Origin of the sequence: Massilia agrisoli (assembly GCF_020831365.1) — a bacterium.
GTDB lineage: Bacteria > Pseudomonadota > Gammaproteobacteria > Burkholderiales > Burkholderiaceae_D > Telluria_A > Telluria_A agrisoli.
This window is the reverse complement of the sequence record NZ_JAJHPV010000013.1, coordinates 678,345-732,325: the sequence shown is the minus strand read 5'-3', so window position 1 is coordinate 732,325 and position 53,981 is coordinate 678,345. Positions and strand designations below refer to the sequence as shown.

Here is a 53,981-nt window from a genome sequence, read left to right as displayed (position 1 = left end):
GGCGCGCGCATGATCGCTCCCACCGAGCTGTCCGGAAAGGTCTCTGCGTAAAATTGCGCCGCTTCTACTGCATCGCTGTTGAACCACAGGCAAATCGTATTTTTGCTGACCATGTTCGTTCTCCGATGGGTGAAGGATGAATGGCTTCAGGTGTTGTCGCCCGTCCTCGATCGCGTTGGCAACGGCGTGCCAGGGCGCCATGACCGTGACATTGCCTGCGCTTCCTCGATCTGTTCAGGCGTCATGCGCCGGGCAATCGCCGCGCGCTGCTCGACCGCGTTGGCGTTGCCGTTGGCTGCCGCCAGGTTCCACAGCATGTAGGCAAGCACCACGTCCTGCGGCAAGCCGGCCGCATGGTAGCGGTACATCAGCCCGAGCGCGTGCTGCGCTTCGGCATGGCCCTGCTCGGCCGCCTTGCGGAACCACGAGATCGCTGTCTTGTGGTCCTGTGGGACAGCATTGCCGGTGTAATACATGGCGCCGACGACATACTGCGCGTCGGACTTGCCCTGCATTGCGGCCTTGCGGTGCCAGCTCAGCGCCTGCTTGTAATCGCGCGCGACGCCACGGCCCATGTAATACATCAGGCCGAGCAAGTGCTGCGCGTCCGCGTGGCCTTTTTTGGCCAGCGGCGTAACTTCTTTCAGTGCCAGCGCGTAGTTTTTTGCATTGTAGGCGTTGGCGCCTTCAGTAAAGCCCGCCACCGCGCTGGCATGCAGGCCTAGTGCGAATGTGATCGCAACGAATAATTTTTTCATGTCTCAAACTGGGTTCTGTTAGTACACCCTGCCGGTCCTCTTCTGAGGACTGCTCTTTTTTATTTCCAGCTGACCTTGCCGAGGCCGTCGACGCTGACGCTGCGGTTGAGCGGCTTGCCGTACACCGTTACCGAGCCCAGCCCCGACAGGTTCAGGTTCGCGTTTTCGCGCGCGGTGACCGAGGCGTTGCCCAGGCCGCTCAGCTCAAGGTTGACCGTATCGACCTGGAAGTGCTGCGCGTCAAGGCCGCCGAGGCCTCCTAAGGTTGCCTTCAGCCACTTGCTACGCCCGTGCAGTGTGACAAAGCCGGCGCCGCGCAAGTTCAGGTCGATGCCTTCGCTGTCGACGCCCTCAATGTTCATGCTGCCTACGCCGCCCAGGCTGGCCGTGACGATGCGGTAGCTACAGCTGACCTTCATGGAGCCTGCGCCTTCCAGCGACAGGTCGAGTTCGTCGCCGGAAAAGCCGCGGATCTCGGTCCAGCCCACGCTTTCGGACGACACCTCGCGCAGGTTCGGCAGGGTCAGCTCGGCGCGCACGCTGCTGTGGCGGTGCAACTTAAAGCCGCGCATTTCGGTGCCGATGTTGATCGTGTCGCCGTGCTGGACGACGGTGGTCTTGTCGAGCCAGCGCTTGTCGCCGGTAATCACCAGATGGGGAACGGGACCTTGCCTGAGCTTGAGGTCGATGACGCCGTCAAGCTTGACGCGCACGGCGCGCGCGTCGACGGGACGGGTTTCAGTCACGACATCGTCGGCGCCCGCCGCGAACGCGTTTCCGATAAAGGCGAAGAACGCCGCAATGACGACACCCACGTTCAGGTACTTACTCATCCCATCTCCAGACAGTTCGCTGCCAGCTTGTTGCTGGCGAGCTTGGTTTTATGCCGTGCATGCACGCTTGTCAATACACTACCAGTAAGCGGAGCCGCCTTCCAGTGGATTGTTTCAATGCCCGCACTCTTGCTTTTTACTGAAGCGATAACTATAGCCAGCGATCGCGGGGCGGACCACGAAAATGCGACGAACTGCATTTTTGACTATACAGATGACAAATACGCGGGATGGGGTCCCGCCACCTTGGATTTTCCGCTTGGAAATCATTTCCCTTCACAGACCTGCCGCGTGCGCGTAGGACCAAACTGACGAATATTGAAAAGACGCATGCCCTTTAGGACGAAAATTTATCTTCTGCCAATATGCCGCACTATGAGACAACTTGAACCGACAGTAACCGACGTAAACTTGTCGTGCCGACAACCAATTTGCAACTAGCTGTAACCGTTAAGGGAAACCCAACAAATCGGACTTTTCGCCATGCTACTTTGCCACCTCGTTCAACCGGGCCCAGCTATATCGGACCCATCAATTGAAGAGGTAAACCATGAAAATGAAAAGCTTAGTTTCCGCTATCGTGCTGGCCAGTGCCGGCCTCGTGTCGCACTCGGCGCTTGCAGAAGACATCAGTAACCCACTGCAAACGATCACCTTGGAAGACAACTCCGGATTCTTCGGCGCGTTGTTCACGGGAAGTAACGCAGGCGCCACGTTCGCCGACCGGTGGAGCTTCACCACCACGGCGGCAGGCGACCTGACGGCAGACCTCGTTTCCTTGTCCGGTAACGCCAATAACGGCCTGGACATCACCGGCTTCTCGCTGTTCGACGCCAGCGGCATGGTCCTCGGCGGCACCCAGCTGTCGACCGGGCTGGCCGACCAGTGGAGCCTCAACTACGACAACCTGGCGGCCGGCACCTATTACGTGCAGGTCAGCGGCGGCGTGATGTCCAACGCGGCCGGCAAGTACTACGCCGACATCGCGCTGGCGCCGGTACCGGAGCCAGAAACCTACGGCATGATGCTGGCCGGTCTTGGCCTGGTAGGCTTCATGGCCCGCCGCCGCAAGAAGGCGCAGGCCTAAGCAACCCTCGCAGACCATTCACAGATGCATGCGTCGTCGGGGGGCATGCCGCACTGAATGAGTTGCTAGAAAATCGGGGTCAGACCACTGTTGTTTTGGAATATTCCAAAACAACAGTGGTCTGACCCCGATTTTCGCAATTTTTGCAAAACAACAGTGGTCTGACCCCGATTTTCGCAATTTTTGTCTGAACCAGGAGAAAACGACTAGGCGCATGATGCCGAAGGACTATTCAATTCATTAAAAAACAGGAGCGTCGTCCCAGCGGGAAAAGGACATCCCTCCGATTCGCGGTTGAGCCCGCCTAAATATACTCAAGCCATCGATCACCACCTCATTGCGAGAGAGATCATGGCTGAACTTGACTCCTTCTTCGACTTGCTCGTCATGCTGGTCACCGATCCGCGTACCGGCGTGCTGCTGGCCCTGCTGGTGGCCGCGGCAGTCAGCGATTACCGTACTTTCCGCATCCCCAACCGCATCACCGGCGGCGGCATCCTGTTCGCCCTGCTCTACAACACCATCGTTCCCGCCGAATGGCACGCCGACTGGACCTGGGCGCCCGCCGGCATGCTGCTGGGATTTTTCGCGATGCTGCCGATGTACCTGATCCGCGCCATGGGCGCCGGCGACGTCAAGCTGATGGCGATGGTTGGCGCCTTCCTCGGCGTCTCGGACACCGCCTACGCGCTGCTGTTCTGCATCGTCACCGCCGGCATCTCCGCCCTTATCTATGCCCTGCACAAGGGCGTGATGGGACGCATGCTGGCCAATACCGGTTCTATCTTGCGCGGCATGTTCTGGTCCTCGGTTGCCACCGGCAACCCGCAGCTCCAGCCCGGCGCCGTCGCATCGGTGGGCAAGCTTGCCTATGGCATCAGCATTGCGTTCGGCACCATCAGCTTCCTGATCGCCCGGCAGTTCAACCTCGTCTAACCCTCGCCCGGAGGCATCACCATGAAGAACCTCAAAGCGCTCGGGCTGATCCTGCTGGCCCTGCTCATCGGCCTGGCGGCAGCCGCCTACGCTACCGGCTGGGTGTCGCGCCAGGCCGGCATCGCCTCCGACAAGGTGGTGGTGGCCGCGGTCGATATCGAACTGGGCAGCAAGATCAACGCCGAGATGCTGTCGACCCTTGACTGGCCCGCCGGCGCCATGCCGCCGGGTGCGTTCAAGGACGTCAAGGAGCTGCAGGACCGTATCGTCAAAGTCAGCATCCTGCGCGGCGAGCCGCTGCTCGAAGGCAAACTGGCGCCGCTGGGCACCCTGGGCGGACTGTCGGCGGTAATTGCCGACGGCAAGCGCGCCATGACGGTGCGCGTCAACGACGTGGTCGGCGTCGCCGGGTTTGCCCTGCCGGGCAATTACGTCGATGTGATGGTCAACGCACAGCAGGACAAGGCCGACGGCGAAGCCGGCAAGCAGATCAGCATCACGGTGCTCGAACGGGTGCTGGTGCTTGCAGTGGCCCAGGAGGCGGGCCGCGACGACACCAAGCCCAAGGTGGTCAGCGCCGTCACCCTCGAGCTGTCGCCCGAAGATTCCGAAAAGCTCGACCTGGCGCGCAGCGTCGGCACCCTGTCGCTGGTGCTGCGCAACCAGGTCGACCAGAAGACCGTGGGCACCGCCGGCATCACCAAGACCGAGCTGTTCGGCGGCCCGAAAGCGCCGGCGCCCAAGCCTGCCGTGGCGGTGAAACGGCGCGCCGCCGTCGCCGCCGCGCCACTTGCCATCAAGCGACCTTGTGTGGAAGTGATCCAGCACGGCGCCTCAACGCTGAGCTGCTTTTGAACCGCCACGGAGAACCCAACCATGAACACGCACATCCTCATTGCGGCCTGGACCGCAGCGGCGGCCACCATTGCCGCGCCGGCCTACGGCGCCGCGGAAGCCGGCGCCAAGAACTGCAAGTCGGTCGTGGTGGCGCCGACTGCGCAGGTGATGCTCGGTAAGTCATCGGTAGTGCCGCTGGCCTCGCCTGTCACCCGGATCGTGGCCAGCGGCCAGCCCAGCGCCAGGCCGGCGTCGGCCCAGCCCGCGGCCGCGCCAGCAGCGGGGCCGGATTCCGCGGACAGCGTCAGCATCGCCGACATGGACGTCCTGTTGCTGAGCCCGACCGACCTGTTCCTGCGCGGTAAAAAAGCCGGCGCCACGAATGTCATCATGCAGGACGCCGCCGGCGCCTGCTACCTGCTCGACATCGTCGTGACGGTCGACCCCGCCACCTTGCAGGCCAAGCTGGCGGAGCTGATGCCTGAGGAAGGCGACATCCGTGTCAGGAGCGCAGAGAACGCCACCGTGTTGACCGGCAAGGTCAGCGACGCGACCAAGGTGGACGAAGTGATGCGCATCGCAAACGCATACGGCGGCGGCAAGCGCGTCGTCAACCTCTTGCGCGTCACCTCACCCCAGCAAGTGATGCTGGAAGTGAAGATCGCCGAGGTCAGCAAAACCTTGCTCGACAAGTTCGGTATCGACGTTGCGCGCATGTTCACCACCGCCGACGGGCTGACGTCAAAAATTATCTCCGGCATCTTTGGCGGCGCGCCAGCGCTGATGGGCAGGTTCGGCAACAACGTGGCCGGCGGCGTGCTCGACAGCGCAGCGGAAGCAGTCGTCAGCGGCGGCAACTCGGCCGCACGGACCAGGCTGGCAGCTGCCGGCAAAAGTTCCACCCTGATCGGCATCGACGCGGAGAAGAAGGACGGCCTGGTGCGCGTGCTGGCCGAGCCGAACATCATGGCCATCAGCGGCCAGTCGGCCAGCTTCCTCTCAGGCGGCAAGATATTTATCCCGGTCGCCCAGTCGCGCGACAGCGGCGGCACCACGATCACCCTTGAGGAAAAGGAATTCGGCGTCGGGCTCAAGTTCTCGCCCACGGTGCTCGAAGGCAGCCGGGTCAATCTCAAGCTGGTGTCGGAGGTATCCGAGCTGGCCCAGACCGGCTCGCCGTTCACCACCGTCGGCGGGGTCACCTCGGTACTGCCGTCGATCACCACGCGCAAGATCGACACCACCGTGCAGCTGAACGATGGCCAGAGCTTCGCCGTTGCGGGACTGATCCGTAACAACGTCACCGAAACCCTGTCCCGTTTCCCCGGGCTGGGCGAGCTGCCGGTGCTGGGCGCGCTGTTCCGCTCCACCGAGTTCCAGAAGGACCAGACCGAACTGATATTCATCATCACGCCGCGCCTGGTCAAGCCGGCGGCCGCCCTTGCCGTGCCGACCGACACGCATGTGGAACCTGGCCGCGCCGACGTGATCTTGCTGGGCAAGGCCGAGGCAACGATACCGGCTGCGCCGGCCGAACCCGCCACCGGCAAATAGGAGAACACCATGAACAAACTGATGTGCTGCGCGGCGCTGGCCGTGCTGGCTGGCTGCGCCTCGACCACGCCCAACTACGACGCGCGCTTTGGCGACGCGGTACGCCACGCGCGCACCGCGATGACGGCCAACCCGGAGGCGCCGGCCAGCCAGGACCCCGCCGCCGGCATCGACGGCCAGGCCGCGAAAGAGGCGCTCGGCCGCTACCACGACAGCTTCAAGGCGCCGCCGCCGGTCGTCAACGTGATCAACATCGGCGGCGTGGCCGCCAAATAAGCGCCGCCACGGGCGGACAGCGAAATCCAGCACCGGCCCCGCGGCCGGTGCGCGGAGCAGCAAGCCACCCGGGAAGGGTGGGCAGGACTGGTATTTACCAGGTAAATCGTCGTCAACCTCAACTTGAAAGGTCATCAAAATGAACAGCTTTCTGAAATCGGTGAAGCAGTCGATCCAGTCCTTCGCCCAGGACGATGAAGGCGCGCAGGTCGTCGAATACGCGCTGATCATCGCGGTCGTATCGATCATCCTCGTGGTCGCACTGCGCAACCTCACCGGCACCAGCTTCGACGGCTTCATCGGCCGTGTCGCCACCTGCCTGACCACCTCCGCAGCCTGCGCCTGACCGGCCACGGCACGTCATCCCTCAACCACCTGAAAGAGGACAACATGAAAACCATGCTCAAGGCGGCAGGCCGCGCCATCCGCAGCTTCGCCAATGACGACGAAGGTGCACAGGTCGTCGAATACGCGCTGATCATCGCCGTGGTCTCGATCATCCTGGTCGTTGCGCTGCGCAACCTCACCGGTACCAGCTTCGACGGCTTCATCGACCGCGTGGCCGAATGCCTCACCAGCTCGGCAACCTGTGCCTGATTGGCCAGCCGGCGGGCCGCGTTTAACAAGCGCGGTCCGCCATTCACAGATCAAGACCATGTCCAAGCCCATGCCAACCACAATCGACCGGCCCGGCCACGCCACGCGCCAGGGCGGCGCCGTGATCCTGTTGGTCTGCTTCCTGTTGTTCTTCCTGCTGGGATTCGTCGCCATCGCCTTCGATTTCGGCCGCCTGTTCATCGTTAAAACCGAACTCCAGACCGCCATGGACAGTTGCGCCCTCGCCGCCGCGCAGGAGCTCGACGGCCAGGCCAGCGCGCTGACCCGCGCGCGCAGCGCCGGCATGACGGCCGCCAATCTCAACCGGGTCAACCTGCAGTCTCCCGACTGGGATGGCAAGGGCCAGCTGATGGATGCCGGCATCACCTTCCGCGACCCCGCGTATTCACCGACCACCCTTGCCGCCAACGCCCGCTACGCGCAGTGCGAGCACCGCCAGGAAGGTGTGCGCATGTGGCTGTTGCACGCGATGGGCGCCTTTACGGGCGACAGCACAGCCAACCCGTCGGCGCGCGACGTGCTGGCCAGTGCGGTCGCCACGCGCGCCAGCTCGCAGAGCACCTGCCCGATTCCCGTGGCGATCATGGCCAGGCCAGGCGGCACGGCTGCCAACAATTTTGGCTTCCTGGTCGGTGAATGGATCACCGTGCTCGATAAAGCCGGCGTCGGGACCGCGCCGGGTGAAATGGGCTGGTTCAACCTGGACGGCAGCAACAGCGCCAGCGAAACCGCGGCGGAGCTGTCCGAGGGCGGCAGGTGCGGCACCCGCATCGGCGACACGCTCGGCACCCCAGGCGCGCAAACCAGTGTCGACCGGCCGTGGAACTACCGCTTCGGCGTCTACAAGAACACCGACTCCCCCAGCGAACACCACCCCGACCAGACCGGATACGCCTACACCGCCGCCAACTGGAAAAACGCCGTGCCGCAGAACGCCTTCGCGGGCCCCCCGGCGGCGGGCTCGCATCCGAGCGCGCAAAACTACATCACCAAGCGCGCCGCCTTTGCTTCGCTGGCAGACACCGGCACCAACCTGAAAGCAGGCTCGCAGATCGCCTTTGGCGACATTAACAAGCTAAACAGTTTTCATAAGCTGGCCACGCCTGGCGCGGGCGGCCAGCACCAGCAGTACGGCTACAGCCGGCGCCTGGTCGTGGTCCCGGTGATAAACAACGCCGCCCAGGTGATCAACTACGTGTGCATGTTCATGCTGCATCCGCTGAGCGGCCCGAACGACCCGGCGCAACTCGAGTTCCGCGGCCTGGCCGGCATCCCCGAATCCCCATGCGCACCGAGCGGCATGCCGGGCGGTTCGGCCGGCCCGCTGGTGCCGGTACTGGTGAGGTGACCTTATGAAAACCCGTCAAGGTGGCGTCGCGCTGGTCGAATTCGCGTTCGTGCTGCCGCTGCTGCTGGTGCTGTCCCTGATCAGCGCCGAACTTGGCCGCGCCGTCTACCGCTACAACACCACCGCCAAGGTGGTGCGCGATGCGGTGCGCTACCTGTCGACGCAAACACCGGGCACCCATATCGCCGAGGCGCGCAACCTGATCTTGTACGGGAACGTGGCAGGCACAGGCCCCCTGCTCGATTCCGGCCTCACGGCGGCCAATGTGCCTGCGCCTACCTGGCAGACCGCCGGCAGCAATCCCTTGATCAACACCGTCACGATCAGGGTGTCCGGCTACCAGTTCCGTCCGATGATCACCAACATGTTCGGCGCGCGGTTCGCGACGATTCCGTTCAACGACATCAGCGCCACTATGCGGAGCCCGATATGAAAGCCGACCAGGCTGGTGCTACCACCGTCGAACTGGCGCTCGTCCTAGTGGTCTTCTTCATGTTCCTGCTCGGCGTGACGGACTTCAGCCGCATGCTATTTACATGGAACGCGGCCACCGAAGCGACCCGCCTCGGCGCGCGCCTCGCGGTGGTGTGCGCCGACCCGGCCAACGAGGCACAGGTGCTGCAGAAGATGCGCATGATGGTGCCTGAAATCGCCGCGGTCGATCTCGAATGGGCCCCAGGCGGATGCGACGCCGCCAGCTGCGAAGGCGTGACGGTGACGATCACCGCGCTGGACTACCGCTGGATCTCGCCGATCGCGGGCGCCGTGATGCCGGTGCGCTCGCTGCCCACCTTCAGCACATACCTGCCGCGCGAAATGATGCGCCAGGACCCCAACAACGCGCTCATTTGCCAATAACCCGAAGCGAAGGAACCGCCATGAAAATCGCCGTCGTCTCACCCAACAAGATCCTGCTCAACGAGATCGGCAAGCTGCTGCAGGCGGCATCGCACGTGGCGGTGCTGACCGAAGGCGGCAAGGACAAGCTGCGCCAGGTGGCCGAGCAGGACCAGCCGGAGCTCATGCTCATCGACGGCGGCTACTGCGACGGCGCCAGCCTCGCCCCGATCGAAGACCTCACTACGCGCCATCCCCGCATCGCGGTGGTGCTGCTGTGCGGTGGCTGCTCCCCCGATTTTTTGATCAACGCCATGCGCGCGGGCGTGCGCGAGGTACTGCCCTCCCCCGTGGCGTCGGCCGAACTGGCCGCCACGGTCAACCGCATCGGCGGCAAGCTGCGTGGGGCACAGGCGCGCCACGCCGGCAAGGTGCTGGCTTTCATACCGTGCAAAGGGGGCAGTGGCGCCACTTTCCTCGCCACCAGCCTGGGCTACCAGCTGTCCGAGACCAGGTCGGTGCTGCTGATCGACCTGAACCTGCAGTTTGGCGACGCGCTGTCGTTCGTGCACGACGGGCGCCCGCCTTCAACCCTGGCCGACGTGGCGCGCAGCGTCGAGCGGCTCGACGCTTCATTCCTGGCCGCCAGCACGGTCAGGGTCGCACCCAACTTCAGCATCATGGCCGCGCCGGACGACCACGCGCAGGCGGTGGAGGTTACACCGGCGCAGGTGGACGCGATACTCGCGGTCGCGGTGATGCACTACGATTTTGTCTTGCTCGACCTCGGGCGGACGATCGATAACCTGAGCATCAAAGCGCTCGACCGCGCCGACCTGATCTACATGGTGATGCAAGCGGGCCTGCCCTCCATCCGCAATGCCAAAAAAATGCTGGCCATCTTCAAGTCCCTCGATTACAGCCCCGACAAGATAGAGCTGATCGTCAACCGCTTCGACCGCAAAGGCCCGATCGGCGTCGCGGAAATTGAACGCACCCTTGGCAAGTTCGCGATCCACACAGTGCCCAATTCGTACAAGCATGTCACCGCCGCCATCGACCGCGGCGAACCTTTGATTACCAGCGCGCGCTCCGATCCGGTGCTGCGCAACGTGGCCGGCCTGGCCGACGCCATCAGCCCGCGCCCGCACGCCGCACGTGGCCTGTTCGAACGCCTGCTCAGCCGTGACAGCGCGGGTGCGGCTTCGCCACATTCATCAGGAGAGCCCCATGTCCTTCCGTGAAAAGCTCAATGCCGTTGACGGCCAGGCGGCCGAGGTGCGCGCGCCCAGCGCCGCCGCCAGCGACGACTACTTCGCCATCAAGAGCCGCATCCACCTCAAGCTGCTCGACAAGTTCGACCTCGCCGCGCTGGAGGCGCTGCCAGGCCCGATGCTGCGCGCCGAGATTGCGGCTATGGCCGAGCGCCTGCTCGACGAAGAGCAGGCCGCGCTCAATGAGCTGGAGCGCCGTTCGCTGATCCGCGACATCCAGCACGAGATGCTCGGCTTCGGGCCGCTTGAACTGCTGATGGCCGATCCGACCGTGTCGGACATCCTGGTCAACAGCTACAACCGCATCTTCGTTGAACGCAAGGGCAAGCTGGAACTGTCGCCGGTGCGCTTCACCGACGAAAAACACCTGCTGCGCATCATCGACAAGATCGTCTCGCTGGTCGGGCGCCGCATCGACGAGTCGAGCCCGATGGTCGATGCGCGCCTGCCCGACGGCTCGCGGGTCAACGCCGTGATCGCGCCGGTCGCCCTTGACGGCCCGATGATGTCGATCCGCCGCTTTGCCCACATCCCGCTCAGGATGAACAACCTGGTCAATGACCTGCGCAGCCTGACGCCGGACATGGCCACCGTGCTCGAAGGCCTGTGCAAGGCCAAGGTCAACATGATCATCTCCGGCGGCACTGGCGCGGGCAAGACCACGCTGCTGAACATCCTGTCCGGCTTCATCCCGCCGGACGAACGCATCGTCACGCTGGAAGACGCGGCCGAACTGCAGCTGCAGCAGCCGCACGTGGTGCGCATGGAGACGCGTCCGCCCAACATCGAAGGCAAAGGCGAGATTACGCAGCGGGCGCTGGTGCGCAACGCGCTGCGCATGCGGCCGGACCGCATCATCATCGGCGAAGTGCGCGGCGCCGAGGCGGTCGACATGCTGCAGGCCATGAACACCGGGCACGACGGCTCGCTGACGACCATCCACGCCAACAACCCGCGCGACGCGCTGTCGCGGCTGGAAAACATGGTCGGCATGGCCAACCTGAGCCTGCCGCACAAGGCGGCGCGCCAGCAGATCGCCTCGGCCGTCACGGTGGTGATCCAGGCGCTGCGCCTGATCGACGGCCGCCGCAAGATCACCAGCATCCAGGAGATCACCGGCATGGAGGGCGACGTCATCACCATGCAGGAGATCTTCGCGTTCCGCCAGACCGGGGTTGGCGCGGACGGCACGGTGGAAGGCTACTTCCAGGCGACCGGCGTGCGCCCGAAATTCAGCGAGCGCCTGCGCTCATTCGGCATCGCCATGCCGGATGCGATGTTCGACAGCTCGCGGCGCTACCAGTAGGAGCCGATCATGTCCAATAACGTATCCGGCCACATTTCGCTGACCTTGTCGATGCTGGTCTTCATCGCGGTGATCCTGCTGCTCGAAGGCCTCTACCTGATGTGGAAGACCTACAAGGGCCCGCAGGCGAAGAAAGTCCAGCTGCGCCTGAAGGCGCTGTCGGCCTCAGGCGACGCGTCGGCCCAGTCGCACCTGCTGCGCGAGCGCATGATGAGCGAGCTGCCGCCGTTCCAGCGCTTCTTGCTGCGCCTTCCGCGCGCCCACCAGCTCGACCGGGTGCTGCTGCAGGCGAACCTGCACTGGACGGTCTCGAACCTGCTGCTCGGCTGCGCGGCGCTGGGCGCGGCCAGCTATCTCGCCGTGACCGGACTGCTGCACCAGCCCTTCGTGGCGGGCGTGCTCGCCGCCGGCGGCACTGCCTGGCTGCCGCTGGCCTATGTGCAGCGGCGCCGCTCGCGCCGCATGGCCAGGCTGGAACAACAGCTTCCCGATGCACTCGACCTGCTGGCGCGCGCGCTGCGGGCTGGCCACGCGTTCGGCGCCGGCCTGCAGATGATCGGCGACGAGATGGGCGAACCGATCGCCAGCGAATTCCGTTTCGTGCACGACGAAGTCAATTTCGGCGTGTCGCTTGAGCAGGCCCTGTCGAACCTGTCGGTGCGCGCGCCGATCACCGACCTGCGCTACTTCGTCGTCGCGGTGCTGATCCAGCGTGAGTCGGGCGGCAACCTCACCGAGGTGCTCACCAACCTCTCGCGCCTGATCCGCCAGCGCCTGAAGCTGTTCTGGCACGTGCGGGTGCTGTCGGCCGAGGGCCGCATGTCGGCCTGGCTGCTGTCGCTGCTGCCCTTTGCGATCGGCGGCCTGATGACCGTATTCAATCCGACTTTCATGGAGCCGATGTGGAACGACCCGATCGGGGAGACGCTGGTGCGCAGCCTGCTGGTGTCGATGGCGTTCGGGATCCTGATGCTTCGCAAAATTATCCGTATCCGTATCTGAGGGGATGATCATGTTCGTGCTCGCCGCCCTGGTCTGCCTGGCCGTCACCGCCGCCGTCGCTGGCCTGTTCATGCTGGTGGTACCAAGCCGCGTCGACCAGCGCCTTCAAACCATCGAGAACCCTGCATCCGCGACCGACTGGGGCGCTACAGTGGCGCACGCGGTGGGCCCGTTTGCGCGGGTGCTGGCGCCGCCCGGCGCATGGGAAGACTCGCCGCTTCGGCTGCGCTTCATCAACGCCGGCATCCGCCGCGAGGACGCGCGCCTGATCTACTTCGGCCTCAAGACGGTGCTGCCGCTGGTGCTGTCATTCTGCACCTGGCTGCTGCTGCGCGCCTTTACCAGCATGGAGGAGATCACGGTGCTGATGTACCTGATGATCGCTGCGCTGGCAGGCTGCTACCTGCCGAACCTGGCCCTGTGGCTGCGCCTGCGCGAGCGCAAGCGTGAAATCTTCGAGAACTTCCCCGACGCCGCCGACCTGATGCTGGTGTGTGTCGAAGCCGGACTGGGACTCGATGCCGCGCTCACCCGGATCGCCGACGAGATGAGCATCAAGAGCCGCGCGCTGGCCGAGGAACTGCACCTGACCAACCTGGAGATGCGCGCCGGCGCCAGCCGCGCCCAGTCGCTGCGCAACCTCGCGCTACGCAGCGGCATCGAGGAGATCGGCACCTTTGCCACCATGCTGACCCAGTCGGAGAAGTTCGGCACCAGCATCGGCGAGTCGTTGCGCGTGTTTTCCGAAGACTTGCGCCACAAGCGCCAGGTGCGGGCCGAGGAACACGCCGCCAAGGTGCCAACCAAGATGCTGATCCCGCTGGCCCTGTTCATTTTCCCGGCGATTATCATGGTCGTGCTGGGACCCGCGCTGATCGTCATCATCCGCACGATCGGGCCGATCCTCAGCGCCCGCTAAGCGGCTCCTGGCGCTGCCGGACCGCGTCCGGCTGGACCAGTCCGTGCCGGATGGCGTAGACATACATCTCCAGCCGGTTGGTGACATTGAGCTTGCGGTAGATGGAAGTCAGGTGATTGCGCAGCGTGTGCTCGGAGATGAACAGGCGTTCTGCCACCACGTGGTTGGCGCTGCCGCTGTGTTCAACGGTGGCGCTCACTATCGCGCGTTCGCGCGCGGTGAGGCTGGCGTGTTTTTCCTGCGCGGGGTCGGGCCGCGCGGGAGTCCGGGCGCCAAGCAGCTGGCCGAACACCCGGTCCATGGTCTCGGCGTCGAACCACAGTTCGCCGCGGTGGATCTTGCCGATCGCCTTGAGCACTTGCTCGGCCGAGACCTCCTTGTGCAGGATGCCGCGCGCGCCGCGCCGAACCGCCAGGTCGAGCGTGTCGGTGTGGTGCGCGGCGGTCAGCACCAGCGCGCGCGACAGGCCATTGGCCAGCAGCTCCGGCAGGAACTCGATCATCGACACGCCGCCAAGGTCGAGGTCAAGCAGGATCACGTCGGGCGCCAGTTGCGCGGCGGCCGCCAGCGCTTCCGGGCAGGTGCGCGCGGTACCGACGACAAGCATGCGCGGGCGCTCCGAGTCAATCAGCTTCTGCAGTCCCCACAGCATGGTCTGGTGGTCTTCGACCAGCAGCACGCTGATGGTGCTGCTTCTTTGCTCGCCGTTCATAATGGAATCTCCACGCAAACAATGGTGTCGTTGAACCTGCCCTGGCACACGAATGCGGCGCCGCCCAGGGCGGCGGCGCGTTCGCTGATCGAATGCGGACGGAATGGCGGCGGCTGGATGCCGCCATGCTCGTTGTTGATCTCGATGCGCAGCAGGTTTGCGCTACAGCGAAGCATCACCGCCGCCCTTTTCGCCGCTGTGTGGCGGCATACGTTGCTGATCCCCTCGCGCACAATCTGCAGCACCTCTGCGGTGAGGCGGTCGCCGAATTCGAGCGGCCCTTCGATGTCGATCCGGATGTCGACGCCGTACGACGTCATCGCCTGCGCAGCCTGGCGGCGCAGCGCCGTGATGAAGATCGGTTCACCGGCGGGCGCTTTGCCGCATGCGCCCCGCGCATAATCGCGCAGTTGCACGACGACGTCGGCGGCCATCGCCACCAGTTTCCCCAGCTCGTCGTTCAGCGGATTCGATGGCGCGGCGCGCCGGCACAGCGCAACCAGGCCAAGCTGCAGGCCGATGTAAGACTGGATGGCCGTGTCGTGCAGGTCGAGCGCCAGCTTCTTGCGCTCCGATGCGGCCGCGTCGGACGCGATGCGGTCCAGCAGGTCTATGCTGTCGATCGCATGCAGTTCCTGCGCAGCGATCCGTGCCAGGAACAAGGCGTCGCCGCGGCCCAGGTGGCGGGTGCTGGCGACGACGAAGACGCGGCCCTTGCCGCGCCCGAATACCAACGGCGCGCTGATATACGACGCGGCTTCCAGCAGGCCGGCAAGATCGCGCAGCCGCCGTTCGTCGTGGTACATCCAGCGCCCGCCGCTGACGGCATGGCTAAGCGAAGTGCCGGACGGGCCAAACCGGCGGCTCCAGGGACTGACGTAAAGCAGCAAGTGCGTACGCGGCTCGGGCAGCATGGCGCGGGCCAGTTCGGCATCAACCTCGCTCGGCGGCGCCACCAGCGGACCGCCCTTCCTCACTGCGCGGATCGCGAAGCGCCCGGTGTCGCTGTCCTGCATGACGGTGAAGCAGCTGCTGGCCTTGAAGAAGTCGCGCGTACGTTCGAGCGCGGCGGTCATGGTCCGGTCGATGCCGAAGCGCGGGTTGGACACCTGGTTCAGGTCGCGCAGCAAGGCCTCGCGGCGCGCGGCCTGGATATGCCGCTCGCCCAGTTGCGCGATGGCGCGGCCGAACGCGAGCAGCACGGCGGCGCGCAGGAACAGGCGCGCCTCGGCAAGGGCGAACGTTGTGGCGATAGCGGCCACACAGTACAGCATCACCGCAACGATGGTGACGCGCGCGCCTTCGTCAAGCCCGTAGCGCAAGGAAGCGACCACGATGGCGAAGAACAGGAACACCAGCGGGAAGACATCCGCCTGGCCGCCGGCGGCGACCATCGCCGCGCACATGGCGGCATCGAGGCGGTGCATCAGCTTGCCCCGGGTCCACTTGAGCTGGGAGTGCGTGCAGACGTAAGCGACCGTGCAGGCCGCCGCGTAGGACGACAGCACAAGCAGGGCCGCCCTGTTCGCCCTGCCCGGCCCGATGTAGTCAACGATTGCAACGAGCAAGGCCGATAGCACCAGCACCAGCCTGATGCGCGCGAGCAGCAGGTTGTCGGCTTCGTCGGAATGCGCCGGGGCTGCCGGCACATCCTTGTCTAACGGAGAGCTCGAAGTAGCCATGACTCAGGTGTCGTAGGTTCGCCGCCGAGCAATATCGCCGCCGGCCGCTGGATTTCGCCATCGGCCCGATGTTGCTATCGTTACTCCGTTGTTGAGTGTACGTTAATATTTTTATAACAACATGACGTGCGTCAGGGCATCGGATGGACGGAGATTGGCGTAAAAAAAAACCGCCAGGCTTGCGCGCTGGCGGTTTTCTTGCTGGCCGAAGCCAGTGGATGATTACTGGGCAGCCGGCGCTTCAGCACCTTCAGCAGCCTTCATCGACAGCTTCAGGCGACCGCGGTCGTCGGTCTCGAGGACCTTGACGCGCACTTGCTGGCCTTCTTTCAGGTAGTCGGCAACCGCGTTGACACGCTCGTTGGCGATCTGCGAGATGTGCAGCAGGCCGTCCTTGCCTGGCATGACCTGGACGATCGCGCCGAAGTCCAGCAGCTTCAGTACCACGCCGTCGTAGGTCTTGCCTACTTCGACCGATGCGGTCAGCTCTTCGATGCGGCGCTTGGCTTCCTGGCCGGCAGCAGCGTCAACCGACGCGATGGTGACCACGCCTTCGTCGCTGATGTCGATCTGGGTGCCGGTCTCTTCGGTCAGCGCGCGGATGACTGCGCCGCCCTTGCCGATGACGTCACGGATCTTCTCTGGGTTGATCTTGATGGTGATCAGGCGTGGTGCGAAGTCCGACAGTTCGGTCTTCACGTGTGGCATTGCCTTCTGCATTTCACCCAGGATGTGCTGGCGGCCTTCTTTGGCTTGCGCCAGTGCCACTTGCATGATTTCCTTGGTGATGCCCATGATCTTGATGTCCATCTGCAGCGCGGTAATGCCCTGGGCAGTACCAGCAACCTTGAAGTCCATGTCGCCGAGGTGGTCTTCGTCGCCCAGGATGTCGGACAGGACTGCGAACTTGCCGCCTTCCTTGATCAGGCCCATCGCGATACCGGCAACGTGCGCCTTCATCGGAACGCCAGCGTCCATCAGTGCCAGGCAGCCGCCGCAGACCGAAGCCATCGACGACGAACCGTTCGATTCGGTGATTTCCGATACCAGGCGCACCGAGTAGCTGAACTCTTCAGGCGAAGGCAGCGCTGCGATCAGCGCGCGCTTGGCAAGGCGGCCGTGGCCGATTTCACGGCGCTTCGGGGTGCCTACACGGCCGGTTTCGCCGGTGGCGAACGGAGGCATGTTGTAGTGCATCATGAAGTCGTCGGTGTATTCGCCCATCAGCGCGTCGATCTTCTGGCTGTCGCGTGCGGTGCCGAGGGTGGCAACGACCAGGGCCTGGGTTTCGCCACGGGTGAACAGCGCCGAGCCGTGGGTACGCGGCAGGATGCTGGTGCGAATCGCGATAGGACGCACGGTGCGGGTGTCGCGGCCGTCGATGCGTGGCTCGCCGTTCAGGATCTGCGAACGCACGACTTTGGCTTCGATGTCGAACAGGACGTTGCCCACGTCGACGTTGTCGGCTGCAGGTACGCCGCTCGCTTCAGCGTCGGCCTTCAGTGCCGCGTAGACGTCAGCGAAAGTGGACTTGAGCATCGCGGTACGCGCGACTTTGTCCTTGATCTGGTAGGTCTCGTTGATCTTGGCGCCGGCCAGTTCTTGCACGCGGGCGATCAGCGCTTCGTTCTTGGCAGGCGGCGCCCACTCGACTTCCGGCTTGCCGCCGTCGCGCACCAGGTCGTGGATCGCGTCGATGACAGCTTTCATCTGGTCATGGCCGAACACAACAGCGCCCAGCATGATTTCTTCCGACAGCTGCTTGGCTTCGGATTCGACCATCAGCACAGCGGTTTCGGTACCGGCAACAACCAGGTCCATTTCCGACGTCTTGAGCTGGGTGGTGGTCGGGTTCAGGATGTACTGGCCGTTGGCGTAGCCGACGCGCGCTGCGCCGACCGGGCCGTTGAACGGCACGCCCGACACGCACAGGGCGGCCGATGCGCCGATCATGGCGGCGATGTCCGGGTCGATCTCAGGGTTCACCGACATCACGTGGATGATGACCTGGACTTCGTTCAGGTAGCCTTCTGGGAACAGCGGGCGGATCGGACGGTCGATCAGGCGCGAGGTCAGGGTTTCTTTTTCGGATGGACGGCCTTCACGCTTGAAGAAGCCGCCTGGGATTTTACCGGCTGCGTAAGTTTTCTCGACGTAGTCAACCGTCAGCGGGAAGAAGTCCTGGCCTGGCTTGGCGTCCTTGCGCGCAACGACGGTTGCCAGTACGACCGTATCTTCGATCGACACCATGACGGCGCCGGAAGCTTGACGAGCGATCTCGCCGGTCTCCAGGGTCACGGTGTGTTGGCCGTACTGGAAGGTTTTGGTAACTTTATTAAACTGTAACATGGGTAATCCCTTTCTATTTGCCGACAGATTTTCAGGAGCTGTCGTTCACCTCACCACAGACAACCGATTTGGTTGCCTTTACGACTTATTTACTGCTCTTCAAATGAAAAATGCCCGCGACAGCGAACTGGCGCAGGCATTTCTCTAATTCGTATGCGGCAAAAATTATTTGCGCAGGCCGAGTTTAGCGATCAGGTCGCGGTAGCGGCCCAGATCTTTGCTCTTCAGGTAGGACAGCAGGCTCTTACGACGGTTGACCATCATGATCAGGCCGCGGCGCGAGTGGTGATCCTTCTGGTGTGCCTTGAAGTGGCCGTTCAGTTCGTTGATGCGTGCGGTCAGCAGTGCGACCTGAACTTCTGGGGAGCCGGTGTCGTTCTGACCACGAGCGTTGTCCGCGATGATCGCGGCTTTGTTGATGTTTTCTACGGACATGATGTTACCTTTCACATGCGGTGCAAGAGTCGGAACCCAGCGCACCGTGAACTTCGATGGATAAAGCTGACCAAACGGCCAGACCCGCAAGTATATGTCAAAACGCATCGTGCAGCCAGTGCTGATTACAATCGGCTGGTGCATGATAGGATTTTTCCGGCCCAGGAGTAGTTTTTATGCAAAAACTTGTCAAGATACTCATGATTGGAACGGCGGCCGCGCTGGCCGGCTGCGTGGCGCTGACCCGCACTGCCCCGGTGCCCGGCGATACGGTGGCCGACGCGCAGGCGAAGTTCGGGCCGCCGACGGCGGTCTACCCTACACCTTCGGGCCAGGTGCTTGAATACGCGGCAGGCCCGATGGGACAATACACATGGATGGCCAATGTCGGCCCCGACGGACGGCTGGTGTCGTTCGAGCAGGTTCTAACGGGTGAGAAGTTCGCCACGCTCAAGATCGGCAAGGCGCGCAAGGAAGACGTGCTGCGCACGATCGGCAGGCCGGCGGAGACCTCGTTCCTGTCGCTGCCGCAGCTGGAAGTCTGGTCGTACCGCTACAAGGAATCAGGCGTGTGGAACTCGATGATGCATGTCCACTTCGACCGCAGCGGCGTGCTGTCGATGATGCAGAACGGGCCAGACCCGATGTATGAGGAAAGGCGCTTCTTCCGCGATTGATGCAGGCGACTGACGTTGGGCGGATAAGCGTAAGCGCATCCGCCGGTTTGCAGGTCACGGAACCGCTATCGCGCCACGGTACAGCGCATCGGTAATGCGCTCCTGGAACCTGGCTTCGGACGAAAACTGGCCAGGCTGCAGGTCGGGATTAGCGCCGACACCGCTGGCCACATAAATCATGCCGTTCTTCGCCTGCGGGTCGAACACGAACAAGGCGTTCAATCCCCACGACCACCCAAGATGGCCGACGCCCTTGAAGCCGCCGCCTTCGACCAGCCGGTCACCGCTGGCGCGGCCGTTTTTCACCGTACTGGCATCGATGAAGTGCTGGCTGCCCAAGCCCCAGGCGCGATACAGGCCGTAATAACTGTCGCTGTCGCCATTGCCGTTCTTGCCGTCGCCTGTCAGGGTCCACTGCCGCGCCATCATGGCTGCGATGGTCGCGGGCTTGAGGATCTGCTTAGTCCCGTAACGCCCCTCGTTCATCAGCATCAGCATGACCTTTGCCAGCTCGTTGGCCGAGATGCGCAGGCTGCCCTGCGGGCCGTAGATCGTACCGTTGGTGCCAACCGCATAGTTATCAAGGCCCACTGGCGATACTGGAAGCGCCACGCCGAAATCATCGGACTGGGCGATCCACGGCCCATTCGGGTTCCAGGTTTCGTCGCCGTCTTTTTCACGTTTGCGATACAGGGTCGCGATATCGTTGATATCGGCCGGCGCGAAATCGGCCAGGTAGAAGCCGGCCTTCATATCCATCGGATCGAAAACCAGGCGACGCATCAAACGGTCGAACCGCTCGCCGCTGGCGCGTTCCATGATCGTGGCGATGATTCCCGAATTGAAATTGACGTACTCGAAGTATTGTCCCGGCGGCGCAGCCTTCGACCAGAAGCCGCCCTTGCCGTAGAACCGGCCGCCTGGAACCAGGACTTCCCTGAGGTTGACTGCCGGATCCCACTTGAACCCGCCCTCATCGCGCAGCGAGGAAGTATGCGTCAGCAGCATGCGCAAGGTGATTGGATGATCGGGAAAATGTGGATTGCGCAAGCGGTAGCCGAGCACGTCGCTGATATCGGCGTCCAGCGACAGCAGGCCTTGCTCGACCATCTTCATTGTCCCGAGCGTGGTAACGAACTTGGAGATCGAGGCGATGCGGAACATGGTGTTGGCGTCGGCCGGCTGCGCGGGCGAAGTGCCGGTGGCGAGCCGTTTGCTGCCCAGTTGCTGGCTGTAGACGATGTCGCCGTTGCGGATGGCGACGACGGACAGGCTGGGCAGCGGCATGGCCGGATCGCTTACGATGGCTTGCAATTGCGCGGTCAGCAGCTTCGCCTGCTTCTCGGGTAAGGCGGATGAGGCTGAACTCGACAACATGGAGAGGGCTAGCACCGCGAACAAGGGTTTCATGACGTTTTTCGGATGAGTTTTGGCGCGCATCCATCTTAGCCGCATGCATATACGCTCGCTAATGAAAGTTTTTTGCCTGTTCATAAACAACTGGCATAAGGGTACACTTGACTGCATCCAACATACATCCAACTGATGACGCTGACATCGCCCTTCCCTGCCGAAAGCCGCCGCCTGCCCGCGATCACGCTGACACTGATCCTGCACTTGGTTTTGCTGTACGGGTGGCACATGAGCAGCCGGATCAGCGTCGACAAGGACAACGGGGCGGGAAGCCGAATCCAGTGGCTGCTGGCGCCCACGCCAGAGCCGGTTGCGGCGCCAGTGCCGCGGCTGCGAATCTCCCCGCCCGTGGTTGCCGCCCCGCTACGGCGCCCGGCTGCTGCGACGCCGCAGCGTGACGCAATCGCGGCGGCGCCGTCCGACCTGCCTCTCGAAGATGAGCACGTTTCGCCGCCGGCCACCAGCATGCTGGAGCGGGCCAGAAGCGCGGTGGGCGCGATAGATCGAGAGTTGTATGCAGAGAACAAGACCAAGCTGATTCGCGCCAAACCTGTCTCAACGCAGATGCGGCTGGAACGCGCGATGCAGAAGGCGCACGATATGGCGCCGAACAAGTGGTACCAGGCGCCGAAGGTGACCGAGATTATCGATCCGGGCGGGTATGGCCGGCGGCGTTATCGCGTGGTTGGCGCGAACGGGACGTATTGCATCACCATCGAATCGAACCACGCGCCGGACGGCATCGACACCATGCAGCATGGCATCAAGCCGAAGCTGACGAATTGCGACGACGACGAACAGGCTGCGACCAAGCAGGATTGGTAGCTGCACCAATGTAAGTCGGCGGATGCGGGCGTTGCCCTTATCCGCCCTACCAAAGCCTAGAGTTGCGGATTGACCCGCTCGATCTTCGAATGCAGCTTGTTCAGGCCGGACAGGTAGGCCTTGGCCGACGCGACGATAATATCGGGGTCGGACCCCACGCCATTCACAATCCTTCCCGAGCGCGAAAGCCGCATCGTCACTTCGCCTTGCGACTCGGTGCCGTTGCTGATCGCATTGATAGAGAACAGCACGAGTTCGGCGCCGCTGGCGGCCTGCTTTTCAATCGCATTAACCGTCGCGTCAACCGGGCCGTCGCCCTCGCCTTCGCAGGTGTACTCCTTGCCGTCCATGTTGAACACCACTTTCGCTTTCGGCGTCTTGCCGGTCTCGGACTGCTGCGCCAGCGCGACAAAGCGGTAATGCTCGCTCTCGCTCGCATGTTCTTCGTCCGATACCAAGGCCATGATGTCTTCGTCGAAAATCTCGGACTTGCGGTCGGCAAGCTCCTTGAAGCGCGCGAACGCGGCGTTCACTTCCTCCTCGGTCTTGAGGTCGATACCCAGTTCCTGCAGGCGCTGCTTGAACGCGTTGCGGCCCGAGAGTTTGCCGAGCACGATCTTGGTCGCGGCCCAGCCCACATCTTCGGCGCGCATGATCTCGTAGGTCTCGCGCGACTTCAGCATGCCGTCCTGGTGAATGCCCGATGCGTGCGCGAAGGCGTTGGCGCCGACGACCGCCTTATTCGGCTGAACCGCAAAGCCGGTGATCTGCGAGACCATCTTGGATGCGGCGACGATCTGCGTGGTGTCGATGCCCAGTTCCAGCTTGAAGAAGTCGGGGCGCGTACGCACCGCCATCACCACTTCTTCCAGCGCCGTGTTCCCTGCCCGCTCGCCCAGCCCGTTGATCGTGCATTCGATCTGGCGCGCGCCGCCGATGGTGACGCCAGCCAGCGAGTTGGCGACCGCGAGGCCAAGGTCGTTGTGGCAGTGGACCGACCAGATGGCCTTGTCCGAATTGGGAATGCGCTCGCGCAGGCGGCGGATGGTCTCACCAAATACCTCTGGCACCGCGTAGCCGACGGTGTCGGGGAAGTTGATGGTGGTCGCGCCTTCGGCAATCACGCCTTCCAGCACGCGGCACAGGAAGTCCTCTTCCGAGCGGCTGCCGTCTTCCGGGCTGAATTCGATATCGTCGGTGTACTGGCGCGCAAACCGGATGGCCTGCTTGGCCTGTTCCAGCACCTGCTCCGGCTCCATGCGCAGCTTCATCTGCATGTGCAGCGGCGAGGTGGCGATAAAGGTATGGATGCGCTTGCGCGGCGCCGGCAGCAGCGCTTCGGCGGCGCGGGCGATGTCGCGTTCATTGGCGCGCGACAGCGAGCAGATGGTGGAGTCCTTGATGACGCTGGCGATCGCGCGGATGGCTTCGAAGTCGCCCGGCGAGGCGGCGGCAAAGCCAGCCTCAATGACGTCAACGCGCAGGCGCTCCAGCTGGCGCGCGATGCGGACCTTTTCCTCGCGGGTCATCGATGCGCCGGGCGATTGCTCGCCGTCGCGCAGGGTGGTGTCGAAAATGATGAGGCGGTTCGAATTGGTCATGGAGGGGCTCCGTATAGGCTAAATTAATAGCAGGCGCCCCCGCCATCGACCAGGGTCGACGGTCAGCGGCGCTCGCTCGCGTCTACCGGTTTGTCATCGGTCTGCACAATGCTTACTGGCTTGCCCTTCGCAAGGCGCCACAGGTACACGGCATAACCGGATAAACCATATAAAACAAAAATCGGCATCAGGACTTTTGGCGGGTCGATCGAGACCAGCGCCAGCGCCAGCGCAATCAGGAACACCACAATGAACGGCACCGACTTGCGGAAGTTCACGTCCTTGAAGCTGTAGTACGGTACGTTGGTAACCATCGTCAGGCCGGCGAACAGCGCGATGGCGAACGAGACCCACGGCATGCGGAAGCCGCTGATCTCAAGGTCGTTCATCAACAGCACGAAGCCCGCCACCATCGCAGCGGCCGCAGGGCTTGGCATGCCCTGGAAGAAGCGCTTGTCGACGACTTCGATATTGGTGTTGAAACGGGCCAGGCGCAGCGCGGCGCCGGCGCAGTAGACGAAGGCGGCGATCCAGCCTAGCTTGCCGAGGCCGCGCAGCGACCATTCGTAGATCACCAGCGCAGGTGCGGCGCCAAAGGAGACCATGTCGGACAGGCTGTCGTACTGGGCGCCGAATTCGGACTGGGTGTTGGTCAGACGGGCGATGCGGCCGTCCAGGCTGTCGAGGATCATCGCGATGAAAATGGCCCAGGCGGCGTACTCGAAGCGCTGGTTCATCGACATGACGATCGCGTAGAAGCCGCAGAACAGGGCCGCCGTGGTGAATGCGTTGGGCAGCAGGTAGATCCCGCGCGAACGCACCGGCATGCCGTCGGCGTCGAATTTCTGGCGGCGGCGGAAACGGGGAATTTTCGCGGCTTTCGCGGACAGGGTTCCTGGCTTTCGGCGGCGTGGGAAGGTGGGCATAAGTTTCCGTTTCAAGTGATTTTGTCGCTCTTTGCGGCCGCGCCCTGTTGAGGCGCGCCTGTGCCCGGGTATGCCGGGCCACCTTATTATAGTAGGCGGCCCGTCAACTTAGCGAACAGATACTGTTACTTGAACTTCACCTTTCCTACAAGACGCATTTGGAGCGTGGTTTCACCGGGCTCGAAACTCGGTTCCGGCACCGCCGATTCCTGTTGCTTGGCCATGGACCGCATCGCGTACGGGGCGGCTGCGGCCATATCGGCCTGCTGTCCGCCGTAGTTGCCGGAACCTTCGAAGTCGACCGTATCGATCACGGCCTCGGCCGGCTGGCGGCCCATTGCCTTGGCGATCGACGCGATGCGTTCGTTCAGGTTGCGGTAGGTTAAGGCGATGCGCTGCTCGTCGAGCTTTTTGGTTGTTTCCGGGGACAGGCCATAGTTCAGGCCGTTCAAACCCAAGAGTTTCTGCGCGGCAGCTGTGGTTTTCGGCAGGCCGGCCAGGTTTTGTGTCTTTACTTCAAGATACTGACCTACGCGCCAGCCGACAATGTTCGGCTTTGGCATCGTGCCGTTGGGCAACGGACGCACTTCCGAATAGACCGGATAGGTGTAGTAGCCGTAGGTTTTCAGCTTGGCCTGGGGATCTTCCTTGCGGATGATCTCGGTGCCCTGCTTCATCTTCTGGTTGACCTTCGACGCTGCGACGGTCTTGTCCTTGTCCTGCTCCTCGATCATAAAATGGGCAAGCGCCTCGTCGTTCGGGTGGGTCACTTCACCGAAGGCGGGGACGACGACCATGGTGCCGGTGGTCGACTGGGCGTAGGCTTGCGAAGCGGCCGTCATGGCGGCGAGGACGAGGACGGATTTGAGCGACATTGTTTTTCTCCAAGGGTTGATGCGCGGATGACCGCGTTGTGTCAACAATACAATCAAATCAATACTTGCTGTGCAGCGGAAATAAAGTGTTGCACATTGGTTGATTTGTAACCTTGGTCATTTGAGGGGGGTTATGGGTTCCCGTTTTCACGGGAACGACGGCGGAATGTCGTTCCCGCGCAAGCGGGAACCCATGTTGAGCCTGCTTAGTTCTTCGACTGATCCACCAGCTTGTTCTTGGCGATCCACGGCATCATCGCGCGCAGCTTTTCACCGACCTGCTCGATCGGATGCTCAGCCGTCAGGCGGCGGCGCGAGATCAGGGTCGGGGCGCCGGCCTTGTTCTCAAGAATGAAGCTCTTCGCGTATTCGCCAGTCTGGATGTCCTTCAGGCACTGGCGCATCGCCTTCTTGGTCTGCTCCGTCACGATGCGCGGGCCGGTGACGTACTCGCCGTATTCCGCGTTGTTCGAGATCGAGTAGTTCATGTTGGCGATGCCGCCTTCGTAGATCAGGTCGACGATCAGCTTCAGCTCGTGCAGGCATTCGAAGTACGCCATTTCCGGCGCGTAGCCCGCTTCGGTCAGGGTCTCGAAGCCAGCCTTGATCAGCTCGACCGCACCGCCGCACAGCACTGCCTGCTCACCGAACAGGTCGGTTTCGGTTTCTTCACGGAAGTTGGTTTCGATGATGCCGGCGCGGCCGCCACCGTTTGCCATCGCATACGACAGCGCGATGTCGCGTGCCGAGCCGGACTTGTCCTGGTACACGGCGATCAGGTGCGGTACGCCGCCGCCATTGGCGTAGGTGCCGCGCACGGTGTGGCCCGGAGCCTTTGGCGCGATCATGATGACGTCGAGGTCGGCGCGTGGCACAACCTGGCCGTAGTGGACGTTGAAGCCGTGCGCAAAGGCCAGCACCGCGCCCTGCTTGGCGTTTGGCGCGACGTTTTCGTTGTAGACCTGGGCGATGTTCTCGTCCGGCAGCAGGATCATGATGATGTCGGCCGCTTTGATCGCGTCGTTGACTTCGGCAACCTTCAGGCCAGCCTGCTCAACCTTGTTCCAGGAGGCGCCACCCTTGCGCAGGCCGACGGTAACATTCACGCCGGAGTCGTTGAGGTTTTGCGCGTGCGCGTGGCCTTGCGAGCCGTAGCCGATGATGGCGACGTTCTTGCCTTTAACGAGGGAGAGGTCGCAGTCTTTATCGTAGAAAACGTTCATGATGGGTTCCTATATTTTTTAGTGTGGGGTACTGGAATAATTAAACTTTGAGGATACGTTCGCCGCGGCCGATGCCCGATCCGCCGGTTCGCACCGTTTCAAGGATCGAGGCGCGGTCGATGGAGTCGATGAACGCGTCGAGCTTGCCCTTGTTGCCGGTCAGTTCGATCGTGTAGGTCTTTTCGGTCACGTCGATGATGCGGCCACGGAAGATGTCCGCCGTGCGCTTCATCTCTTCGCGTTCCTTGCCGACCGCCCTGACCTTGATCAGCATGAGCTCACGCTCGATGTGCTGGCCTTCGGTCAGGTCGACCACCTTGACCACTTCAATCAGGCGGTTCAGGTGCTTGGTGATCTGCTCGATGATGTCGTCCGAGCCGCTGGTGACGATGGTCATGCGCGACAAGGTGGCGTCTTCGGTTGGCGCAACGGTCAGGGTTTCGATGTTGTAGCCGCGCGCGGAGAACAGGCCCACTACGCGCGACAGCGCACCGGCTTCGTTCTCAAGAAGTACAGAAATAATATGGCGCATTTACAGGTCCTCCGATCCGAGCAGCATTTCGGACAGGCCCTTGCCCGCCTTGACCATCGGCCAGACGTTTTCGGACTGGTCGGTGATGAAGTTCATGAAGACCAGGCGGTCTTTCATGCCGAACGCTTCCTTCAAAGCGCCGTCGACGTCGCCCGGCTTTTCGATGCGCATGCCGACGTGGCCATAGGCTTCGGCCAGCTTCTCGAAGTCCGGCAGCGAATCCATGTACGACTCGGAATAGCGCGAGCCGTAGTCGATCTGCTGCCACTGGCGCACCATGCCGAGGAAACGGTTGTTCAGCAGGATGATCTTCGGCGTCAGGTGGTACTGCTTGCAGGTGGCAAGCTCCTGGATGCACATCTGGATCGAGCCTTCGCCGGTGATGCAGGCAACGGTCGCGTCAGGGTTGGCCATCTGCACGCCCATCGCGTAAGGCAGGCCCACGCCCATCGTGCCCAGGCCGCCGGAGTTGATCCAGCGGCGCGGCTTGTCGAACGGGTAGTACTGCGCGGCCCACATCTGGTGCTGGCCCACGTCGGAGGTGATGAAGGCATCGCCCTTGGTCACTTCCCACACTTTTTCAACGACCGATTGCGGCTTGATGAGGATGTCGGAATCCTGGTACTTCAGGCATTCGCGGCCGCGCCATTCGTCGATCTGCTTCCACCAGTCCTTGATGCTGGCCGGGTTCGGCTTGATCTCGGCGGCGTCGAGCTGGGCCAGGAACTCGACCAGCACTTCCTTGACGTTGCCGACAATCGGAATATCGACCTTCACGCGCTTGGAGATCGACGATGGATCGATGTCGATATGGACGATCTTGCGCGGGTTCGATGCGAAGTGCTTGGGGTTGCCGATCACGCGGTCGTCGAAGCGGGCGCCGATGGCGACCAGCACGTCGCAGTGCTGCATTGCCATGTTCGCTTCGTAGGTACCGTGCATGCCCGGCATGCCGACGAAGTTCTTGCTCGACGCGCGGTAGGCGCCCAGGCCCATCAGGGTGTTAGTGACCGGGAAGCCGAGCTTGTCGACCAGGCGGTTCAGTTCCGGCGCGGCATTCGCGAGGATGACGCCGCCGCCGGTGTAGATCATCGGGCGTTCGGCCTGCAGCAGCATCTGCACTGCCTTGCGGATCTGCCCGGTGTGGCCCTTGTCGATCGGCTTGTACGAGCGCATCTCGATATCCTTCGGATAGTCGTAGACGCATTTGTGCATGCTGATGTCTTTGGGAATATCGACCAGCACCGGTCCCGGACGGCCGGTCCTGGCGATGAAGAATGCTTTCTTGATGGTCGACGCCAGTTCGCGGACATCCTTGACCAGGAAGTTGTGCTTGACCACGGGGCGGGTGATGCCCACGGTGTCGCATTCCTGGAAAGCGTCCTGGCCAATGGCGTGGCTCGGCACCTGGCCGGAGATGACGACCATCGGAATCGAGTCCATGTACGCGGTCGACAGGCCGGTGACGGCATTGGTGACGCCCGGTCCCGAAGTGACCAGCGCTACCCCAACCGTATTCGAGCTGCGCGAGTAGGCGTCGGCAGCGTGGACGGCCGCCTGTTCGTGGCGAACCAATACGTGCTGGAATTTGTCTTGCTGGAAGATGGCGTCGTAGATATAGAGGACTGCCCCGCCCGGATAACCAAAGACGTGCTTGACGCCCTCTTCGGCCAGGCAACGCACGACTATCTCAGCGCCCGTGATGGGAGCTGCTGTTTCGTTACTCATGATACATTCCTTTCAAAACCCATTGGGAGGTGATCGGATGCTCTTTCCTAACGAAGACCGCGTGCCGCGACAGTGCTCAGGCTTCCCTTCTTTCTGCGGTCGCCACAATCCTTCACGTACCCATAGATACGTTACGAACTGGAGCTAAACGCAACTCGTTTGGCATGAGTTTCTGTAGCGGTTATGCGAACCTCTCACGCTTGTGGCGCGGGTTAGAGCAAACTGCCTACATATGAAAGCGCGTCAAACCGCGGGGGGCCTTGTGTGCCGGCTGCGACTGACCTGAGCTTCGGGATTGCAAAGCGTTCTGTAACCTTACTGCGTTGCACCATTTTGGTCAAGATAAAAAAACGGCATTTTTTGCTGCATAAAGGGCCAAAAACCGTAAATATCGAGCAAGGCGGCGTGTAATTTGCTAGCATGCCTCAGTTTTTCCATCCGGCCACCCTCGCCGGTCGCCCTCCCCTTATCCCTTGCATGGCAACAGATAAAGAACTCTCCGATTTTCTCGCGCATGTAGAAAAGCGCGCATTCAAGCAGGCCGTGTACGCGGTCCGCAGGGATGAGTCTGCTCTTGATATCGTGCAGGACGCGATGATCAAGCTTGCCGAAAAATACGGGGATAAACCGGCGGCCGAATTGCCGATGCTGTTCCAGCGCATTTTGCAAAACACCATTCTCGATTACTTCCGCCGCGAAAAGGTCCGCAATACCTGGATCAGCCTGTTTTCCGGGCTGGGAAAGCGCGATGGCGAGCATGACGACTTTGATATACTCGACGCCTATGAGGCGGAAGACGGATCGCAGGCGGCCGAGTCGACCGCGGACCAGTTCGAGCGCATGCAGACGCTCGGTTTGATCGAGGCTGAAGTACAAAAACTGCCGGCCCGTCAACGCGAAGCCTTCCTCATGCGTTACTGGCAAGACATGGACGTGGCTGAAACGGCCGAGGCGATGGGATGTTCGGAGGGTAGCGTCAAGACGCACTGCTCGCGGGCCACGCACACGCTGGCGGCGTCGCTGAAAGCCAAGGGAATTAAACTATGAACACCGACGACCTCAATTTCGCGTACAAGGTAAGACATGCCTTGAACGAAAACCTCGACCATTTGCCGCCCGCCACCACGGACCGACTCGCCAGCGCGCGCAAGCTCGCCGTGTCGCGCAAGAAAGCCAACGCCAGCCCGCTGCGCGCCGCGCAACGCGCCCTCGCCGGCAACGCATCGTCCCTGTTTTCGTTTGAATGGCTCGGCCGCATGGGCGTCGCCGTCCCGCTGATGGTCATGGTCGCCGGCCTGGCCGGCATCTACCAGTACCAGGAAGAGCAGCGTATTGCCGAGGTGGCCGAGCTCGACGCCGCCGTGCTGTCCGATGAACTCCCGCTGACCGCTTACCTCGACCAGGGCTTCAACGCCTACGTCGACGAGCGCGCCCAATGATCCGGACGCTCGTCCGGGTGGCCGCGCTGGCTGCCGCCGTCTCCTTGTTTGCCCAGGCCGGCGCCAGTGCGGCCCCGCCGAAGGCCGGCGCGACGCCTTCTTCTGCGGCGGCGACGAAGCCGGCATGGAAGGACCTGAACCCGGCGCAGCAGGCTGCCCTGGCGCCGCTGCAGGGCGAGTGGGACAAGATGGAAGCCGTGCGCAAGCAGAAATGGCTCGAAATCGCCAACCGCTTCGCCTCGATGCAGCCAGCCGAGCAGCAGCGCATGCATGAGCGCATGCGCGACTGGGTCAAGCTGACGCCTGAACAGCGCAAGGTGGCGCGCGAAAACTATGCGCGCGTCAAAAAGATCGACAAGGACCAGCGCAGCGCCAAGTGGGAGCAGTACCAGCAGCTTCCCGAAGAACAAAAGCAAAAACTCGCCGCCGACGCGGCGCGCAAGCGCAAGGCGGGCGCCGCCCCGTCGAAGCCGGGCGCCGCCACGCCTCCCCTGCCGTTGCCAACGCCCGTGCCACCGCAAGGCCCGGCGCCTGGCAACGTGCCGCCTCCATTCACTCCACCGGCGCAGCCGGTTCCGCCCGCACCAAATGCAAAATAGTAAGCCGATCGTCGCAACGCCTACCCTGAAACGCCGTTTTATCTGCCTGGTTTATGAAGCGTTCCTGCTGACCGCCGTGGTCATGTTCGCGCTGTTCGTGTTCCTGTTCGTGACCCAGAAACTGCAGGGCCCGGTCAAGGATTACGGCAGCCAGGTCGTGCTGTTCCTCGCCTCGGGCTGGTACTTCATCCATTCGTGGACCGGCAGCGGGCATACGCTGGCGATGAAGACCTGGCGCATCAAGCTGGTCAAGGTTGGTCACGCGACCGTGCCGTTCAAGACCGCCTTGCTGCGCTACGTGCTGGCGTGGGGCTGGGTATTCCCCGCCCTGGTTATCTGCTACGCGTTCGGGCTGACCAGCAAGGGCCAGGTCAGCGCAGCGATCGCCGTCAACGTCGCCCTGTGGGGCATGACCGCACTGCTGGACAAGAATGGGCAGTTCCTGCATGACCGCCTCGCGGGCACGCGCCTGATCCAGTTGCCGAAGCCGGTCAAGGTTCAGAAGGTCAAAGCGGCCGCATAGGCCAATTCGGCGGAGGCGGACTGCGTCCTTGTCCGCCCTACGTTTCGGCCGACGGCATCGTAGGGCGGACAAGCGCGCAGCGCGCCTCCGCCGCGTTGCCGGCAGACCACTCAGCGGACTCTTGAAGTATCATTAACTACTTCCTTTCCGTACGAGCCCCGACATGTCTACGCCACTGCCGATTGCAAAAACCGCCTCCTCCACGCTCGGCCCCCTGCCCAACCTCGTCAACCGCCACGGCTGCATCACCGGCGCCACCGGCACCGGAAAAACCGTCACCCTGCAAGTCCTGGCGCAGGCCTTGTCCGACATCGGCGTGCCGGTGTTTATGGCCGACGTCAAGGGCGACCTGTCCGGCATGGCGAAGCCGGGTGCGCTGTCCGACAAAATGAGCACGCGCCTGCAGGCGCTTGGCGTCGAGGCGCCACAATGGGCGGGCTGCCCGGTCACCTTCTGGGACGTGTTCGGCGAACAGGGCCATCCTGTCCGGGCGACGATTTCCGACCTCGGCCCGCTTCTGCTGGCGCGCATGCTGAACCTGAACGACACCCAGGAAGGCGTGCTGCAGCTGGTCTTCAAGATCGCCGACGATAACGGCATGCTGCTGCTCGATACGCGCGACCTGCGCACGATGCTGCAGCACGTGGGCGACAACGCCGCCGAGTTCCGTACCGAATACGGCAACATCTCGGCAGCCAGCGTCGGCGCCATCCAGCGCGGCCTGATCGGCATCGAGGAACAAGGCGGCGACAAGTTCTTCGGTGAGCCGATGCTCAATATCGACGACCTGCTGCAGACCGATGGGCGCGGCAAGGGCGTGGTCAACATCCTCACCGCCGACAAGCTGATGAACGCACCGCGCCTGTATTCCGTGTTCTTGCTGTGGATGCTGTCGGAGCTGTTCGAGAACCTGCCCGAAGTCGGCGACCTCGATAAACCGAAGCTGGTGTTCTTCTTCGACGAGGCGCACCTGCTGTTCGACGAAGCGCCCAAAGCCCTGCTGCAGAAAATCGAACAGGTGGTCCGGCTGATCCGCTCGAAAGGCGTCGGCGTGTTCTTCGTCACGCAAAACCCGCTTGATATTCCGGAGACGGTGCTCGGCCAGCTGGGCAACCGCGTACAGCATGCGCTGCGCGCCTACACGCCGCGCGACCAGAAGGCGGTCAAGGCCGCCGCCGAGACTTTCAGGCCCAACCCCGCCCTCGATACCGCGCAGGTGATCACCGAGCTAGGCGTGGGCGAGGCGCTGGTGTCCTTCCTGGACGAGAAGGGCCGGCCCAATATGGTCGAGCGCGCGTTCATCCTGCCGCCTGCTTCGCAGATCGGGCCGATCGACGATGCGGAGCGCAAGGACGTGACGGCGAAGTCGGTGGTGGCTGGCGTGTACGAAAAGACCGTTGACCGCGAATCGGCGCACGAGATGATCACCGCACGGGTCGCAGCCGCCGCCAAAGAACAGGAAGCGCAAGCACCCGCCCCACAAGGCAAAGCGGCGCAGGCCGGGGATTCGTCGGCTGGCGGAATGCTGGGGGGCCTGTTCGGCGGTTCGGGCAAGCGCGAATCGGCAGTCCAGGCGCTGGTGAAGTCCGCGGCGCGCAGCATCGGCTCGCAGGTGGGGCGCGAAATCATTCGCGGCGTGCTGGGCTCGATATTGAAGAAGCGCTGATGGTCAGCACGGCGCCACGACGCGCACCACCGACTCCTTATAGTCCGTGAAGCCCATGCGCAGATAAAGCTCGTGCGCATTGGCGTTGGTGCTCATGACGTGCAGGAACGGCGTCTCACCGCGCAGCAGCTGGCGCAGCACCAGCTTTGCCATCAGCTTGCGCGCGTAGCCCCTGCGCTGAGGCAGGCCCAAAAGATATTCTCAAGCGGATGCATGATCACTCATCGTTGGTTTCGCACAACCGGCAGGATAAAGAGTACCGGTATTGCAGGCTAATAAACTTACTCTCAATTAACACCTATTAATATAATTGAACAGTCGATTCTATCTGTTGCACAGTAACGTCGTTTTAATAAAGTATTGATATCGTCTTTTCCGTCCGACGGCCTTAATCGTATTTATTTACTTGCCGCTCGGCTACCCTGTTTACATCCAGGGCGCCCCATCCCCCGCCGCCTGCAGGGTGTTCACTTGATACGCTATTGCCGAACCCACGCATAGCGTACTGCCGCCCTTTAGTCAAAAAATAAGCCAGTACCAATCGGCATACGGCTCGATGCCGCGCGTCGCCGTCGGTCGATTGAGGCCTGGTCGACCACGCGCCTGATTCATAACATGGAGTACAAGATGAAGATATCAGACATAAAAATCGGTGTTCGGCTCGGCGCCGCGTTTGGCGCGGTACTGCTGCTAATGGCTGCAATGATCGCGGTTGGCATCCGGGAGTTATCTCTTATTGCCGACGCAAAAGCCGAAATGAAGTCCACGGCGTACAAGCAGCGACTTGCGGCCGATTGGCTCAAAGGAATCGCAACCAATGCCGTCCGCACCTATGCGAAGGTGAAAAGCGCTACCGCGGAGGACGAGTTGTACTTTGGCGGCGAGATGAAGAAAGCCAGCGCAGGCATTACCGAAATCCAGAAAGAACTTGAATCCCTGACGACGGCAGAAAAGGGCAAGCAACTCTTTAGCGACGTCGCCGAAAAGCGCAAGGCCTACGTGGGCATACGCGATGCCGCGTTTGCGCTCAAAGCCGATCCGGCAGGCAGCATGGACGACCTGGCCTCCATGGTCCAAACCAAACTGATGCCTGCAATGACCGCCTACACCCAGTCGGTCGAACAGGTTGCCTTGTACCAGAAATCACTGTTCGACGAAGCCGACGCCAGTATCGACGAGGTGTACGCGCGCGCAATCAGCCGCATCATCGCACTGGGCGCTGCTGCCCTGATTCTCGGCGCCATCATGGCGTGGCTGCTTTCGCGCAGCATCACGCGCCCACTCGCCCGCGCGGTGACGCTTGCCGAAACGGTCGCCACGGGCGACCTGCGCACCGAAATCGAAGTCGACTCGCGTGACGAAGTGGGCCAGCTGCTCGCAGCGCTCAAGCGCATGAATGAAAGCCTGCTGCAGACGGTGGTCGAGGTTCACACCGGCACCGACATGATTTCGACCGCTTCACAGGAAATCGCGGCCGGCAATATGGACCTGTCGTCGCGCACCGAGCAGCAGGCCAGCTCGCTGGAAGAGACGGCGTCGTCGATGGAAGAGCTGACCAGCACCGTCAAGCAGAATGCGGATAACGCGCGCCAGGCCAATGCGCTGGCCGTGTCGGCGTCGGCGGTGGCGGTCAAGGGCGGCACGGTGGTGTCGGAAGTGGTCGACACGATGGCGTCGATTAACGCGTCGTCACGCAAAATCGTCGACATCATCGGCGTCATCGATGGCATCGCATTCCAGACCAATATCCTGGCACTCAATGCGGCGGTTGAAGCTGCGCGTGCGGGTGAACAGGGCCGCGGCTTTGCCGTCGTCGCTTCCGAAGTACGCAACCTGGCGCAGCGCTCGGCCGCTGCGGCAAAAGAGATCAAGACCTTGATTAACGACTCGGTCGAAAAGGTCGACGCAGGCGGCAGGCTGGTTGACGAAGCCGGAACGACCATGGCGGAGATCGTGCAGTCGATCACGCGCGTCACCGACATCATGTCCGAGATCGCATCGGCCAGCATCGAACAAACCATGGGCATTGAGCAGATCAACATGGCGATCGCCCAGATGGACCAGGTCACCCAGCAAAATGCCGCGCTGGTGGAGGAAGCCGCTGCGGCCGCCGGTTCGCTGCAGGACCAGGCCGCAACGCTGGCGCGGGTGGTCAGTGTGTTTAACGTCGGTGAGGTTCAGGGACGGCGCGCAGCTAAGGCACCGGTTGCGGCTGTCAGGCCAACTGTAAAGCAGGCCGCGAGCAAGCCCCGTCGGCTAGCTGTGGCAAACGGCGCTGATAACTGGGAAGATTTTTAAGAATTCGGCGGATGACGCGCTTCGCGCTCTTCCGCCCTACGGTTAGCGTCATGGTGAACGTAGGGCGGAAGAGCGAAGCGTCATCCGCCGAACATCTGCAACAAGTCAGAACCGCTCGTAGTCGTGCAGGTAGCGCCACTGTCCTGCCGGCAGTCCGGCCATCGGCAGGCGTCCGATGCGGATACGCTTCATGCCAACCACCTTCAGGCCGACCATCCGGCACATATGCTCCAGCTGCCCCGGCTTGACGCCCTTGGCCGCGAAACGCAGGCGCGTTTCGTTCTGCCAGCTGACCTTCATCGGCGCGATCGGCTTGCCGTTGAACGGCAGCCCGTGATTGAGCAGCGCCAGCCCGCCTTCGCTGATCGCCCCCGAGACTTCCACGATATATTCGTTCTCGACGCGCATGCCCTCTTCCACCAGCTTGCGCGCGATGCGGAAGTCCTGCGTGTACACCACCAACCCGCTCGCCATCGTTTCAAGCGGCGACGCGATCGTCAGGTTCTGCGTGTGGCGCTTCAGGAAGCGCACCTGCTTGCCGTGGTCCGCCGGCAGCAGCGTTTCCGCGGTCACCAGGCTTAGCGCCGGCTTGCCGTCGCTGCCGATGCCCGCGTTGTAGCCTGCTGGCTTATGCAGCAGGGTGGTGACCGGCGGGATCTCTTCCGCCTTCGCATCCGGGTGCAGCACTACGTCCTGTTCATCGAGCACGCGGGTGCCCGGGTCTTCGGCCACCACGCCATCGACGCTGACCCAGCCGCCCGCGATGTATCGCTCAGCCTCCGCGCGTGAGCAGGGAATCATTTCGGCCACGCGCTTGGCCAGGCGAATCGAAGAATCGGTCATGAATTGTTGCGCCAGTCTTTGAAGAATGCGGTGAATACGGCGATGGTGCGCTCGACGTCCTGCGCGCTGATGTCCAGGTGCGTCACCAGGCGCATGCGCGGGCCGACGGTGGCGCGAATCTGCTCGCGCTCAAGCGCGGCGCGCAGCGGCTCGCACGCGGCTGCGGGCACGTCCATCCAGAAGATGTTGGTCTGCGGAGCGCTGATCTTGAGCGCTTCGATGGCGGACAAGCCGCTTGCCAGCGCGGCGGCGTTGACGTGGTCGTCGGCCAGCCGGTCAATGTTGTGCTCCAGCGCGTACAGTCCCGCAGCGGCGAGAATGCCCGCCTGGCGCATGCCGCCGCCAAGCATCTTGCGCCAGCGTTTGCCCTGCTCAATGAACTTCTTCGGGCCGCACAGCACCGAACCGACCGGCGCGCCCAGGCCTTTGGACAGGCAGACCGAGACGGTATCGAAACCTGCCGTCGCCGCGCGCAGGCTGATGCCCTGCTTGACGGCGGCGTTGCAGATGCGGGCGCCATCGAGGTGGGTGGCCAGGCCGCGCGCATGCGCAAGGCTGGTGGCCGCCGCGATGTAGTCCGTGCCGAGCACGCGGCCGCCAATCGTATTCTCCAGCGCCAGCACGCGGGTGCGCGCGAAGTGGATGTCGTCGGGCTTGATGTAGGCCTCGATGTCGGCCAGCGCAATGCTGCCGTCAGGCTGGTTGGCGATTGGCTGCGGCTGGATGCTGCCAAGGACCGCGGCGCCGCCGCCTTCATACTTGAAGGTATGCGCTTCCTGCCCGACCAGGTATTCGTCGCCGCGGCCGCAGTGAACCATCAGCGCGATCAGGTTGGTTTGGGTGCCCGAAGGAGCAAACAGTGCCGCCTCGTAGCCGAACATCTCGGCTGCCGTTTGCTGGAGGCGATTGACAGTCGGGTCGTCGCCGTAGACATCGTCGCCGACTTCGGCGCATTGCATGGCGGCGCGCATCGCCTCGCCCGGCTGGGTAACGGTATCGCTGCGCAGGTCAATCCAGTGTTCGCTCATCTTGTTCGTCTCTTGATATTATTCGGCCGCCGACATGGTTTCGGCTTCGGCCAGTTTCTCGCTGTAGAAACGCTGGCCCATCTCTTCGAGGCCCAGCGTCGCCAGCACTTCCTGCAGGCGTTCGGTCGGACGCTTGCGCGGCAAGTTCTTGTAGCTGGCGATGATCAGTTCGTTTTTCATCGAGTGCTCCCAGCCGACCAGCTCAGTCACGTTGACCTGGTAGCCATGCGCCTCGAGCTGCAGGCAGCGCAGCACGTTGGTCACCTGGCTGCCGAACTCGCGGGTGTGCAGCGGGTGGCGCCAGATTTCGGTCAGCGCGCTCTTGCCCAGGTCCTTGCCCTTGTTCTTGCGCAGGACGCTGGCAACCTCGGCCTGGCAGCACGGCACCAGCACCATGAACTTGGCGTGCTTCTTGAGCGCGAAGTCGATGGCGTCATCGGTGGCGGTATTGCAGGCGTGGAGCGCGGTGACGATGTCGATCCGCTCAGGCAGCTGGGTCGACTTCGTCGATTCGGCCACCGACAGGTTGAGGAACGACATGCCGGGGAAACCAAGGCGCTGCGCCAGTTCGGTCGACTTCTGCACCAGCTCCTCGCGCGTCTCGATGCCATAGATGCGCGAGCCGTCGTCGAGTCCCTTGAAGAACAGGTCGTACAGGATGAAGCCCAGGTAGGACTTGCCGGCGCCATGGTCGACCAGCGAAATGCCCGGATGGTCCTGCTGGATTTCCTTGAGCAGCGGTTCGATAAACTGGTACAGGTGGTAGACCTGCTTGAGCTTGCGGCGGCTGTCCTGGTTCAGCTTGCCGTCGCGGGTGAGGATATGCAGTTCCTGCAGCAGTTCGATGGACTGGCCGGGGCGCACTTCCGGCGGCAGGTTGACGCCCTGCTGTTTTGGGTCAGCGCGCTTCATCGATCCACGCCTGTTGAATCGCTTCGAGCACCTTCTCGCCGCCGCGCGTGCGGTCGTCGTCGAAGCCTTCCAGTTCCACTACCCAGTTATGCAGGTCGACGAAGCGCACGGTGGCGGGATCGACCTCGGGATGCTTGTCGTACAGTGCCTCGGCAATCGCCGGGATATCGCTCCACTTCATCGCGCGCTCCGGTCAGTGGCTTTTTTCAGCCGCGTGATTGATCGTGTACTTCGGCAGTTCGACCACGAGGTCTTCTTTACCGACGATGGCCTGGCACGACAGGCGCGACACTGGCTCAAGGCCCCATGCGCGGTCGAGCAGGTCTTCTTCGTCTTCATCCAGTTCGTTCAGCGAGTTGAAGCCTTCGCGAATCAATACGTGGCAGGTGGTGCAGGCGCACACGCGGTCGCATGCGTGTTCGATTTCGATGTCGTTCGCAAGCAACGTGTCGCACACCGACTGGCCGGTCGGCGCTTCGAGCACGGCGCCTTCAGGGCAGTATTCGGGATGTGGAAGGATGACGATTTGTGGCACGGGGTTACCTCTTGAATGTGTGTATGTTCGTTCAGACTTCGTCGAGCTTCTTGCCAGCCAGCGCGCTGCGCACGCTCTGGTCCATGCGGCGCGACGCGAAGTCTTCGGTGCCGTGCGCAAGGTCGGCCACGGCCGAATGCAGGGCCGACTGCTTGCCTGCGACGTTCGCATGATCGACCGGCATCGCGATCGCGTCGCGCACCTTGTTCATCAGCGCGAAGATCGCAATGCGTTCGTCTTCGGACAGCAGCGCGCTGTCCGATTCGAGCGCGGAGGCGGTCGCCAGCAGGATCCGTTCGGCTTCGACTTCTTCTTCGCGCAAGGCGCGCAGCATCATGTCTTCCTTGGCGGAGGTGTACGAGTCCTGCAGCATGCGCGCCACCTCGTCGTCGGCCAGGCCGTAGGACGGCTTGACGGTGATCGACGCCTCGACGCCGGAGCGCGTCTCGCGCGCCGACACCGACAGCAGGCCGTCGGCATCAACCTGGTAGGTGATGCGGATACGTGCGGCGCCAGCAGCCATCGGCGGAATGCCGCGCAGCTCGAAGCGCGCCAGCGAACGGCAGTCGGTCACCAGTTCGCGCTCGCCTTGCAGCACGTGTACCGCCAGCGCGGTCTGCCCGTCCTTGAAGGTAGTGAACTCCTGCGCGCGGGCGCATGGGATCGTCGAATTGCGCGGGATGATTTTCTCGACCAGGCCGCCCATTGTCTCGATGCCGAGCGACAGCGGCGTGACGTCCAGCAGCAGCCAGTCGTCGCCGGGGGCGCGGTTACCGGCCAGCAGGTTGGCCTGGATGGCGGCGCCAAGCGCGACGACCTTGTCCGGGTCGATGTTCGCGTGTGGGATGGTCTTGAAGAATTCGGACACCGCGCGGCGCACGTGCGGCATGCGCGTTGCGCCGCCGACCATCACGACGCCGTCCATGTCCTCTACCGACACGCTGGCGTCGCGCATTGCCTTTTTAATGGCGGTCATGGTTTTGCCGACCAGGTGCCTGGTGATCTCGGCGAAGATTTCGGCCGTCACGTTGACGTGCACGATCTCGCCCGAGTTCAGGATGGCGTCCACGGTGGTGTCGTGGTTCGTCGACAGCAGTTCCTTGGCCTGGCGCGCCTTGACCATCAGGGTCGCGGTGTCTTCGTCCGACAGCGGGGCAAGCTTGGCCTGTTCGACGATCCAGCAGAACAGGCGGTGGTCGAAGTCGTCGCCGCCGAGCGCGGAGTCGCCGCCCGTGGACAGCACTTCAAACACGCCCTTGGACAGCTTGAGGATGGAAATGTCGAAGGTGCCGCCGCCGAGGTCATACACGGCGTAGATGCCTTCGGAGCCCTGATCGAGCCCGTAGGCGATGGCTGCCGCAGTCGGCTCGCTGAGCAGGCGCAGCACGTTCAGGCCGGCCAGCTGGGCCGCGTCCTTGGTGGCCTGGCGCTGCGCGTCGTCGAAGTAGGCAGGCACCGTGATGACCGCGCCAACCAGTTCGTCGCCGAGCGAGTCTTCCGCGATCTGGCGCAAGGTGGCGAGGATTTGCGCCGAGATCTCGACCGGGCTCTTGACGCCGGCAACGGTCTTCAGCTGCACCATGCCAGGCGAATCCTGGAAATCGTAGGGCAGGTTTTCCGCGTAGGCGATGTCTTTCAGGCCGCGGCCCATGAAGCGCTTGACCGACACGACCGTGTTGCGCGGGTCGGTGGTCTGGTGCGGACGCGCCTTGTGGCCGATGTGCGCGTTCCCGTTAGGGAGGTAGCGGACGATCGACGGCAGCAGCTGGCGGCCCTCCTCGTCGCTCAATACCTCGGGAATGCCGCTGCGGACCGATGCGACCAGCGAGTTGGTGGTGCCGAGGTCGATACCCACTGCCAGGCGGTGCTGGTGCGGGGCGGTCGACATGCCGGGTTCGGAGATTTGCAGAAGTGCCATGTGATTACCGATTTCTTATTTTATGTAGCCGGTTCGTCGTTCCCTCGAAGGAGGGAACCTATAGCATGTTTGCTCAACATGGGTCCCCTCCTTCAAGGGGACGACGGACTAGCTTTCCAGCGCCTCAAAGGCGTAGTGAACCTCTTCGCTGAACTTATCGAGGAACATCAGCGCGCGAACGCCCTGCGCCGCGTTCTCAAAGTCGCCGGCGTCGAGCTGCGTTCCAACCTGCGCCAGCCGCGCCTTGCGTTCCTGCCTGACCTGTTCGTCGAGCGAATCGAGTGCATCGCTGTCCTTCGCCGCCCTCGCCTCGCCCAATGCTTCGCGCCATTCCATCTGCTGCATCAGGAAGTCCATCGGCATCGCGGTGTTCGATTCCGTGTTCAGGTCGACGCCATTGAGCTCGCACAGGTACTGCGCGCGCTTTTGCGGGTTGCGCAGCGTCTGGTATGCCTCGTTGGCGCGCGTGGCCCACTGCATCGCGACGCGCTTTTCGGCGTCGGTCGCATTGATGAAGCGGTCCGGATGAACACGGCCCTGCACGTCGCGGTAGGCGGCGTCGAGCGCTTTCTCGTCGAGCGCGAACGTGGCCGGAAGCTGGAACAGGTCGAAGTGGTTCTGCATAGGTACGGCTTTCCGGCTGGCGCCGCTCAAATGCGGAAGCTTTCGCCGCAGCCGCAGGCGTCCTTGACGTTCGGATTATTGAAGCGGAAGCCTTCGTTCAGGCCTTCGCGCGCAAAATCGAGCTCGGTGCCGTCGATGAACGGCAGGCTTTTCGGGTCGACGAATACCTTGACGCCATTCGACTCGAACACCGCGTCGTCGGCGCCGCCTTCATCGACGTATTCGAGCTTGTAGGCCATGCCCGAGCAGCCGGTGGTGCGCACGCCAAAACGCAGACCGACACCCTTGCCGCGGCGTTCGATATAGCGGTTGATGTGCTTCGCAGCTTTTTCGGTCACTGTAATTGCCATGGTATTTCCCTCGCTTTAAGCGGCAGCCGGATGCTTGGTCTTGTAGTCGGCAACTGCTGCCTTGATGGCGTCTTCGGCCAGGATCGAGCAGTGGATTTTCACTGGCGGCAGCGCCAGTTCTTCCGCGATCTGCGTGTTCTTGATCGACAGCGCCTGGTCGAGCGTCTTGCCCTTGACCCATTCGGTCACGAGCGACGACGATGCGATCGCCGAGCCGCAGCCGTAGGTCTTGAACTTCGCGTCTTCGATCACGCCGTCCGCGCCGACCTTGATCTGCAGCTTCATCACGTCGCCGCAGGCCGGTGCGCCGACCATGCCGGTGCCGACGTCGCCGTCGTCCTTGCCGAACGCGCCGACGTTACGTGGATTTTCGTAGTGATCCAACACTTTGTCCGAGTATGCCATTTTGATGCTCCTAAAAATTCAGTACGGTTAGTGGGCTGCCCATTGGATCGTCGAAATGTCGATCCCTTCTTTGTGCATGTCCCACAGCGGCGACAGTTCGCGCAGCTTTTCAACCTTCGATTTCAGGAGGTTGACCGCGAAGTCGATGTCTTGTTCGGTCGAGAAGCGGCCGATGGTAAACCGGATCGAGCTGTGCGCCAGTTCGTCGCTGCGGCCGAGGGCGCGCAGGACATACGATGGCTCCAGGCTGGCCGAAGTACAAGCCGAACCCGACGACACTGCGATGTCCTTGATCGCCATGATCAGCGACTCGCCTTCGACGTAGTTGAAGCTGACGTTCAGGTTGTGCGGCACGCGGTGCTCCATGTCGCCGTTGATGTAGACCTCTTCGATCTCCAGCAAGCCCTTGGCCAGGCGGTCGCGCAGCGCGGTGATGCGCGCGATCTCGGTGTCCATCTCTTCCTTGGCGATCCGGAAGGCTTCGCCCATGCCGACGATCTGGTGGGTCGGCAGGGTACCCGAGCGCAGGCCGCGCTCATGGCCGCCGCCGTGCATCTGCGCTTCGAGGCGCACGCGCGGCTTGCGGCGCACGTACAGCGCGCCGATGCCCTTCGGGCCGTAGGTCTTGTGCGCGGTGAAGGTCATCAGGTCGCACTTGGTCTTTTGCAGGTCGATGTGGACCTTGCCGGTGGCCTGGGCCGCGTCGCAGTGGAAGATGATGCCCTTGCTGCGGCACAGTTCGCCGATTTCGTCGATCGGCTGGATCACGCCGATCTCGTTATTGACCAGCATGACCGACACCAGGATGGTATCCGGGCGGATCGCCGCTTCCAGTTGCGCGATCGTGATCAGGCCGTTGTCCTGCGGCTCAAGGTAGGTCGCCTCGAAGCCAACGCGCTCGAGTTCGCGCACGGTGTCGAGCACTGCCTTGTGTTCGGTCTTGACGGTGATGATGTGCTTGCCCTTGGACTTGTAGAACTGGGCAGCGCCCTTCAGCGCCAGGTTGTTGCTTTCGGTGGCGCCAGAAGTCCAGATGATCTCGCGCGGATCGGCATTGACCAGCGCCGCGACGTGGCCGCGTGCTTCCTCGACCGCCGCTTCGGCCGACCAGCCGTACATGTGGCTGCGCGACGCCGGATTGCCGAACTGCTCGCGCAGGAAGGGAATCATCTTGTCGGCCACACGCGGATCGATCGGCGTGGTGGCCGAGTAATCCATGTAGATCGGAAAGTGCGGTGCTGGCACGAATTTCTGCTCGATGTTTTTTTCTGGCGCGTTCATCAAATTACTCCAATATGCTTCAGTTTTGGCCGACAGCCACGTTGTTGCGGTGCATCACCACGACGTTTTGTTCGGCGCTCTTTTGCTTCTGCTGGTCGACCAGGTCTTGCAGCGACACGGAGTCGAGGTAGTCGACCATCTTCTCATTCAAGGTGGCCCACAGCTCGTGGGTCATGCAGCGGGCGCCGGTTGCGGCATCGGCGCCGTGGCAGTTTTCCTTGCCGCCGCACTGGGTGGCGTCGAGCGGCTCATCGACGGCGATGATGATGTCGGCGACCGTTACCTTGCCGGCCTCGCGGGCCAGACTGTAGCCGCCGCCCGGGCCACGGATGGACTCGACGATGGCATGGCGGCGCAGCTTGCCGAACAATTGTTCCAGATAGGACAGCGAAATCGCCTGGCGCTGGCTGATGCCCGACAGCGTGACGGGACCTTTGCCTTGACGCATGGCAAGATCGATCATCGCAGTAACAGCAAAACGGCCTTTTGTGGTCAGACGCATCACAACCCCGGTCATGTTAAAATATTGCCTCGCTTCAGCAAATATCCTTTTGTGTACTATGAAAAGGCGTATTAGTTGAACGATTTAGTCAAGTATATCAAATTCCGGACCCTTTGTCTCGGCGCCCCCTCTTTCCGCATCCTGCAAGCCCAACAACGTCGGGGTCCGTCCCCGGGGACAGACCCCGGGGACGGACCCCAGTTTGCAGCGCAGCATTTTTGCTGCAAAGCCGCGCAGAATTGTTGACTGGCCAAGCTACAAACCGCGCTGCGCCAGCTGACCAAACATCCCCATCATCGTCGACAGCACCGTGCAGCAACGCTTGATCGTAGCGAAACGGCTTTCCTCGGCCGGCGCCGGCGCCCGATAGGCCAGCGCGAACAGCTTGCGTTCGATAATGATCTCCAGGTTTTGCGCATGCCAATGCTGTTCGAACGGGGTGGCCTTTTGATTGCTGGCCAGGCATTCCCCGATGCCGATCGCGCGGATCTTGCCAGCCGCGTCGGCGTCCGGCGAGGTGGCGCGCGCCTGGCTCACCCGCGCGCCCAGCATGGCCAGGTAGTGGCGCGCGTTGGATAGCGCGGTCCGGTCCTGCAATCCCATGTGCCCTGGAATGATGCGGCTACGGCCGCGCCGTTGCAGGCGCGCGATCGCTTCGTCGATGAGCTGTGGCACCGAGGCCCCGATATACGCGATGTTCCCGACGATATTGTCGGCCACAAACAGCAGGTCGGCGCTGGCAACGTCGATGCCCAGCGAGCACATGGTCTTGCCCGGGCTGTGAAACAGCTCCAGCGTGTGGCGGCCCCAAGGCAGGGTCATCTGCTGGTCGACGGCGATGGCCGGCGCGACGAATGCCGCGTCGTCTGCAGCGGGACGGTCACGCTTTTCCATGAAGGTGTATAGGAACAGGCGTTGGGCGATCACCTCGGCGCCGGGGAATAGCCTGACGCCCGCCAGATGGTCGCTGTGGCCGTGCGTCAGCACGATCGCGTGCACCTTTTTGCCCAGCTTGCCTTCGAGGTGGTCGCGCATGGCCAGGGCGTCCGCGTCGCTGGCCAATGCGTCGACCAGCAAGACGCGCTCGCTGTCAATGAAAGCGGTCGCCAGCGATTCGCAGGCGTCGCCGGTAAATAGCAGGATGTCGGTGTCGATTTGTTCGATGCGCATGGTGGTTCCCCCTTTGAGATGTCGTCATCTTAGGCAGGCGGAACTGTTGCGACAAACGAAAGCTTTTGCTTGTCAGGTGAATAAAAGTAATCTGATTTATCATAACGGCCGTCCCTCTCCTAGTTTGGAATCCCGATGACCGCCAGGCCCAATCCGCCCCTGATCGCCGCCCGTAGTTTCGAGGCAGCCGCGCGCCACAAGAGTTTCCTCAAGGCGGCTAACGAATTGAATGTGACGCCGACGGCCATCAGTCACCAGGTCAAGCGGCTGGAGGAGTACCTGGGGCTGGCACTGTTCGTGCGTTTGAACCGCGCGGTCGAACTGACCGATGCGGGTACCACGCTCGCGCTGAAGCTAAGGGATATCTTTGCGCGCCTCGACCAGGCGCTCGACCCTGAAGTCCATCGCGCGCGCGCCGTCATCAACATTAGCGCCATGCCTTCGCTGGCAGGCAAGTGGCTGGCGGCACGCTTGCCCGCCTTCGAAGCGCGCCATCCGCAATGGGCGGTCAGGCTGGACGTGGAGGACGGCCTGGTTGATTTCTAGTCCGGCAATACCGACCTGGCCTTGCGTTACGGCCGCGGCAAATATCCGGGACTTCACGCGCGCTTCTGGATGCAGGCCAATGTGTTCCCGGTTTGCAGTCCTGCCCTGCTCGCGAAGATCCCGCTCGACAAGCCTGCCGACCTGCGCAAGCACACCCTGATTCACGACGGAACGTCCGAACTGGCTGGCAAGCCGCCGCACTGGCGCGACTGGCTCCGGGCCGCCAGCGTGGGCGACGTCGATGCCGACCGCGGACCGCGGTTTAGCAGCGTGTATATGGCGCTGGAGGCAGCCCAGGCCGGCCATGGCGTCGCGCTCGCGCCGGCGCCGCTGGTGGAAACCGACCTGGCCAGCGGGCGGCTGGTCAAGCCGCTCGCCCTCGAGCTGGACAATCCCTACGCCTTCTGGATCGTCTGCCCCCGCCAGCACCTGCAAGATGCCAAGATCAAAGCCCTCAGCGGCTGGTTGCTGGAGCAGGCCCAGCAACACTAAGCGCAAGGCGGCTTGTTCCTATCACCAGTCCGGCTTGACCTTCGTCAGGCGCGCGCCAGATCACGCCCCCCGGCGTCGGGCGCCACCGCTAATATCGACCTGTAGCCGAGCTCTACAGTTAGCCTCGATCGAGGCTCATGGTCAAATCTCTTCGACACCCCACTGGTCTAATCCAGTAATCCGCCCCACGTTTGCGAGGATGACATGAAACATCCAACTCCCGTCTTATGCGCGACCGTCCAGGCCATTGCCCTGCTTGCAGCGGCGCCGGCCATGGCACAAACCGACCAACCCGTGAGCAAGGAAAACCCCGACGCCAGGCGCGCCGCGGAGTACTGGACAGCCGACCGGTTCAAGGCCGCCAAGCCCCTGCCGCTGCCGACGCCCAAAGCTGGCGAAGTGAAGCAGGAATCCGCGCCGCCGCAACCAGCGTCCAAGCCGGAAAGCAGCGATGCGCAAGCGCCCTCGATCAAGTCGGCGCCCCGCGAGCAGCGGCTGTACGACGCACAGCGAAAGGGCCTGCTCGACGGCGAGGTGGAGCCCCAGGCGAACGGCACCTTCAACGCGCCCTACACAAGCACCCGGGTGTTTCCGATTTTCACTGGGTCAAGCGCGGGATTCTCGGCCGACCGCGCCTATCCCTACCGCACCATCGGCAAGCTGTTCTTCTCGATCAATGGCTCGCCCTACGTCTGTTCGGCCTCGGTGATCCAGCGGCGGGTGGTGTCCACCGCCGGCCACTGCGTGCACAGCGGAGACGCCAGCGGCTTCCACGACAACTTCGTGTTCGTGCCGTCCTTCCGCGACGGGGTCGCGCCATTTAAATCGTGGAACTGGCGCTATGTGATCACGACCGGCACCTGGGCCAGCGGTGGCGGCGGCGTGCCCAACGCAGCGGATTACGCGATGATCGAATTTGCCGACCAGGCAATGACGACCGGCGGGCCATTGACCAAACTGGGCAATGTCACCGGCTGGCTGGGCTGGGAGACGGGACGCCTGAATGCCAACCACACCTCCAAGCTCGGCTATCCGTGCAACCTGGACAGCTGCCAGAAAATGCAGAATGTGACGAGCCACAGCTACCGGCCGACCTCGCCGAACAACGTCGAGTACGGCTCGGATGCGCGCGGCGGATCGAGCGGCGGACCGTGGGTGCAGAACTTCGCCGTACTGGCCAGCGGCGGCGGCAGCGGGTCGAATACCGCGCAGAACCGCGTGGTGGGGGTGACTTCCTACGGCTACATCAGCGCCGATCCGAAGGTCCAGGGCGCGTCGGTCCCGGACAGCCGCTGGGTGCAGATCTGGAACCAGATCTGCGCACGCCCGGGCAACTGCAACTAAGCGTTCATCGCGGCCTTACTGCGCAGGCGGCTTGCCCGCCTGCAGCAGCCGCATCGGTCCGAACAGTTCTTGCATTCCTGCATGGTTGATGAAGGACAGGTTGTAAGGATGCTCGGAACATACTTGCGGGAAGCGCGCCGTTTCCGGGAGCTGCTTGAGCTGTTCGGCGATTTTTCCCCACAGGACGAGCGTCGGCGCCGGCTGCACATTGTCAGCCAGCGCGGCAAGCACTGTTTGCAGGAAAGGCAGCCACGCGCGTGCATCGACCACAGGCTTGACGTGCGGGCGGAATACCAGCGCCGCGTTGAGCAGCAGGAAGCCATGGCGGGTCAGGTTGTCCTGCAACTGCGCCAGCGTAACAATTCCTCCGCTGGACAGCGCGCGTTCTGCGACCGGCTGCATTGCCGCCCCGCCGGTGCTGGCGCCATCGAGCTGGCCGTCAGCCACCAGCAGCATTTTCATGAAGTTGCGCAGCGACGTGGCCCGGTTCACCGTCTTGGATAATCCGGTGGCGCACCACAGGCTGCCAACGGCCCCATCCATGAAGCACACGCCGGTCGCGCTCTCGGCGCGCGGGTACGGCCCCTCCCCCACCAGTACGTAGCGCACCTCGGCCAGCGGCTGGGCGAAGGCGGCAAAGATCCGTTGCTGCGTCGGCAGGTAGTCGTGCGCGGCCAGCGCAGGCAGGTAGGCGGGGTTGGCGCGCGCGACCGCTTCCAGCCCTTTCAGCAGGTGCGGCCGCCACGACGGGTGGGCGAGCGACAAGGCATCGAGCAGGGATGGGGGAACGAGGTTTTCTGGCATTGGGGGCAAGGCGATGGAAAGCGGGGATTGTAGCGCAAGGCTGCTCCCCCACCCTGCGCACAGGCGATTTCAAGCAAGCGTCAGTTTTTTAAAAATCAAGGCATTATGACAACATCATACGGAGGACCGGTCACCACCGGTTCATATGTCTATTGTCAGTAATGGAGGTTCAGATGCAAACAGTTTCAGAAGTAATGACCCGCGACGTAAAGAACATTTCTCCAGAAGAAACCGTGCGCCGCGCGGCACAAATGATGGATGAGCTCAATGTCGGCTCGCTGCCGGTATGCGACGGCCCGAAGCTGGTCGGCATGATCACCGACCGCGACATCACGATCCGCTCGACCGCCAAGGGCCAGGCGCCGGAGACGACCCGCGTCGGCGACGTGATGAGCCCGCAGGTTCGCACCTGCTACGAGTCGCAGTCGGTCGACGAAGTGCTGCGCGAAATGGGCGACTCGCAGATCCGCCGCGTACCGGTCGTTGACCAGGCATCGCATTCGCTGGTGGGCATCGTGTCGCTGGGCGACTTTGCCGTGCGCCACGCCGGCACCACCGATGAAGCGCTGGAAGAAATCTCGGCGCCTTCCGAAGGCAGCCGCGCCAAGCTGAACTAAGCAGCACGGAGCAAGCAGGTTTGCGCCGCCCTGCGCGGCGCAAGTTTGCTAGGCCGCGTGGCGGCCCAGTTCTTCCATCTTGCCAATCCAGCGGTCCATCTTGTCGTGGTTGGCATTGCCTGCCAGGCCGAACAAGGTTTCGCGCACCGGCGAAATCCCCACAAATCCCAGGATATTGCGTTCTAGCGACTTGATGCTGTGCGCCATGAAATACCAGCGGTAGACCAGTGCCGGCATGCCCATCGTCACGACGATGCGGGCCGAGCGACCTTTCAGCGCTTTTTCCTTCAGCGGATTCTTCGCCTCCCCGTGGAAGGCGAAGCCGGGGCGCGCCACCTGCTCCAGGAAGCCTTTCAGCAGCGCAGGCATGTCGCCCAGCCAGAGCGGGAAGATCAGCACCAGGTGCTCGCACCAGCCAAGGTCATCCTGCGCCTGTTGCAGCGTTGCGGGCAGGACGCCATGTTCCCAGTCGTGTTGCGTGCGCAACAGCGGAAAGTCGAGCTCGGCGACGCGGACGTGCCGCAACTGATGGCCTGCCTCCAAGGCGCCCTTTGCATAAGCGTCCTCAAGCGTATGACAGAGGTGCTTGAGGCTCGGGTCGGGGTGTCCCTGGATCAACAGTATGCGCTTTGCCATGGAGGCTACCGGTAGACCAGCACCGGTATCAGGCTGTGGGTCAGCACCTTTTGGGTTTCGCTTCCCAGCAACAGGCCGCGCACCCCGCGCCGCCCGTGCGAGGCCATGGCGATCAGGTCGCATTGCCGGTCCCTGGCCGTCTCGATGATGGCGTCATGGACGTCATCGGACCGCACAATGACCGTATCGCAGGGCACCCCGCACTCCTGCGCGAGGTTCTCGATGGTCAGCAACACCTTGCGAGCGAGCGCTTCGCTTTCCTTTTCGTACTGGTCCTCGGTGTCTTCGATCATGTCGACACGATAGGTAAAGGTATGGAAAGGCGGCACAACATGCAACCCAGTCACCCTCGCCCCCATGTCCCGTGCAAGTTGCACGGCGGCCTGGACGGCAAGATCCGAACTGGCCGACCCGTCGGTCGGCAGCAAAATATGCTTGAACATGGACTTCCCCTCGTCGTTGTTGTTGCGGATGACTTTAGTGTGATCCTGCGAGGGGGGCGGCGGCCTTGATGCACATCAAAAACACTCAGGCTGCGAGGCCAAAATCGGCCGGCTGGCTTACTCCGAGTCGGGCTGTTTCGACGGATGGGCGGCCGCGAAGGCATCGAGCTCGCTACACGCCGCATGGATGCGCGCGATGGTCGGGAAACGCGCCATGTCGACCTCGAAGCGCAAAGCGTTAAACACCTGCGGCACCAGGCAGCAGTCGGCCAGGGTCGGCGTGTCGCCATGGCAAAAGCGCCCGGTCTCCGGAGAGCCCGCAAGCATCGCTTCGAGCGCCACGAAGCCCTCGGTGATCCAGTGGCGCGACCACGCGGCCTTGGCGTCGTCGGACACCTTCAGCTCGTGCACGAGGAATTTCAGCACGCGCAGGTTGCCGAGCGGGTGGATGTCGCACGCCACCGTCAGCGCCAGCGCGCGCACCCGCGCGCGGCCGAGCGGGTCGGCCGGCAGCAGCGGCACTGCAGGGTGGGCCTCGTCGAGGTACTCGATGATCGCCATCGACTGCGTCAAGGTGGCGCCGTTATCCAGCGCCAGCGAAGGGATCATCGCGGCCGGATTGACCGCGCGGTAGGCCGGCTGCAGCTGTTCGCCGCCGCTGCGCAGCAGGTGCACCGGCGCCGCCTCGTACGGCAGGCCCTTCAGGTTCAGGGCGATGCGCACGCGGTAGGCCGCCGAGCTGCGGAAGTAGGTATACAGTTTCATCGCTGGCGGCCCTCGTAGTGCGCGACCTTCTGGTCGATCGCGCCGAAGATGCTGGCGCCCTGCCGGTCGAACATCTCGATGCGGACGGTGTCGCCAAACTTCAGGTACGGCGTTTTTGGCGCGCCCTGCTCGATGGTTTCGTACATGCGGACCTCGGCCAGGCAGCAGTAGCCCACGCCGCCGTTCTCGATGCTGGAGCCGTGCAGGCTGCCCTGCTTGTTCGACACCGTGCCCGAGCCGATGATGGTGCCGGCCGCCAGTTCGCGCGTGGCGGCCGCATGGGCGACCAGCTGGGCGAAGTTGAAGGTCATGTCGTCGCCCGCGTTGGGCTTGCCGAATGGCCGGCCGTTCAGCTGCACGTTGATCGGCAGGCGCAGCTTGGAGTCCTGCCAGGCGTCGCCCAGTTCATCGGGCGTGACGCACACCGGCGAAAACGCGCTGGCCGCCTTCGACTGGAAGAAGCCGAAGCCCTTGGCCAGCTCGTTGGGAATCAGGTTGCGCAGGGAGACATCGTTGACCAGCATGACCAGCCGGATCGCCTTCGCGCATTCGGCGGCGCTGGCGCCCATGCCCACTTCGCCGGTGATGACAGCCACTTCGGCTTCCAGGTCGATGCCCCAGTCTTCCGACAGCGCGAAAATCGGGTCGTGCGGGCCGATGAAGGAATCGGAGCCGCCCTGGTACATCAGCGGATCGGTGTAGAACGACGCCGGCACTTCGGCATTGCGCGCCTTGCGCACAAGTTCGACGTGGTTGATGTACGCCGAGCCGTCAGCCCACTGGTAGGCGCGCGGCAGCGGCGAGTGGCACAGGGCTTCGTCGAACGGCTGCATGTCCCAGGAGCTGCCATCGTTCAGATTGCTGTAGACAGTCTCGAGGCGCTCGACGACCAGGTCCCAGTTATCCAGCGCGAACTGCAAGGTGGCGGCGATCTTCGGGACCTTCTGGTAGTGGCGCAGGTCGCGGCTGACGACCACCAGCGTGCCATCGCGGCCGCCGGTTTTCAAAGTAGCGAGTTTCATGGTCTGGCCTCAGTAATTTTTCTTCGCTTCGGCAGGGCTGTGCATCCAGGCCGCGTGCTTCGGCGCTTTGCGCGTCTGGGCCCATTCATTGAGCATGTCCCATTTGACGTCGTCGAGCTTCTTCATCATCTCGGGCGTGCCGGTGTTGACCGACAGTTCAAGGCGGTGGCCGTTCGGATCGAAGAAGTAGATCGACTTGAAGATGGTGTGGTCGGTCGGGCCGATGACCTCGATGCCATCGGCTTGCAGCCGCTCTTTGGTCGCCAGCATCGCATCCATCGAATCGACTTCCAGCGCGAGATGCTGGACCCAGGCGGGCGTGTTCTGGTCGCGCCCCATCGGCGCCTGCGTCGGCAGCTCAAAGAAGGCCAGCACGTTGCCCATGCCGGCGTCGAGGAAGATGTGCATGTACGGGTCAGCGGCGCCGGTCGACGGCACATTGTCTTCGGCGATGGCCAGCTGGAAGTCCATGTTCAGGTACTTGCCATACCACTCGACGGTCTGCTTGGCGTCTTTGCAGCGGTACGCCACGTGGTGAATTCGTTTGATCTGCATGGTGGTCTCCATTCCAATCCGCTATTAGAGGACAAAACGAACTATCATACAAACAATATTTTCTACGCTATTTATCAGGATATCTTATGAATCCGACATTGCGCCAGCTGCGCGCATTCGTCTTCCTTGCCCGGGCGGGCAGTTTTACGCTGGCCGCCGAGTACATGCATGTCACGCAAGCCGCGCTGTCGGGGCTGATCAAGGAACTGGAACAGACCCTCGGGGTTCGGCTGGTCGACCGCAGCACACGCAAGATCGCGCTGACCGACATCGGACGCGAGCTGTACCCGCTGCTGTCGAAGATGATCGACGACCTTGACGGCGCGCTGCACGACGTAGCCAATCATACCAAGCTAAAAAAAGGCATGGTGCGCATCGCCGCGCCGCAGCTGATGGCCTGCACGCTGCTGCCGGAAGTGATCGCCGCCTACCGCGAGACGTATCCGGACATCCAGGTCAGGCTGGTCGATTGCGCGGTCGAGAACGTGACCGCGCGGGTCGCCAGCGGCGAGGTCGATGTCGGCATCGGGCCCGAGCGCGATCCGGCCGCGCAGATCGACGCCAGGGTGCTGTTCGAAATGCCCTTCGTGCTGGTGTTCCCGCAAGGGCATCCGCTGGAACAGCGCGGGCGCGTCACCTGGCAGGACCTGGCCGACTACCCGTTCATTTCGCTGCAGGGCCAGTTCACCGAGCGGCTGCTTAGCGACATGCACAGCTCCCTGCGCGACGTGCCGCTCAACCCGGCCAACGAAGTGACCTTCATGACGACCGCGCTGGCGATGGTCGCCGCTGGCCTCGGCGTGACGGTGTGCCTGCCCTACGCCGAGCCGCTGGTGACGCTCCACAAGCTGCACATGCGCCAGCTGCACGAGCCCGAGCTGAGCCGGCGCTTCTTCGTCTACACGCGCGAAAACCGTTCGCCCTCGCCCGCCGCCGAAAGCTTCATCACTTTCCTGCTGCAGTTTGTGGAGGCGCATGACTGGAATATGCCCGCGCCAAACGGCGGCTGAAGCGCTCGTTATAATGGGCGCTGGTTCAAACAGGGCAGGCACCATGTCACACAACACCATCGCCATCAACCAGCGCATGGATAAATTCGACGGCCACCACCGCGTGTGGCTGTTCGGTTACGGCTCACTGATCTTCAAGGCGGATTTCCCGTTCATCGAGCGGCGCCCGGCGCATATCGACAACTGGACGCGCCGCTTCTGGCAAGGCTCGCACGACCATCGCGGCACCGAGACTGCGCCGGGCCGCGTCGCGACCCTGGTGCCGCAGCACGGCGCGCGCTGCGCCGGCATGGCCTACCTGATCACGCCCGAGGTGTTCGCACACCTGGACCACCGCGAGAAGAACGGCTACCTGCGCCTTGCGATCGACATTCATTTCGAGGAAGGCGGCAGCGAGGAAGGACTGGTCTACATCGCTACCGAGGACAACGCGGCCTTTCTGGGCGAAGCGCCGGAGCTGGATATCGCGCGGCAGATCGCCTTGTCGCACGGGCCGAGTGGAGCGAACCGTGATTACCTGCTTGACCTTGCGCATGCGCTGCGCGACATGGGACTGGACGATCCGCATGTGTTTGAGATCGAGCGGCATTTGACGCAGCGGGGATGAAGCCGGTTCTTTGTCGATGAACCGGGTAAGGCAAGGTGCTCCTTAGGCCACCCGTGGGGACTGCGGTGACAGCGGCTCGGCGCTGGCTGATTCGGCGGAGGCGCGCAAGCGCTTGTCCGCCCTACGGCCATCTGGATCTCGACTCGGCCTTAGGTGGGCGATTTGGCCGGGATGGCCGATCGCCATGCGGGCTGATTCGGCGGAGGCGCGCAAGCGCTTGTCCGCCCTACGGCCATCTGGATCTCGACTCGGCCTTGGGTGGACGATTTGGCCGAGTGGACCAATCGCCATGCGGGCTGATTCGGCGGAGGCGCGCAAGCGCTTGTCCGCCCTACGGCCATCTGGATTTCGACTCGGCCTGGGCGGGCGATTTGGCCGGGATGGCCGATCGCCATGCGGGCTGATTCGGCGGAGGCGCGCAAGCGCTTGTCCGCCCTACGGCCATCTGGACTTCGACCCGGCCTTGGCGGGCGATTTGGCCGGG

61 protein-coding genes (1 of these 61 only partly in view) are annotated in these 53,981 nt (G+C 62.9%); 28 read left to right on the top strand and 33 right to left on the bottom strand.

The window, feature by feature from the left end; translation table 11 throughout:
- The 3 genes in view from LMJ30_RS12330 to LMJ30_RS12320 are tightly spaced (at most 59 nt apart) and all read right to left on the bottom strand, a layout consistent with a single transcriptional unit that may run on beyond the window.
- A protein-coding gene (locus LMJ30_RS12330) for a VOC family protein (RefSeq protein ID WP_229432639.1) crosses the window boundary here: on the bottom strand, positions 1-113 show its 5' portion. Its footprint begins 367 nt before the window's first position; 113 of the gene's 480 nt are visible here — the first part of the coding sequence; the start codon lies at positions 111-113; the stop codon falls past the left edge of the window.
- A gap of 33 nt (positions 114-146) precedes the next feature.
- Positions 147-758 carry a tetratricopeptide repeat protein gene (locus LMJ30_RS12325; protein WP_229432638.1) on the bottom strand — a complete coding sequence of 204 codons (612 nt, stop codon included), beginning with the start codon at positions 756-758 and terminating at the stop codon, positions 147-149.
- Between the two features lie 59 nt (positions 759-817).
- A complete protein-coding gene (locus tag LMJ30_RS12320) occupies positions 818-1,591 on the bottom strand; it encodes a GIN domain-containing protein (RefSeq protein ID WP_229432637.1) in 774 nt (257 codons plus the stop codon).
- Between the two features lie 550 nt (positions 1,592-2,141).
- On the opposite strand from LMJ30_RS12320, the gene LMJ30_RS12315 reads away from it, so the two are divergent.
- The 14 genes from LMJ30_RS12315 to LMJ30_RS12250 all read left to right on the top strand — a co-directional run bounded on the left by LMJ30_RS12315 (position 2,142) and on the right by LMJ30_RS12250 (position 13,585).
- Positions 2,142-2,678: an FxDxF family PEP-CTERM protein gene (locus LMJ30_RS12315; protein ID WP_229432636.1), complete on the top strand. Its 537-nt coding sequence runs from the start codon at positions 2,142-2,144 to the stop codon at positions 2,676-2,678.
- A 351-nt stretch (positions 2,679-3,029) separates the two neighbouring features.
- Positions 3,030-3,614: an A24 family peptidase gene (locus tag LMJ30_RS12310; protein ID WP_229432635.1), complete on the top strand. Its 585-nt coding sequence runs from the start codon at positions 3,030-3,032 to the stop codon at positions 3,612-3,614.
- A gap of 21 nt (positions 3,615-3,635) precedes the next feature.
- Positions 3,636-4,469: a Flp pilus assembly protein CpaB gene (gene cpaB, locus LMJ30_RS12305; protein ID WP_229432634.1), complete on the top strand. Its 834-nt coding sequence runs from the start codon at positions 3,636-3,638 to the stop codon at positions 4,467-4,469.
- Between the two features lie 21 nt (positions 4,470-4,490).
- Complete coding sequence (locus tag LMJ30_RS12300; RefSeq protein ID WP_229432633.1) at positions 4,491-6,005, top strand: type II and III secretion system protein family protein; 1,515 nt, start codon at positions 4,491-4,493, stop codon at positions 6,003-6,005.
- A 9-nt stretch (positions 6,006-6,014) separates the two neighbouring features.
- Positions 6,015-6,281, top strand: coding sequence for a hypothetical protein (locus LMJ30_RS12295; RefSeq protein ID WP_229432632.1), 267 nt, complete (start codon positions 6,015-6,017; stop codon positions 6,279-6,281).
- 139 nt (positions 6,282-6,420) lie between these two features.
- A complete protein-coding gene (locus LMJ30_RS12290) occupies positions 6,421-6,627 on the top strand; it encodes a Flp family type IVb pilin (protein WP_229432631.1) in 207 nt (68 codons plus the stop codon).
- Between the two features lie 44 nt (positions 6,628-6,671).
- A complete protein-coding gene (locus tag LMJ30_RS12285; RefSeq protein ID WP_229432630.1) occupies positions 6,672-6,878 on the top strand; it encodes a Flp family type IVb pilin in 207 nt (68 codons plus the stop codon).
- Between the two features lie 70 nt (positions 6,879-6,948).
- A complete protein-coding gene (locus LMJ30_RS12280; protein WP_229432629.1) occupies positions 6,949-8,247 on the top strand; it encodes a Tad domain-containing protein in 1,299 nt (432 codons plus the stop codon).
- Positions 8,248-8,251: 4 nt separating this feature from the next.
- Complete coding sequence (locus tag LMJ30_RS12275) at positions 8,252-8,680, top strand: TadE/TadG family type IV pilus assembly protein (RefSeq protein ID WP_229432628.1); 429 nt, start codon at positions 8,252-8,254, stop codon at positions 8,678-8,680.
- On the top strand, positions 8,677-9,105 hold the full coding sequence (locus LMJ30_RS12270; protein ID WP_229432627.1) for a TadE family protein: 429 nt from the start codon (positions 8,677-8,679) through the stop codon (positions 9,103-9,105). Before LMJ30_RS12275 ends, LMJ30_RS12270 begins: the two co-directional genes overlap by 4 nt.
- A 20-nt stretch (positions 9,106-9,125) precedes the next feature.
- Complete coding sequence (locus tag LMJ30_RS12265) at positions 9,126-10,328, top strand: CpaE/TadZ family protein (RefSeq protein ID WP_229432626.1); 1,203 nt, start codon at positions 9,126-9,128, stop codon at positions 10,326-10,328.
- Positions 10,315-11,664 carry a TadA family conjugal transfer-associated ATPase gene (locus LMJ30_RS12260; protein ID WP_229432625.1) on the top strand — a complete coding sequence of 450 codons (1,350 nt, stop codon included), beginning with the start codon at positions 10,315-10,317 and terminating at the stop codon, positions 11,662-11,664. The genes LMJ30_RS12265 and LMJ30_RS12260 overlap by 14 nt, the downstream gene beginning before the upstream one ends.
- Before the next feature lie 9 nt (positions 11,665-11,673).
- Positions 11,674-12,666 (top strand): type II secretion system F family protein, encoded by a 993-nt coding sequence (locus tag LMJ30_RS12255; RefSeq protein ID WP_229432624.1) that lies wholly within the window; start codon positions 11,674-11,676, stop codon positions 12,664-12,666.
- Positions 12,667-12,676: 10 nt separating this feature from the next.
- Complete coding sequence (locus tag LMJ30_RS12250) at positions 12,677-13,585, top strand: type II secretion system F family protein (protein WP_229432623.1); 909 nt, start codon at positions 12,677-12,679, stop codon at positions 13,583-13,585.
- Here the strand turns inward: LMJ30_RS12250 and LMJ30_RS12245 are convergent.
- The 4 genes from LMJ30_RS12245 to rpsO form a co-directional block, all read right to left on the bottom strand.
- The gene (locus LMJ30_RS12245) at positions 13,572-14,297 is read right to left on the bottom strand and encodes a response regulator (protein WP_229432622.1); all 726 of its coding nucleotides are present in this window, start codon (positions 14,295-14,297) and stop codon (positions 13,572-13,574) included. The two genes, LMJ30_RS12250 and LMJ30_RS12245, sit on opposite strands and share 14 nt — an antisense overlap.
- The gene (locus LMJ30_RS12240; protein ID WP_229432621.1) at positions 14,294-15,979 is read right to left on the bottom strand and encodes a sensor histidine kinase; all 1,686 of its coding nucleotides are present in this window, start codon (positions 15,977-15,979) and stop codon (positions 14,294-14,296) included. Before LMJ30_RS12240 ends, LMJ30_RS12245 begins: the two co-directional genes overlap by 4 nt.
- Positions 15,980-16,201: 222 nt before the next feature.
- Positions 16,202-18,328, bottom strand: coding sequence for a polyribonucleotide nucleotidyltransferase (pnp, locus tag LMJ30_RS12235; RefSeq protein WP_229432620.1), 2,127 nt, complete (start codon positions 18,326-18,328; stop codon positions 16,202-16,204).
- A 165-nt stretch (positions 18,329-18,493) separates the two neighbouring features.
- Positions 18,494-18,763: a 30S ribosomal protein S15 gene (gene rpsO, locus LMJ30_RS12230; protein ID WP_119812589.1), complete on the bottom strand. Its 270-nt coding sequence runs from the start codon at positions 18,761-18,763 to the stop codon at positions 18,494-18,496.
- A 176-nt stretch (positions 18,764-18,939) separates the two neighbouring features.
- On the opposite strand from rpsO, the gene LMJ30_RS12225 reads away from it, so the two are divergent.
- Complete coding sequence (locus LMJ30_RS12225; protein ID WP_229432619.1) at positions 18,940-19,440, top strand: hypothetical protein; 501 nt, start codon at positions 18,940-18,942, stop codon at positions 19,438-19,440.
- A gap of 54 nt (positions 19,441-19,494) precedes the next feature.
- Here LMJ30_RS12225 and LMJ30_RS12220 read toward each other — a convergent pair whose 3' ends face one another.
- Positions 19,495-20,850 (bottom strand): serine hydrolase domain-containing protein, encoded by a 1,356-nt coding sequence (locus tag LMJ30_RS12220; RefSeq protein ID WP_229432618.1) that lies wholly within the window; start codon positions 20,848-20,850, stop codon positions 19,495-19,497.
- A gap of 135 nt (positions 20,851-20,985) precedes the next feature.
- Here LMJ30_RS12220 and LMJ30_RS12215 point away from each other — a divergent pair, with 135 nt between their 5' ends.
- On the top strand, positions 20,986-21,678 hold the full coding sequence (locus LMJ30_RS12215; RefSeq protein WP_229432617.1) for a hypothetical protein: 693 nt from the start codon (positions 20,986-20,988) through the stop codon (positions 21,676-21,678).
- A 56-nt stretch (positions 21,679-21,734) separates the two neighbouring features.
- On the opposite strand, the gene LMJ30_RS12210 is transcribed toward LMJ30_RS12215, so the two are convergent.
- The 6 genes from LMJ30_RS12210 to LMJ30_RS12185 all read right to left on the bottom strand — a co-directional run bounded on the left by LMJ30_RS12210 (position 21,735) and on the right by LMJ30_RS12185 (position 28,563).
- The gene (locus LMJ30_RS12210) at positions 21,735-23,279 is read right to left on the bottom strand and encodes a 2-isopropylmalate synthase (protein WP_229432616.1); all 1,545 of its coding nucleotides are present in this window, start codon (positions 23,277-23,279) and stop codon (positions 21,735-21,737) included.
- Between the two features lie 62 nt (positions 23,280-23,341).
- Positions 23,342-24,205, bottom strand: coding sequence for a CDP-diacylglycerol--serine O-phosphatidyltransferase (gene pssA / locus LMJ30_RS12205; RefSeq protein ID WP_229432615.1), 864 nt, complete (start codon positions 24,203-24,205; stop codon positions 23,342-23,344).
- Between the two features lie 125 nt (positions 24,206-24,330).
- A complete protein-coding gene (locus LMJ30_RS12200; protein WP_229432614.1) occupies positions 24,331-25,080 on the bottom strand; it encodes an SIMPL domain-containing protein in 750 nt (249 codons plus the stop codon).
- 206 nt (positions 25,081-25,286) lie between these two features.
- The gene (ilvC, locus tag LMJ30_RS12195) at positions 25,287-26,303 is read right to left on the bottom strand and encodes a ketol-acid reductoisomerase (protein ID WP_229432613.1); all 1,017 of its coding nucleotides are present in this window, start codon (positions 26,301-26,303) and stop codon (positions 25,287-25,289) included.
- 40 nt (positions 26,304-26,343) lie between these two features.
- Positions 26,344-26,835, bottom strand: coding sequence for an acetolactate synthase small subunit (ilvN, locus tag LMJ30_RS12190; protein WP_223468801.1), 492 nt, complete (start codon positions 26,833-26,835; stop codon positions 26,344-26,346).
- The gene (locus LMJ30_RS12185) at positions 26,836-28,563 is read right to left on the bottom strand and encodes an acetolactate synthase 3 catalytic subunit (RefSeq protein ID WP_229432612.1); all 1,728 of its coding nucleotides are present in this window, start codon (positions 28,561-28,563) and stop codon (positions 26,836-26,838) included.
- A 477-nt stretch (positions 28,564-29,040) separates the two neighbouring features.
- On the opposite strand from LMJ30_RS12185, the gene LMJ30_RS12180 reads away from it, so the two are divergent.
- The 5 genes from LMJ30_RS12180 (at position 29,041) to LMJ30_RS12160 (ending at position 32,790) form a co-directional block, all read left to right on the top strand.
- The gene (locus tag LMJ30_RS12180; protein WP_229432611.1) at positions 29,041-29,610 is read left to right on the top strand and encodes an RNA polymerase sigma factor; all 570 of its coding nucleotides are present in this window, start codon (positions 29,041-29,043) and stop codon (positions 29,608-29,610) included.
- Complete coding sequence (locus LMJ30_RS12175; protein ID WP_229432610.1) at positions 29,607-30,002, top strand: DUF3619 family protein; 396 nt, start codon at positions 29,607-29,609, stop codon at positions 30,000-30,002. The genes LMJ30_RS12180 and LMJ30_RS12175 overlap by 4 nt, the downstream gene beginning before the upstream one ends.
- Complete coding sequence (locus tag LMJ30_RS12170) at positions 29,999-30,601, top strand: DUF3106 domain-containing protein (RefSeq protein WP_229432609.1); 603 nt, start codon at positions 29,999-30,001, stop codon at positions 30,599-30,601. The genes LMJ30_RS12175 and LMJ30_RS12170 overlap by 4 nt, the downstream gene beginning before the upstream one ends.
- A complete protein-coding gene (locus LMJ30_RS12165; RefSeq protein WP_229432608.1) occupies positions 30,591-31,124 on the top strand; it encodes an RDD family protein in 534 nt (177 codons plus the stop codon). The genes LMJ30_RS12170 and LMJ30_RS12165 overlap by 11 nt, the downstream gene beginning before the upstream one ends.
- A gap of 163 nt (positions 31,125-31,287) precedes the next feature.
- Positions 31,288-32,790 carry a helicase HerA-like C-terminal domain-containing protein gene (locus LMJ30_RS12160; RefSeq protein ID WP_229432607.1) on the top strand — a complete coding sequence of 501 codons (1,503 nt, stop codon included), beginning with the start codon at positions 31,288-31,290 and terminating at the stop codon, positions 32,788-32,790.
- Positions 32,791-32,793: 3 nt separating this feature from the next.
- Here LMJ30_RS12160 and LMJ30_RS12155 read toward each other — a convergent pair whose 3' ends face one another.
- Positions 32,794-32,982 carry a GNAT family N-acetyltransferase gene (locus LMJ30_RS12155; RefSeq protein WP_229432606.1) on the bottom strand — a complete coding sequence of 63 codons (189 nt, stop codon included), beginning with the start codon at positions 32,980-32,982 and terminating at the stop codon, positions 32,794-32,796.
- Positions 32,983-33,417: 435 nt separating this feature from the next.
- Between LMJ30_RS12155 and LMJ30_RS12150 the strand changes: the two genes are divergently transcribed.
- Positions 33,418-35,088: a methyl-accepting chemotaxis protein gene (locus LMJ30_RS12150; protein ID WP_229432605.1), complete on the top strand. Its 1,671-nt coding sequence runs from the start codon at positions 33,418-33,420 to the stop codon at positions 35,086-35,088.
- A 105-nt stretch (positions 35,089-35,193) separates the two neighbouring features.
- Here LMJ30_RS12150 and LMJ30_RS12145 read toward each other — a convergent pair whose 3' ends face one another.
- The 12 genes from LMJ30_RS12145 to LMJ30_RS12090 all read right to left on the bottom strand — a co-directional run bounded on the left by LMJ30_RS12145 (position 35,194) and on the right by LMJ30_RS12090 (position 44,656).
- On the bottom strand, positions 35,194-35,931 hold the full coding sequence (locus LMJ30_RS12145) for an rRNA pseudouridine synthase (protein WP_229432604.1): 738 nt from the start codon (positions 35,929-35,931) through the stop codon (positions 35,194-35,196).
- Positions 35,928-36,959: a low-specificity L-threonine aldolase gene (gene ltaE, locus LMJ30_RS12140; RefSeq protein WP_229432603.1), complete on the bottom strand. Its 1,032-nt coding sequence runs from the start codon at positions 36,957-36,959 to the stop codon at positions 35,928-35,930. The genes LMJ30_RS12145 and ltaE overlap by 4 nt, the downstream gene beginning before the upstream one ends.
- A gap of 18 nt (positions 36,960-36,977) precedes the next feature.
- A complete protein-coding gene (locus LMJ30_RS12135) occupies positions 36,978-37,871 on the bottom strand; it encodes a class I SAM-dependent methyltransferase (RefSeq protein WP_229432602.1) in 894 nt (297 codons plus the stop codon).
- Positions 37,858-38,052: a Fe-S cluster assembly protein IscX gene (gene iscX, locus LMJ30_RS12130; RefSeq protein WP_229432601.1), complete on the bottom strand. Its 195-nt coding sequence runs from the start codon at positions 38,050-38,052 to the stop codon at positions 37,858-37,860. Before iscX ends, LMJ30_RS12135 begins: the two co-directional genes overlap by 14 nt.
- 12 nt (positions 38,053-38,064) lie before the next feature.
- Positions 38,065-38,406, bottom strand: a complete 342-nt coding sequence (gene fdx / locus LMJ30_RS12125; RefSeq protein ID WP_229432600.1) for an ISC system 2Fe-2S type ferredoxin — start codon at positions 38,404-38,406, stop codon at positions 38,065-38,067.
- A gap of 31 nt (positions 38,407-38,437) precedes the next feature.
- Positions 38,438-40,324 (bottom strand): Fe-S protein assembly chaperone HscA, encoded by a 1,887-nt coding sequence (gene hscA / locus LMJ30_RS12120; RefSeq protein ID WP_229432599.1) that lies wholly within the window; start codon positions 40,322-40,324, stop codon positions 38,438-38,440.
- 108 nt (positions 40,325-40,432) lie between these two features.
- Entirely contained in the window at positions 40,433-40,948 is a 516-nt protein-coding gene (gene hscB, locus LMJ30_RS12115; RefSeq protein WP_229432598.1) for a Fe-S protein assembly co-chaperone HscB, read from the bottom strand.
- 26 nt (positions 40,949-40,974) lie between these two features.
- The gene (iscA, locus tag LMJ30_RS12110; protein ID WP_229432597.1) at positions 40,975-41,298 is read right to left on the bottom strand and encodes an iron-sulfur cluster assembly protein IscA; all 324 of its coding nucleotides are present in this window, start codon (positions 41,296-41,298) and stop codon (positions 40,975-40,977) included.
- A gap of 15 nt (positions 41,299-41,313) precedes the next feature.
- Positions 41,314-41,703 carry a Fe-S cluster assembly scaffold IscU gene (gene iscU, locus LMJ30_RS12105; protein ID WP_119812564.1) on the bottom strand — a complete coding sequence of 130 codons (390 nt, stop codon included), beginning with the start codon at positions 41,701-41,703 and terminating at the stop codon, positions 41,314-41,316.
- A 27-nt stretch (positions 41,704-41,730) separates the two neighbouring features.
- Positions 41,731-42,984: an IscS subfamily cysteine desulfurase gene (locus tag LMJ30_RS12100; protein WP_229432596.1), complete on the bottom strand. Its 1,254-nt coding sequence runs from the start codon at positions 42,982-42,984 to the stop codon at positions 41,731-41,733.
- 19 nt (positions 42,985-43,003) lie between these two features.
- Positions 43,004-43,486, bottom strand: coding sequence for a Fe-S cluster assembly transcriptional regulator IscR (gene iscR / locus LMJ30_RS12095; RefSeq protein ID WP_229432595.1), 483 nt, complete (start codon positions 43,484-43,486; stop codon positions 43,004-43,006).
- Positions 43,487-43,741: 255 nt separating this feature from the next.
- Entirely contained in the window at positions 43,742-44,656 is a 915-nt protein-coding gene (locus LMJ30_RS12090) for an MBL fold metallo-hydrolase (RefSeq protein ID WP_229432594.1), read from the bottom strand.
- Positions 44,657-44,791: 135 nt separating this feature from the next.
- Here LMJ30_RS12090 and LMJ30_RS12085 point away from each other — a divergent pair, with 135 nt between their 5' ends.
- The 3 genes from LMJ30_RS12085 to LMJ30_RS12075 all read left to right on the top strand — a co-directional run bounded on the left by LMJ30_RS12085 (position 44,792) and on the right by LMJ30_RS12075 (position 47,038).
- The gene (locus tag LMJ30_RS12085) at positions 44,792-45,202 is read left to right on the top strand and encodes a LysR family transcriptional regulator (RefSeq protein ID WP_229432593.1); all 411 of its coding nucleotides are present in this window, start codon (positions 44,792-44,794) and stop codon (positions 45,200-45,202) included.
- A gap of 15 nt (positions 45,203-45,217) precedes the next feature.
- The gene (locus LMJ30_RS12080) at positions 45,218-45,694 is read left to right on the top strand and encodes a LysR substrate-binding domain-containing protein (RefSeq protein WP_267869656.1); all 477 of its coding nucleotides are present in this window, start codon (positions 45,218-45,220) and stop codon (positions 45,692-45,694) included.
- A gap of 204 nt (positions 45,695-45,898) precedes the next feature.
- Positions 45,899-47,038 (top strand): trypsin-like serine peptidase, encoded by a 1,140-nt coding sequence (locus LMJ30_RS12075; RefSeq protein WP_229432591.1) that lies wholly within the window; start codon positions 45,899-45,901, stop codon positions 47,036-47,038.
- 15 nt (positions 47,039-47,053) lie between these two features.
- Here LMJ30_RS12075 and LMJ30_RS12070 read toward each other — a convergent pair whose 3' ends face one another.
- On the bottom strand, positions 47,054-47,842 hold the full coding sequence (locus LMJ30_RS12070) for a uracil-DNA glycosylase family protein (protein ID WP_229432590.1): 789 nt from the start codon (positions 47,840-47,842) through the stop codon (positions 47,054-47,056).
- Positions 47,843-48,015: 173 nt separating this feature from the next.
- Between LMJ30_RS12070 and LMJ30_RS12065 the strand changes: the two genes are divergently transcribed.
- On the top strand, positions 48,016-48,459 hold the full coding sequence (locus LMJ30_RS12065) for a CBS domain-containing protein (protein ID WP_229432589.1): 444 nt from the start codon (positions 48,016-48,018) through the stop codon (positions 48,457-48,459).
- Between the two features lie 48 nt (positions 48,460-48,507).
- Here LMJ30_RS12065 and LMJ30_RS12060 read toward each other — a convergent pair whose 3' ends face one another.
- From LMJ30_RS12060 to LMJ30_RS12040, 5 genes are all read right to left on the bottom strand, one after another.
- Positions 48,508-49,095 (bottom strand): NAD(P)H-dependent oxidoreductase, encoded by a 588-nt coding sequence (locus tag LMJ30_RS12060; RefSeq protein WP_229432588.1) that lies wholly within the window; start codon positions 49,093-49,095, stop codon positions 48,508-48,510.
- A gap of 5 nt (positions 49,096-49,100) precedes the next feature.
- Complete coding sequence (locus tag LMJ30_RS12055) at positions 49,101-49,538, bottom strand: universal stress protein (RefSeq protein ID WP_229432587.1); 438 nt, start codon at positions 49,536-49,538, stop codon at positions 49,101-49,103.
- A gap of 117 nt (positions 49,539-49,655) precedes the next feature.
- Positions 49,656-50,303: a maleylacetoacetate isomerase gene (maiA, locus tag LMJ30_RS12050; RefSeq protein ID WP_229432586.1), complete on the bottom strand. Its 648-nt coding sequence runs from the start codon at positions 50,301-50,303 to the stop codon at positions 49,656-49,658.
- The gene (locus LMJ30_RS12045; RefSeq protein ID WP_229432585.1) at positions 50,300-51,325 is read right to left on the bottom strand and encodes a fumarylacetoacetate hydrolase family protein; all 1,026 of its coding nucleotides are present in this window, start codon (positions 51,323-51,325) and stop codon (positions 50,300-50,302) included. The genes maiA and LMJ30_RS12045 overlap by 4 nt, the downstream gene beginning before the upstream one ends.
- A gap of 9 nt (positions 51,326-51,334) precedes the next feature.
- Positions 51,335-51,880, bottom strand: a complete 546-nt coding sequence (locus LMJ30_RS12040) for a VOC family protein (protein WP_229432584.1) — start codon at positions 51,878-51,880, stop codon at positions 51,335-51,337.
- Positions 51,881-51,966: 86 nt separating this feature from the next.
- Between LMJ30_RS12040 and LMJ30_RS12035 the strand changes: the two genes are divergently transcribed.
- Complete coding sequence (locus LMJ30_RS12035) at positions 51,967-52,890, top strand: LysR family transcriptional regulator (RefSeq protein ID WP_229432583.1); 924 nt, start codon at positions 51,967-51,969, stop codon at positions 52,888-52,890.
- Between the two features lie 43 nt (positions 52,891-52,933).
- Positions 52,934-53,497: a gamma-glutamylcyclotransferase gene (locus LMJ30_RS12030; protein WP_229432582.1), complete on the top strand. Its 564-nt coding sequence runs from the start codon at positions 52,934-52,936 to the stop codon at positions 53,495-53,497.
- The last annotated feature ends 484 nt before the right edge of the window (positions 53,498-53,981 follow it).

Coding starts and splice junctions, on each gene's coding strand:
- LMJ30_RS12325 (WP_229432638.1), bottom strand. CDS start 758: ATGAAAAAATTATTCGTTGCGATCACATTCGCACTAGGCCTGCATGCC.
- LMJ30_RS12320 (WP_229432637.1), bottom strand. CDS start 1,591: ATGAGTAAGTACCTGAACGTGGGTGTCGTCATTGCGGCGTTCTTCGCC.
- LMJ30_RS12315 (WP_229432636.1), top strand. CDS start 2,142: ATGAAAATGAAAAGCTTAGTTTCCGCTATCGTGCTGGCCAGTGCCGGC.
- LMJ30_RS12310 (WP_229432635.1), top strand. CDS start 3,030: ATGGCTGAACTTGACTCCTTCTTCGACTTGCTCGTCATGCTGGTCACC.
- cpaB (WP_229432634.1), top strand. CDS start 3,636: ATGAAGAACCTCAAAGCGCTCGGGCTGATCCTGCTGGCCCTGCTCATC.
- LMJ30_RS12300 (WP_229432633.1), top strand. CDS start 4,491: ATGAACACGCACATCCTCATTGCGGCCTGGACCGCAGCGGCGGCCACC.
- LMJ30_RS12295 (WP_229432632.1), top strand. CDS start 6,015: ATGAACAAACTGATGTGCTGCGCGGCGCTGGCCGTGCTGGCTGGCTGC.
- LMJ30_RS12290 (WP_229432631.1), top strand. CDS start 6,421: ATGAACAGCTTTCTGAAATCGGTGAAGCAGTCGATCCAGTCCTTCGCC.
- LMJ30_RS12285 (WP_229432630.1), top strand. CDS start 6,672: ATGAAAACCATGCTCAAGGCGGCAGGCCGCGCCATCCGCAGCTTCGCC.
- LMJ30_RS12280 (WP_229432629.1), top strand. CDS start 6,949: ATGCCAACCACAATCGACCGGCCCGGCCACGCCACGCGCCAGGGCGGC.
- LMJ30_RS12275 (WP_229432628.1), top strand. CDS start 8,252: ATGAAAACCCGTCAAGGTGGCGTCGCGCTGGTCGAATTCGCGTTCGTG.
- LMJ30_RS12270 (WP_229432627.1), top strand. CDS start 8,677: ATGAAAGCCGACCAGGCTGGTGCTACCACCGTCGAACTGGCGCTCGTC.
- LMJ30_RS12265 (WP_229432626.1), top strand. CDS start 9,126: ATGAAAATCGCCGTCGTCTCACCCAACAAGATCCTGCTCAACGAGATC.
- LMJ30_RS12260 (WP_229432625.1), top strand. CDS start 10,315: ATGTCCTTCCGTGAAAAGCTCAATGCCGTTGACGGCCAGGCGGCCGAG.
- LMJ30_RS12255 (WP_229432624.1), top strand. CDS start 11,674: ATGTCCAATAACGTATCCGGCCACATTTCGCTGACCTTGTCGATGCTG.
- LMJ30_RS12250 (WP_229432623.1), top strand. CDS start 12,677: ATGTTCGTGCTCGCCGCCCTGGTCTGCCTGGCCGTCACCGCCGCCGTC.
- LMJ30_RS12245 (WP_229432622.1), bottom strand. CDS start 14,297: ATGAACGGCGAGCAAAGAAGCAGCACCATCAGCGTGCTGCTGGTCGAA.
- LMJ30_RS12240 (WP_229432621.1), bottom strand. CDS start 15,979: ATGGCTACTTCGAGCTCTCCGTTAGACAAGGATGTGCCGGCAGCCCCG.
- pnp (WP_229432620.1), bottom strand. CDS start 18,328: ATGTTACAGTTTAATAAAGTTACCAAAACCTTCCAGTACGGCCAACAC.
- rpsO (WP_119812589.1), bottom strand. CDS start 18,763: ATGTCCGTAGAAAACATCAACAAAGCCGCGATCATCGCGGACAACGCT.
- LMJ30_RS12225 (WP_229432619.1), top strand. CDS start 18,940: ATGCAAAAACTTGTCAAGATACTCATGATTGGAACGGCGGCCGCGCTG.
- LMJ30_RS12220 (WP_229432618.1), bottom strand. CDS start 20,850: ATGAAACCCTTGTTCGCGGTGCTAGCCCTCTCCATGTTGTCGAGTTCA.
- LMJ30_RS12215 (WP_229432617.1), top strand. CDS start 20,986: ATGACGCTGACATCGCCCTTCCCTGCCGAAAGCCGCCGCCTGCCCGCG.
- LMJ30_RS12210 (WP_229432616.1), bottom strand. CDS start 23,279: ATGACCAATTCGAACCGCCTCATCATTTTCGACACCACCCTGCGCGAC.
- pssA (WP_229432615.1), bottom strand. CDS start 24,205: ATGCCCACCTTCCCACGCCGCCGAAAGCCAGGAACCCTGTCCGCGAAA.
- LMJ30_RS12200 (WP_229432614.1), bottom strand. CDS start 25,080: ATGTCGCTCAAATCCGTCCTCGTCCTCGCCGCCATGACGGCCGCTTCG.
- ilvC (WP_229432613.1), bottom strand. CDS start 26,303: ATGAACGTTTTCTACGATAAAGACTGCGACCTCTCCCTCGTTAAAGGC.
- ilvN (WP_223468801.1), bottom strand. CDS start 26,835: ATGCGCCATATTATTTCTGTACTTCTTGAGAACGAAGCCGGTGCGCTG.
- LMJ30_RS12185 (WP_229432612.1), bottom strand. CDS start 28,563: ATGAGTAACGAAACAGCAGCTCCCATCACGGGCGCTGAGATAGTCGTG.
- LMJ30_RS12180 (WP_229432611.1), top strand. CDS start 29,041: ATGGCAACAGATAAAGAACTCTCCGATTTTCTCGCGCATGTAGAAAAG.
- LMJ30_RS12175 (WP_229432610.1), top strand. CDS start 29,607: ATGAACACCGACGACCTCAATTTCGCGTACAAGGTAAGACATGCCTTG.
- LMJ30_RS12170 (WP_229432609.1), top strand. CDS start 29,999: ATGATCCGGACGCTCGTCCGGGTGGCCGCGCTGGCTGCCGCCGTCTCC.
- LMJ30_RS12165 (WP_229432608.1), top strand. CDS start 30,591: ATGCAAAATAGTAAGCCGATCGTCGCAACGCCTACCCTGAAACGCCGT.
- LMJ30_RS12160 (WP_229432607.1), top strand. CDS start 31,288: ATGTCTACGCCACTGCCGATTGCAAAAACCGCCTCCTCCACGCTCGGC.
- LMJ30_RS12150 (WP_229432605.1), top strand. CDS start 33,418: ATGAAGATATCAGACATAAAAATCGGTGTTCGGCTCGGCGCCGCGTTT.
- LMJ30_RS12145 (WP_229432604.1), bottom strand. CDS start 35,931: ATGACCGATTCTTCGATTCGCCTGGCCAAGCGCGTGGCCGAAATGATT.
- ltaE (WP_229432603.1), bottom strand. CDS start 36,959: ATGAGCGAACACTGGATTGACCTGCGCAGCGATACCGTTACCCAGCCG.
- LMJ30_RS12135 (WP_229432602.1), bottom strand. CDS start 37,871: ATGAAGCGCGCTGACCCAAAACAGCAGGGCGTCAACCTGCCGCCGGAA.
- iscX (WP_229432601.1), bottom strand. CDS start 38,052: ATGAAGTGGAGCGATATCCCGGCGATTGCCGAGGCACTGTACGACAAG.
- hscA (WP_229432599.1), bottom strand. CDS start 40,324: ATGGCACTTCTGCAAATCTCCGAACCCGGCATGTCGACCGCCCCGCAC.
- hscB (WP_229432598.1), bottom strand. CDS start 40,948: ATGCAGAACCACTTCGACCTGTTCCAGCTTCCGGCCACGTTCGCGCTC.
- iscA (WP_229432597.1), bottom strand. CDS start 41,298: ATGGCAATTACAGTGACCGAAAAAGCTGCGAAGCACATCAACCGCTAT.
- iscU (WP_119812564.1), bottom strand. CDS start 41,703: ATGGCATACTCGGACAAAGTGTTGGATCACTACGAAAATCCACGTAAC.
- LMJ30_RS12100 (WP_229432596.1), bottom strand. CDS start 42,984: ATGAACGCGCCAGAAAAAAACATCGAGCAGAAATTCGTGCCAGCACCG.
- iscR (WP_229432595.1), bottom strand. CDS start 43,486: ATGCGTCTGACCACAAAAGGCCGTTTTGCTGTTACTGCGATGATCGAT.
- LMJ30_RS12090 (WP_229432594.1), bottom strand. CDS start 44,656: ATGCGCATCGAACAAATCGACACCGACATCCTGCTATTTACCGGCGAC.
- LMJ30_RS12085 (WP_229432593.1), top strand. CDS start 44,792: ATGACCGCCAGGCCCAATCCGCCCCTGATCGCCGCCCGTAGTTTCGAG.
- LMJ30_RS12075 (WP_229432591.1), top strand. CDS start 45,899: ATGAAACATCCAACTCCCGTCTTATGCGCGACCGTCCAGGCCATTGCC.
- LMJ30_RS12070 (WP_229432590.1), bottom strand. CDS start 47,842: ATGCCAGAAAACCTCGTTCCCCCATCCCTGCTCGATGCCTTGTCGCTC.
- LMJ30_RS12065 (WP_229432589.1), top strand. CDS start 48,016: ATGCAAACAGTTTCAGAAGTAATGACCCGCGACGTAAAGAACATTTCT.
- LMJ30_RS12060 (WP_229432588.1), bottom strand. CDS start 49,095: ATGGCAAAGCGCATACTGTTGATCCAGGGACACCCCGACCCGAGCCTC.
- LMJ30_RS12055 (WP_229432587.1), bottom strand. CDS start 49,538: ATGTTCAAGCATATTTTGCTGCCGACCGACGGGTCGGCCAGTTCGGAT.
- maiA (WP_229432586.1), bottom strand. CDS start 50,303: ATGAAACTGTATACCTACTTCCGCAGCTCGGCGGCCTACCGCGTGCGC.
- LMJ30_RS12045 (WP_229432585.1), bottom strand. CDS start 51,325: ATGAAACTCGCTACTTTGAAAACCGGCGGCCGCGATGGCACGCTGGTG.
- LMJ30_RS12040 (WP_229432584.1), bottom strand. CDS start 51,880: ATGCAGATCAAACGAATTCACCACGTGGCGTACCGCTGCAAAGACGCC.
- LMJ30_RS12035 (WP_229432583.1), top strand. CDS start 51,967: ATGAATCCGACATTGCGCCAGCTGCGCGCATTCGTCTTCCTTGCCCGG.
- LMJ30_RS12030 (WP_229432582.1), top strand. CDS start 52,934: ATGTCACACAACACCATCGCCATCAACCAGCGCATGGATAAATTCGAC.